The 55,981-nt window shown below is 65.6% G+C and carries 58 protein-coding genes (2 of these 58 running past the window's edge); 27 read left to right on the forward strand and 31 right to left on the reverse strand.

The window, feature by feature from the left end; genetic code table 11:
* Positions 1-68 carry the beginning of a TetR/AcrR family transcriptional regulator gene (locus tag AB0H76_RS35135; protein ID WP_357331388.1) on the reverse strand. Its footprint begins 667 nt before the window's first position, so the window shows 68 of its 735 coding nt (coding positions 1-68); the start codon lies at positions 66-68; its stop codon lies beyond the left edge, outside the window.
* 96 nt (positions 69-164) lie between these two features.
* Between AB0H76_RS35135 and AB0H76_RS35140 the strand changes: the two genes are divergently transcribed.
* Positions 165-1,181, forward strand: coding sequence for an alpha/beta hydrolase (locus AB0H76_RS35140; protein WP_357331389.1), 1,017 nt, complete (start codon positions 165-167; stop codon positions 1,179-1,181).
* A 280-nt stretch (positions 1,182-1,461) separates the two neighbouring features.
* On the opposite strand, the gene AB0H76_RS35145 is transcribed toward AB0H76_RS35140, so the two are convergent.
* The 5 genes from AB0H76_RS35145 to AB0H76_RS35165 all read right to left on the reverse strand — a co-directional run bounded on the left by AB0H76_RS35145 (position 1,462) and on the right by AB0H76_RS35165 (position 7,116).
* Complete coding sequence (locus AB0H76_RS35145; RefSeq protein WP_357331390.1) at positions 1,462-2,955, reverse strand: MFS transporter; 1,494 nt, start codon at positions 2,953-2,955, stop codon at positions 1,462-1,464.
* 400 nt (positions 2,956-3,355) lie between these two features.
* Positions 3,356-4,153: an alpha/beta hydrolase gene (locus tag AB0H76_RS35150; RefSeq protein WP_357331391.1), complete on the reverse strand. Its 798-nt coding sequence runs from the start codon at positions 4,151-4,153 to the stop codon at positions 3,356-3,358.
* Between the two features lie 31 nt (positions 4,154-4,184).
* On the reverse strand, positions 4,185-4,853 hold the full coding sequence (locus AB0H76_RS35155; protein ID WP_357331392.1) for a GntR family transcriptional regulator: 669 nt from the start codon (positions 4,851-4,853) through the stop codon (positions 4,185-4,187).
* A gap of 74 nt (positions 4,854-4,927) precedes the next feature.
* Positions 4,928-5,782: an alpha/beta hydrolase gene (locus AB0H76_RS35160; RefSeq protein ID WP_357331393.1), complete on the reverse strand. Its 855-nt coding sequence runs from the start codon at positions 5,780-5,782 to the stop codon at positions 4,928-4,930.
* On the reverse strand, positions 5,779-7,116 hold the full coding sequence (locus AB0H76_RS35165) for a M20/M25/M40 family metallo-hydrolase (RefSeq protein ID WP_357331394.1): 1,338 nt from the start codon (positions 7,114-7,116) through the stop codon (positions 5,779-5,781). The genes AB0H76_RS35160 and AB0H76_RS35165 overlap by 4 nt, the downstream gene beginning before the upstream one ends.
* Positions 7,117-7,287: 171 nt before the next feature.
* On the opposite strand from AB0H76_RS35165, the gene AB0H76_RS35170 reads away from it, so the two are divergent.
* Positions 7,288-8,523, forward strand: coding sequence for an alpha-hydroxy acid oxidase (locus AB0H76_RS35170; RefSeq protein WP_357331395.1), 1,236 nt, complete (start codon positions 7,288-7,290; stop codon positions 8,521-8,523).
* A gap of 92 nt (positions 8,524-8,615) precedes the next feature.
* On the opposite strand, the gene AB0H76_RS35175 is transcribed toward AB0H76_RS35170, so the two are convergent.
* Both AB0H76_RS35175 and AB0H76_RS35180 read right to left on the reverse strand, forming a co-directional pair.
* Positions 8,616-9,080, reverse strand: coding sequence for a DUF3291 domain-containing protein (locus tag AB0H76_RS35175; RefSeq protein ID WP_357331396.1), 465 nt, complete (start codon positions 9,078-9,080; stop codon positions 8,616-8,618).
* A gap of 31 nt (positions 9,081-9,111) precedes the next feature.
* Positions 9,112-9,759, reverse strand: coding sequence for a helix-turn-helix domain-containing protein (locus AB0H76_RS35180; protein WP_357331397.1), 648 nt, complete (start codon positions 9,757-9,759; stop codon positions 9,112-9,114).
* A gap of 196 nt (positions 9,760-9,955) precedes the next feature.
* On the opposite strand from AB0H76_RS35180, the gene AB0H76_RS35185 reads away from it, so the two are divergent.
* The 3 genes from AB0H76_RS35185 to AB0H76_RS35195 all read left to right on the forward strand — a co-directional run bounded on the left by AB0H76_RS35185 (position 9,956) and on the right by AB0H76_RS35195 (position 11,182).
* A complete protein-coding gene (locus AB0H76_RS35185; RefSeq protein WP_357331398.1) occupies positions 9,956-10,150 on the forward strand; it encodes a hypothetical protein in 195 nt (64 codons plus the stop codon).
* A 179-nt stretch (positions 10,151-10,329) separates the two neighbouring features.
* Entirely contained in the window at positions 10,330-10,815 is a 486-nt protein-coding gene (locus AB0H76_RS35190; protein ID WP_357331399.1) for a MarR family transcriptional regulator, read from the forward strand.
* Entirely contained in the window at positions 10,808-11,182 is a 375-nt protein-coding gene (locus tag AB0H76_RS35195) for a DUF5313 family protein (RefSeq protein ID WP_357331400.1), read from the forward strand. Before AB0H76_RS35190 ends, AB0H76_RS35195 begins: the two co-directional genes overlap by 8 nt.
* Before the next feature lie 244 nt (positions 11,183-11,426).
* Here AB0H76_RS35195 and AB0H76_RS35200 read toward each other — a convergent pair whose 3' ends face one another.
* Entirely contained in the window at positions 11,427-11,993 is a 567-nt protein-coding gene (locus AB0H76_RS35200) for a TetR family transcriptional regulator (protein ID WP_357331401.1), read from the reverse strand.
* Between the two features lie 145 nt (positions 11,994-12,138).
* Between AB0H76_RS35200 and AB0H76_RS35205 the strand changes: the two genes are divergently transcribed.
* A complete protein-coding gene (locus AB0H76_RS35205) occupies positions 12,139-13,239 on the forward strand; it encodes an FAD-dependent monooxygenase (RefSeq protein ID WP_357331402.1) in 1,101 nt (366 codons plus the stop codon).
* Positions 13,240-13,493: 254 nt separating this feature from the next.
* Here AB0H76_RS35205 and AB0H76_RS35210 read toward each other — a convergent pair whose 3' ends face one another.
* From AB0H76_RS35210 to AB0H76_RS35220, 3 genes are all read right to left on the reverse strand, one after another.
* The gene (locus tag AB0H76_RS35210; protein ID WP_357331403.1) at positions 13,494-14,435 is read right to left on the reverse strand and encodes a pentapeptide repeat-containing protein; all 942 of its coding nucleotides are present in this window, start codon (positions 14,433-14,435) and stop codon (positions 13,494-13,496) included.
* The gene (locus AB0H76_RS35215) at positions 14,432-14,821 is read right to left on the reverse strand and encodes a hypothetical protein (RefSeq protein ID WP_357331404.1); all 390 of its coding nucleotides are present in this window, start codon (positions 14,819-14,821) and stop codon (positions 14,432-14,434) included. Before AB0H76_RS35215 ends, AB0H76_RS35210 begins: the two co-directional genes overlap by 4 nt.
* A gap of 131 nt (positions 14,822-14,952) precedes the next feature.
* Positions 14,953-15,378 (reverse strand): hypothetical protein, encoded by a 426-nt coding sequence (locus tag AB0H76_RS35220; protein ID WP_357331405.1) that lies wholly within the window; start codon positions 15,376-15,378, stop codon positions 14,953-14,955.
* A gap of 106 nt (positions 15,379-15,484) precedes the next feature.
* Here AB0H76_RS35220 and AB0H76_RS35225 point away from each other — a divergent pair, with 106 nt between their 5' ends.
* Positions 15,485-15,883, forward strand: coding sequence for a hypothetical protein (locus tag AB0H76_RS35225; protein WP_357331406.1), 399 nt, complete (start codon positions 15,485-15,487; stop codon positions 15,881-15,883).
* Between the two features lie 305 nt (positions 15,884-16,188).
* Here the strand turns inward: AB0H76_RS35225 and AB0H76_RS35230 are convergent, their stop codons facing one another.
* The 4 genes from AB0H76_RS35230 to AB0H76_RS35245 form a co-directional block, all read right to left on the reverse strand.
* Positions 16,189-16,599, reverse strand: coding sequence for a DUF4189 domain-containing protein (locus tag AB0H76_RS35230; protein WP_357331407.1), 411 nt, complete (start codon positions 16,597-16,599; stop codon positions 16,189-16,191).
* A gap of 256 nt (positions 16,600-16,855) precedes the next feature.
* A complete protein-coding gene (locus AB0H76_RS35235; RefSeq protein WP_357331408.1) occupies positions 16,856-17,218 on the reverse strand; it encodes a hypothetical protein in 363 nt (120 codons plus the stop codon).
* A gap of 148 nt (positions 17,219-17,366) precedes the next feature.
* Positions 17,367-17,825 (reverse strand): hypothetical protein, encoded by a 459-nt coding sequence (locus AB0H76_RS35240; RefSeq protein ID WP_357331409.1) that lies wholly within the window; start codon positions 17,823-17,825, stop codon positions 17,367-17,369.
* Positions 17,765-18,448, reverse strand: coding sequence for a hypothetical protein (locus AB0H76_RS35245; RefSeq protein WP_357331410.1), 684 nt, complete (start codon positions 18,446-18,448; stop codon positions 17,765-17,767). Before AB0H76_RS35245 ends, AB0H76_RS35240 begins: the two co-directional genes overlap by 61 nt.
* Positions 18,449-18,960: 512 nt before the next feature.
* On the opposite strand from AB0H76_RS35245, the gene AB0H76_RS35250 reads away from it, so the two are divergent.
* Positions 18,961-19,452 carry a hypothetical protein gene (locus tag AB0H76_RS35250; protein ID WP_357331411.1) on the forward strand — a complete coding sequence of 164 codons (492 nt, stop codon included), beginning with the start codon at positions 18,961-18,963 and terminating at the stop codon, positions 19,450-19,452.
* Between the two features lie 351 nt (positions 19,453-19,803).
* Here the strand turns inward: AB0H76_RS35250 and AB0H76_RS35255 are convergent, their stop codons facing one another.
* The 3 genes from AB0H76_RS35255 to AB0H76_RS35265 form a co-directional block, all read right to left on the reverse strand.
* Complete coding sequence (locus AB0H76_RS35255; protein WP_357331412.1) at positions 19,804-20,307, reverse strand: hypothetical protein; 504 nt, start codon at positions 20,305-20,307, stop codon at positions 19,804-19,806.
* Entirely contained in the window at positions 20,304-23,888 is a 3,585-nt protein-coding gene (locus AB0H76_RS35260) for a CHAT domain-containing protein (protein ID WP_357331413.1), read from the reverse strand. The genes AB0H76_RS35255 and AB0H76_RS35260 overlap by 4 nt, the downstream gene beginning before the upstream one ends.
* Before the next feature lie 804 nt (positions 23,889-24,692).
* Positions 24,693-25,376 (reverse strand): DUF6461 domain-containing protein, encoded by a 684-nt coding sequence (locus AB0H76_RS35265; RefSeq protein ID WP_357331414.1) that lies wholly within the window; start codon positions 25,374-25,376, stop codon positions 24,693-24,695.
* A 7-nt stretch (positions 25,377-25,383) separates the two neighbouring features.
* Here AB0H76_RS35265 and AB0H76_RS35270 point away from each other — a divergent pair, with 7 nt between their 5' ends.
* Entirely contained in the window at positions 25,384-25,755 is a 372-nt protein-coding gene (locus tag AB0H76_RS35270) for a hypothetical protein (RefSeq protein ID WP_357331415.1), read from the forward strand.
* 573 nt (positions 25,756-26,328) lie between these two features.
* Here AB0H76_RS35270 and AB0H76_RS35275 read toward each other — a convergent pair.
* A complete protein-coding gene (locus tag AB0H76_RS35275; protein WP_357331416.1) occupies positions 26,329-26,745 on the reverse strand; it encodes a hypothetical protein in 417 nt (138 codons plus the stop codon).
* Between the two features lie 138 nt (positions 26,746-26,883).
* Between AB0H76_RS35275 and AB0H76_RS35280 the strand changes: the two genes are divergently transcribed.
* The 4 genes from AB0H76_RS35280 to AB0H76_RS35295 all read left to right on the forward strand — a co-directional run bounded on the left by AB0H76_RS35280 (position 26,884) and on the right by AB0H76_RS35295 (position 32,991).
* A complete protein-coding gene (locus AB0H76_RS35280; protein ID WP_357331417.1) occupies positions 26,884-27,264 on the forward strand; it encodes a hypothetical protein in 381 nt (126 codons plus the stop codon).
* Positions 27,265-28,156: 892 nt separating this feature from the next.
* On the forward strand, positions 28,157-31,456 hold the full coding sequence (locus tag AB0H76_RS35285) for a tetratricopeptide repeat protein (protein ID WP_357331418.1): 3,300 nt from the start codon (positions 28,157-28,159) through the stop codon (positions 31,454-31,456).
* Between the two features lie 342 nt (positions 31,457-31,798).
* Entirely contained in the window at positions 31,799-32,407 is a 609-nt protein-coding gene (locus AB0H76_RS35290; RefSeq protein WP_357331419.1) for a TetR/AcrR family transcriptional regulator, read from the forward strand.
* A complete protein-coding gene (locus AB0H76_RS35295; RefSeq protein WP_357331420.1) occupies positions 32,404-32,991 on the forward strand; it encodes an N-acetyltransferase in 588 nt (195 codons plus the stop codon). Before AB0H76_RS35290 ends, AB0H76_RS35295 begins: the two co-directional genes overlap by 4 nt.
* Before the next feature lie 134 nt (positions 32,992-33,125).
* On the opposite strand, the gene AB0H76_RS35300 is transcribed toward AB0H76_RS35295, so the two are convergent.
* The 6 genes from AB0H76_RS35300 to AB0H76_RS35325 all read right to left on the reverse strand — a co-directional run bounded on the left by AB0H76_RS35300 (position 33,126) and on the right by AB0H76_RS35325 (position 37,358).
* The gene (locus AB0H76_RS35300) at positions 33,126-33,566 is read right to left on the reverse strand and encodes a sigma factor-like helix-turn-helix DNA-binding protein (RefSeq protein ID WP_357331421.1); all 441 of its coding nucleotides are present in this window, start codon (positions 33,564-33,566) and stop codon (positions 33,126-33,128) included.
* On the reverse strand, positions 33,502-33,726 hold the full coding sequence (locus AB0H76_RS35305) for a hypothetical protein (protein WP_357331422.1): 225 nt from the start codon (positions 33,724-33,726) through the stop codon (positions 33,502-33,504). Before AB0H76_RS35305 ends, AB0H76_RS35300 begins: the two co-directional genes overlap by 65 nt.
* 399 nt (positions 33,727-34,125) lie before the next feature.
* On the reverse strand, positions 34,126-34,629 hold the full coding sequence (locus AB0H76_RS35310; RefSeq protein ID WP_357331423.1) for an SMI1/KNR4 family protein: 504 nt from the start codon (positions 34,627-34,629) through the stop codon (positions 34,126-34,128).
* Positions 34,630-34,884: 255 nt separating this feature from the next.
* Positions 34,885-35,109 carry a hypothetical protein gene (locus AB0H76_RS35315; RefSeq protein WP_357331424.1) on the reverse strand — a complete coding sequence of 75 codons (225 nt, stop codon included), beginning with the start codon at positions 35,107-35,109 and terminating at the stop codon, positions 34,885-34,887.
* A gap of 446 nt (positions 35,110-35,555) precedes the next feature.
* The gene (locus tag AB0H76_RS35320; RefSeq protein WP_357331425.1) at positions 35,556-36,431 is read right to left on the reverse strand and encodes a hypothetical protein; all 876 of its coding nucleotides are present in this window, start codon (positions 36,429-36,431) and stop codon (positions 35,556-35,558) included.
* Positions 36,432-36,674: 243 nt separating this feature from the next.
* The gene (locus AB0H76_RS35325) at positions 36,675-37,358 is read right to left on the reverse strand and encodes a GAP family protein (protein ID WP_357331426.1); all 684 of its coding nucleotides are present in this window, start codon (positions 37,356-37,358) and stop codon (positions 36,675-36,677) included.
* A gap of 314 nt (positions 37,359-37,672) precedes the next feature.
* Here AB0H76_RS35325 and AB0H76_RS35330 point away from each other — a divergent pair, with 314 nt between their 5' ends.
* The gene (locus tag AB0H76_RS35330) at positions 37,673-37,834 is read left to right on the forward strand and encodes a carbohydrate-binding protein (protein WP_357331427.1); all 162 of its coding nucleotides are present in this window, start codon (positions 37,673-37,675) and stop codon (positions 37,832-37,834) included.
* A 276-nt stretch (positions 37,835-38,110) separates the two neighbouring features.
* Here the strand turns inward: AB0H76_RS35330 and AB0H76_RS35335 are convergent, their stop codons facing one another.
* Positions 38,111-38,899, reverse strand: a complete 789-nt coding sequence (locus AB0H76_RS35335; protein ID WP_357331428.1) for a M12 family metallopeptidase — start codon at positions 38,897-38,899, stop codon at positions 38,111-38,113.
* Positions 38,900-39,346: 447 nt separating this feature from the next.
* Here AB0H76_RS35335 and AB0H76_RS35340 point away from each other — a divergent pair, with 447 nt between their 5' ends.
* Positions 39,347-39,991, forward strand: coding sequence for a class I SAM-dependent methyltransferase (locus AB0H76_RS35340; RefSeq protein ID WP_357331429.1), 645 nt, complete (start codon positions 39,347-39,349; stop codon positions 39,989-39,991).
* A gap of 698 nt (positions 39,992-40,689) precedes the next feature.
* Here the strand turns inward: AB0H76_RS35340 and AB0H76_RS35345 are convergent.
* On the reverse strand, positions 40,690-41,724 hold the full coding sequence (locus tag AB0H76_RS35345; protein WP_357331430.1) for a serine/threonine-protein kinase: 1,035 nt from the start codon (positions 41,722-41,724) through the stop codon (positions 40,690-40,692).
* A 200-nt stretch (positions 41,725-41,924) separates the two neighbouring features.
* Between AB0H76_RS35345 and AB0H76_RS35350 the strand changes: the two genes are divergently transcribed.
* Positions 41,925-42,434 carry an Ltp family lipoprotein gene (locus AB0H76_RS35350; RefSeq protein WP_357331431.1) on the forward strand — a complete coding sequence of 170 codons (510 nt, stop codon included), beginning with the start codon at positions 41,925-41,927 and terminating at the stop codon, positions 42,432-42,434.
* A 61-nt stretch (positions 42,435-42,495) separates the two neighbouring features.
* Here AB0H76_RS35350 and AB0H76_RS35355 read toward each other — a convergent pair whose 3' ends face one another.
* Positions 42,496-43,362, reverse strand: coding sequence for a MerR family transcriptional regulator (locus AB0H76_RS35355; RefSeq protein WP_357331432.1), 867 nt, complete (start codon positions 43,360-43,362; stop codon positions 42,496-42,498).
* A 601-nt stretch (positions 43,363-43,963) separates the two neighbouring features.
* Here AB0H76_RS35355 and AB0H76_RS35360 point away from each other — a divergent pair.
* From AB0H76_RS35360 to AB0H76_RS35400, 9 genes are all read left to right on the forward strand, one after another.
* Positions 43,964-45,031 carry a nucleotide disphospho-sugar-binding domain-containing protein gene (locus AB0H76_RS35360; protein WP_357331433.1) on the forward strand — a complete coding sequence of 356 codons (1,068 nt, stop codon included), beginning with the start codon at positions 43,964-43,966 and terminating at the stop codon, positions 45,029-45,031.
* Complete coding sequence (locus AB0H76_RS35365; protein WP_357331434.1) at positions 45,028-46,140, forward strand: polyprenyl synthetase family protein; 1,113 nt, start codon at positions 45,028-45,030, stop codon at positions 46,138-46,140. Before AB0H76_RS35360 ends, AB0H76_RS35365 begins: the two co-directional genes overlap by 4 nt.
* A 13-nt stretch (positions 46,141-46,153) precedes the next feature.
* A complete protein-coding gene (gene crtI / locus AB0H76_RS35370) occupies positions 46,154-47,677 on the forward strand; it encodes a phytoene desaturase family protein (RefSeq protein ID WP_357331435.1) in 1,524 nt (507 codons plus the stop codon).
* On the forward strand, positions 47,674-48,666 hold the full coding sequence (locus tag AB0H76_RS35375; protein WP_357331436.1) for a phytoene/squalene synthase family protein: 993 nt from the start codon (positions 47,674-47,676) through the stop codon (positions 48,664-48,666). Before crtI ends, AB0H76_RS35375 begins: the two co-directional genes overlap by 4 nt.
* Before the next feature lie 2 nt (positions 48,667-48,668).
* Positions 48,669-49,007 (forward strand): lycopene cyclase domain-containing protein, encoded by a 339-nt coding sequence (locus AB0H76_RS35380; protein ID WP_357331437.1) that lies wholly within the window; start codon positions 48,669-48,671, stop codon positions 49,005-49,007.
* Complete coding sequence (locus tag AB0H76_RS35385) at positions 49,004-49,336, forward strand: lycopene cyclase domain-containing protein (protein ID WP_357331438.1); 333 nt, start codon at positions 49,004-49,006, stop codon at positions 49,334-49,336. Before AB0H76_RS35380 ends, AB0H76_RS35385 begins: the two co-directional genes overlap by 4 nt.
* Positions 49,333-50,928: an FAD-dependent oxidoreductase gene (locus AB0H76_RS35390; protein ID WP_357331439.1), complete on the forward strand. Its 1,596-nt coding sequence runs from the start codon at positions 49,333-49,335 to the stop codon at positions 50,926-50,928. The genes AB0H76_RS35385 and AB0H76_RS35390 overlap by 4 nt, the downstream gene beginning before the upstream one ends.
* The gene (locus AB0H76_RS35395; RefSeq protein ID WP_357331440.1) at positions 50,925-51,899 is read left to right on the forward strand and encodes a DUF5914 domain-containing protein; all 975 of its coding nucleotides are present in this window, start codon (positions 50,925-50,927) and stop codon (positions 51,897-51,899) included. The genes AB0H76_RS35390 and AB0H76_RS35395 overlap by 4 nt, the downstream gene beginning before the upstream one ends.
* Positions 51,900-52,103: 204 nt before the next feature.
* Complete coding sequence (locus tag AB0H76_RS35400; protein ID WP_357331441.1) at positions 52,104-53,174, forward strand: YihY/virulence factor BrkB family protein; 1,071 nt, start codon at positions 52,104-52,106, stop codon at positions 53,172-53,174.
* A gap of 82 nt (positions 53,175-53,256) precedes the next feature.
* On the opposite strand, the gene AB0H76_RS35405 is transcribed toward AB0H76_RS35400, so the two are convergent.
* The gene (locus tag AB0H76_RS35405) at positions 53,257-54,117 is read right to left on the reverse strand and encodes an oxygenase MpaB family protein (RefSeq protein WP_357331442.1); all 861 of its coding nucleotides are present in this window, start codon (positions 54,115-54,117) and stop codon (positions 53,257-53,259) included.
* 177 nt (positions 54,118-54,294) lie between these two features.
* Here AB0H76_RS35405 and AB0H76_RS35410 point away from each other — a divergent pair, with 177 nt between their 5' ends.
* Positions 54,295-54,903 carry a hypothetical protein gene (locus AB0H76_RS35410; protein WP_357331443.1) on the forward strand — a complete coding sequence of 203 codons (609 nt, stop codon included), beginning with the start codon at positions 54,295-54,297 and terminating at the stop codon, positions 54,901-54,903.
* On the forward strand, positions 54,900-55,685 hold the full coding sequence (locus AB0H76_RS35415) for an enoyl-CoA hydratase-related protein (RefSeq protein ID WP_357331444.1): 786 nt from the start codon (positions 54,900-54,902) through the stop codon (positions 55,683-55,685). Before AB0H76_RS35410 ends, AB0H76_RS35415 begins: the two co-directional genes overlap by 4 nt.
* A gap of 12 nt (positions 55,686-55,697) precedes the next feature.
* Here the strand turns inward: AB0H76_RS35415 and AB0H76_RS35420 are convergent, their stop codons facing one another.
* Positions 55,698-55,981: the 3' portion of a group 1 truncated hemoglobin gene (locus AB0H76_RS35420; protein ID WP_357331445.1), read on the reverse strand. It continues 127 nt past the right edge of the window; 284 of the gene's 411 nt are visible here — the last part of the coding sequence; the start codon falls outside the window, past its right edge — the gene reads right to left on this strand; its stop codon occupies positions 55,698-55,700.

The raw sequence follows: 55,981 nt of genomic DNA on the forward strand, positions 1-55,981 counted from the left end.
GGTTCGCCCCACAGCAGGGCGGTGGCTATGCGTAGATCGCGGGGCTTGGCGTCGGAACTGTGGGCCATGACCGGATGCCCTTCCAAGGTCGGGGTTGACGGAACGCTTGACTGTTTATACCTTAAACATCGTTGTTTACGGTACAAACTTTTTGAGGAGTCACCATGCGGATCCCCGGTTCGAAGCACGCTGCGCGCCTGCGCATCACCACGGCCAACGGTATCGACGAAGCCGGATTCGTCCGCATCGGCGGTATCGACCAGTGGATCTCGATCCGCGGCGAGGATCGCGACAACCCGGTGCTGTTCGAGATCCACGGCGGGCCCGGCGCCTCCAGCCTCATCTACGCCTCCCGCACCCGGGGCTGGGAACACCACTTCACGATCGTGCGCTGGGATATGCGTGGTGCGGGAAAGACTTTCGGCCACACCGGCGCGGCCGGTCAGGGTGAGATGAGCCTGGAGCAACTGGAGCGCGACGCCCTGGAGGTCAGCGAGCACCTCCGGGCACGGCTCGGCGTCGACAAGATCGTTCTTCTCGGCTGCTCCTTCGGCTCGTTCGTCGCGCTCCGCATCGCCCGCAGCCACCCGGAATTGTTCTCCGCCTACGTAGGAACCGACCAGAACATCAACGCCGGGGGCCGCGACCGCACCGCCTACGCGGGCCTGCTGGCCCGGCTCGAAAAGGCCGGCAAGAGCAAGGATCTCGCCACCGTGGTCACGATGACCGCAGACCGATCGGCGTGGAGCCGCGAGGATTGGTCGCAGTTCAACAAGCACACCGTCGGCTCCGATCCCCTCACCTTCGACACAGTCAAAAAGGTCGTCATGGGCTCGCTGCTGACCTCGCCGCTGCACTCGCTGCGCGAGGTTCGCACCTACATGCAGGCCATGAGCTTCTCCGAAGTCCTCGCACCCCAATCTGTCACGATCGATGAATGGGACGAAGGCACCACCTTCGCGCTGCCGTTCTTCCTCTTCCAGGGCGAAAGCGACGTCATCACCCCGCCGGAATCGGCCAAACGATTCTTCGACGACGTCACCGCCCCGATCAAGGAATTCGCGCTCATCGAGAATGCGAGCCATTTCGCTGCCTTCCGCCAGCCGGACCGCTTCCTCGCCCTCCTGCTTGCTCATGTCCGTCCTGCCCTTGCCCCCGAGTCGAACAGCACCCGGCACTGATAGGCCGACCGCACCGCACAGTGCGCTGGAGATGGGCCAAAACGAACGTTTTCAACCCGTCGCCGATGCCGCCGGGAGCCCGGCAACCCGCACCCCCGCTCAGGGCAAAGCCCGTGGGCGGAAATCTCGGAACGAAACCGGACGTGCCGGCGAGTCGCTGAAGGCGTCACCGCCACCGCGCAACGCCGACCACCCACTTCACCAACGACTGAACATCCTGTATTGCCGAGAAGCGCGCATTCTGACGGATGCGCGCTCCTGCCGTTACAGCCGATGCCACTTACCCGACGGACTCCTTGGTCTGGTCGTTCGCGTGCTTGGGCAGGTAGAACATCAACGCCCACATCGCAATCAACGTGCCACCGACCCACCACAGCACACCGGTGAACGCGTCACGGTTGAGCGCCCTGTCGGGGGAGCCGCCGGTGACGGCGAAGAACACGAGACCGTTCAGGGCGATACCGAGTGCGTAGCCCAACTGCAAGGCGGTGTTGAACAAGCCGGAGGCCGAGCCGGCGCGTTCGTGTGGAACCTGCGCCAGCGTCAGGTCGGCGATCGGTCCGCTGATCATGCCGAGCCCGAACCCGAGGAACAGGATCGGGACGGTCATCGCGAGCAAGGTCAAATCCGCACGCCCGCTACTGATCTGGAGCCCGTAGGCCGCCATTGCGGCGAGGGTGATCAGTGCTCCGGTCTGGGGCAGTCGACGCGCGAAACGCCCGGCGGTCTTCGTCGCGAGCATCGCACCCACGAACTCGCCGACCGCGAGCAGCACGAAGGCCAGTCCCGCCAGCAGCGCGCTCATGCCCAGACCACGCTGCAGGTACAGCGTCCAAGTCATGAAGAACAAACCGACCAGCAAACCCATCATCAGCTGCGCGGACAGTCCACCGGAGAACTGCCTGACCCTGAACAGCGCCAACTCCACCAGCGGGGCCTTATCAGCGCGGCGCCGCTGCTGGCACAAGAAGACACCGAGGACGACCAGCCCACCGGCGAGCATGACGAAACACCACACGGGCCAGCCGTGGGCGTGGCCCTCGGTGAGCGGGAAAACGATCAGCACCATCGCGATCGCGGACAGCCCCACTCCGGTGAGGTCGAGCCGGTCGGCCTTGGCCGCGGTCGACTCGGTGATGAACTTGCGCCCGAGGATGATCACGGCGAGCCCGACGGGCACGTTGATCAAGAAGATCGGCCGCCACGACAGCCCGAACAAGTCGGCGTCGGTGAGCACGCCGCCCAGCACCGGGCCCACGACGTTGCCCATCGCCAGCACCGCTCCGAAGAGCCCGAAAGCTCTGCTGCGGTTCTCGCCGACGAAGGTGACATGCAGGGTCGCCAGGACCTGCGGCATCATCACCGCGGCGGCACCGCCTTGGAGCACGCGCGCGGTGATCAGCATGCCGGGATCGGCCGCGAGCCCGCACAGCAGCGAGGCCACGGTGAATCCGATGGTGCCCAGCAGGAACACTTTTCGCCGGCCGTAGATGTCGCCGAGCCTGCCGCCAGTGATCAGCGCGAGAGCGAAGGTCAGTGCGTAGCCCGCGGTCACCCACTGCACGGCGGCCGGTCCGGCGCCGAGGGACTGTTGCAGGGTCGGGATGGCGGTCAGGACGACCGAATCGTCGACGATGTTCATGAGCTCGCCGGTCAGAAGGACCGCCAGGGCGATCCTGGCGGTCGTTGTCATCGCTGACGACGTGCCGGACGAATTCTGGGTTGATGGTTCGGGGATGTGCTCGGGCTCGTTGTCGAGCGCGGAAGAACTCACGACGGGACTCCTGTTCAGGAATCGGGGAGCCCACCGTCGACCACATCAGGGCAAGACAACACGCACCTAGGGCAGATGGTAGAGCTGCACCCGGGAAACAGTGGAAAAGAATGGGTGGTGACGCAACTCAGGCCAGCGCGACGTCCGCCCCGCACACGTCCGAATGATCAGGACATGGGGAACACGGACGGCTACTTGGCCTGGGATATAAGTCACCACCTCCAATCCACTGCAGAAAGAAAAGTCCACGCCCGCCTCCGCAGGAAAATATGCGAGGCAAGACTCAGTCCACCATACGACAACCCATTGATCGCCTGACACCGGACCTGCGGTGTCCTCCGCCACCTCATGCAGACAGCGCGCCTTCAGGAAGACGGCTGCCCCCTCCTGTCGCGCTACCTCAGCCCGGAGCGGCGATCCGAGCAATCAAATCCCGCACGGCGGCGAGCGTCTCGTCGGGATGACTCAGGTGCACATGGTGTTGCGCATCCGGCCAGCACACCAACGGTGCCGCGAGCGCCGCGGCGAGACGCGTGTGCGCCCGCGTGACCGCGCTGCCACGCTTGCGGTCCGCGGCGATCACGACGGCGGGGCGATGCGGAATCCTGTTCTCGTCCAGGTTCGCCGAGATCCCCGCGATTCCCCGCACCGCGGTGATCAGTTGGGTGAGGTCGATATCGCCGAGCCGGTCGATCGCCTCCGCGCAGTCGGGCCGCAACTGCGTGCGCCGCGCTTTACGACGAATCGAGGAGCGCAGTAGCGCCTGCATCATGGTGCGGCCCAGCGGAATCGACGCGATAGCGCCGAACGTCCCCATTGTCCGATCGAGCTGGCGGCATAACCGCGCATCGTTGATCGGCGTGGGATCCAGGAGCACGAGCCCTGCCACCACCTCGGGATACTCGATCGCCAGCAGCACGGCGACCGCGCCACCCAGGCTCTGGCCGACCACGACGACCGGTCCGCAGCCTAGTGCGGCGATCAGCGCCGCCAAGTCGGCGGCGGCCGTGGCGAGTGAACCCTTCGCCGTCGAGGCTCCCGTGCCGGGCCGATCGTGCACGATCACCCAGCAGCCGGGATCGGCCACCAACCCTTCGGCGAGCCCTGGGAAGAATCCGTCGCAGGTTTCGGCGCCCCCGGGCAGTAGTAGTACCGGTTGCCCCGAGCGGCCGTGGATCTGAACATCATCGGTCAGCATCGTGTTTCTTTCTGCTCTGCGAGATTCGGGTCTACCGAGCCCGTACCGCCAGGCCCCGCTGCCTGCGTAGCGCCAGGTGCATGGCCGCGCGGCCACCCAGTTCGAGATCGTCCTCGAGCGCCCGCAACGCGACGTCGCCACCGAGGTAGAGCTGGTTCAACAAGTATCGGTGCATGATCGCCAGCCGCCGCGCCGAGAAGTCGGCCTGCACGGTGGCGAGCATGTAGTTGAGCTCGTCCTCGCACGCGTCGTGCGCGGCCACGAGCCGGGCGTTGCCGCCGGCCTCGGCGATCCGCTTGTGAATCGCGCTGTGCGCCTCGATCACGTGCCGCCAGGGTGTGTCATCGCTGAGGGCCTCGAGTTGCTCGACGGCTTCGGCGACGGGCGTGAGGTCCGCGCCCCGGCTCAGTGCCAGCCGCAGTGCACCCAGTTCCAGGATCGACCGGTAGGAGCACATGTCGTCGATGCGTTCCTCGGTGACCTCTGGAACCACGATCCCTTTGTTGCGCTGATGCTCGAGCAGCCCTTGCGCGACGAGGATCTGCAGGCCCGAGCGGACGGAGTGGCGGCCGCAGTCGAACCGCGCGCTCAGCGCCTCTTCGGTCAGCCGCGCGCCGGGCGCGAGGACGCCGTCCAGCAGGTCGTCGCGGAGCGCCTGCGCGATGCTGGCCGGCGTACTGATCCTGCCTGCACTGGCCATGTTGTTACTCAATTCGATGCTCGGAGGGGAATCCTGCGGTCGATGGTAATCAACAATCCTTCGGACGCTGCGCATCAGCACACGCCGGCCAGCAGGGCCGTGTAGAACTCCGCGACCAGCTCTGGTCCCGGTGAATGACCCACGTCGGCCCAGCCGATGAAGCGGCAGCGCGGAATTCGCGCCGCGATCCGGCGCGCGGCCGAGGCCGGCACGTTGCGGTCCTGGTCGCCGTGCGCCCAGACCACCGGGACCGCCACTTGCTCGGGGTCGAAGCCCCAGGCGCCGCCGAAGATGGCCTGGTAGTCGTCGAACATGCCCTCGATACCCGGATCGAGTGCCTCCTGGAGGGACTGCTGCCGCGCGGCGGCATGCCGGGCCCACTGTTCGCGATCACTCTCGGGTGCGTCGGTGAGCAGGCTCGCCAAGCCTTCCTCGCGCAAGGTGGTGCGCATGCGATCGAGCAGGTCGCGCAGTTCGCCGGGCTGGTCGAGGCGGTCCATCACGGCCTGGTTGATCGCGACCTGGCCGTCGCGCTCCGCGCCGAGCAACGGTGCCGCCCCGACGAATACGCCGACCGCGCGAATACGATCGGGCGCGGCCACCGCCACGGCGAGCGCGTGCGGGCCGCCACCGGATCCACCGACGACGAACGCGTCGCGCACTCCGCAGGCATCCAGTACCGCCAGCGCGTCCGGGGCCGCGTCGCGGACGGATCGGCCGGGCAGCGGATCGGTTCCGCCGTAGCCGGGGCGGTCCGGGGAGAGTACGCGCAGCCCTTGGCGGAGATAGGAGTCGTGGGAGTGCGCGGCCACCAGCCGACCGCCGGGTGTGCCGTGGCAGAACAGGACGGGCACGCCCTGTGGATCGCCGTATTCGGCCCAGGTCACCGTGCGCCCGTCCTCGGCTGTGCACGTTCGCGAGTGGTTCATTTCGAGATCGCTCCTTCGGAGTCGGCCGCCGGCGCACCGAGCCGGCGAAGTAGTTCGACCTGGGCGTCGGTCGCCGCCATCAGCGCCGACACCGCCACGGATTCGTTGGGGGCATGCGCCTGCGTGTGCGGGTCCTGGATGGCGGTGACCAGCACGTCGATGCCGGGCAGCGCGTCGATGAGGGCGGCGATGAACGGAATCCCGCCACCGACACCGATCTGCACCGCGGGCGCCCCGAAGGCCGCGGTGAGCACCTCCTGTGCCAGACCGGTGAGGGGCGTCGCCGGGTCGGCGCGCCAGCCGGCACCCATCGCGGTCACCTCGACCTCCACGTGCGCTCCGTGCGGCACGTGCGCGCGGAGGTGTTCCCGCACCGCGCGCAGCGCGTCGGCCGGATCCTGTTCGGGGGCAAGGCGAATGCCGATCGTGGCGCGCGCGGACGGCACCAGGATGTTGGCGGCCCCGGCGGCCGGTGGCGCGTCGATTCCGAGGACCGACAGCGCCGGACCGTCCCACAGCCGGCCGGCCATGGAGCCGCGGCCGATGTAGTCCACACCCGGCAACATGGTGGCTTGATTCCGGACCTCGGCGGCGACGGGGCCACCCTCGGAGCCCAGGCCCGCACTCAGCCCGGCGATCGCCACCGCGCCGAGTTCGTCTGTCATCGTCGCGACGAGCCGGCACAGCGTTGTGAGGGCGTCGGGCACCGCGCCGCCGAAGACGCCCGAGTGCACGGGCTCCGCCGCGGTGCGCACGGTGACAAGGACATTGAGCAGGCCACGCAGCGACATGGTCAGCGCGGGCACCGCGACCTCGGCGTTGACCGCGTCGGGCGCGAGCGCGAAATCCGCGCGCACGGTGTCCCGGTGCTCGGCGAGAAGTGCTGCCAGAGTGGGGGATCCGATCTCCTCTTCCCCCTCGATCAGCACCGCCACCGCGACCGGCAGGTCCGGCCCGAGCCTGCGCAGCGTCTCGAGGTGGACGGCGATCGCGCCCTTGTCGTCGGCCGAGCCGCGCCCGTAGAGCCGGTCGCCCCGGCGGGTCAGGGTGAAGGGATCGGACTGCCAGGCCTGCCGATCCCCGACCGGCTGCACGTCGTGATGGGCATACAGCAGCACGGTGGGCGCACCGGGCGGCCCGTCGCGCCTGCCGATGACGGCGGGCAGTCCGCCCGCCCGGCACACCACGGACGCGGTCACGCCCACCGAGCGAAAGGCGTCGGCCACCGTCTCGGCGGATCGCCGCACCTCGTCGGCGCGCTCGGGGTCGGCGCTGACCGACGGCACCGAGACGAAGCAGCTCAGGTCCTCGATCAACCGGGTTTCATCCCACATTTCGCAACATCTCTTTCTAGCGATCCGCGTCACAGTTCGATGATTGTGACACAATGTGAATCTGTTGACGACCCCCAATTCTGCGTTTGCCGAGTACTTGGCACGCATTCCAGCTGGTGTGTACCGTGACGCCAGCCTCGCTAGTTGTTGCACAATCTTTGGAGTGGACTGATGTCACCAACGACCCACCGCCGGCAGATACCGCGCTGGTCCGAGCTCCGCCCCCTGGTGCGGCGACGTCCTCTGGTGGCCAACCCGACCGATCGGAGACTGGCCCGCGCTCACACCATCGAAGATCTCCGCGCGATCGCCCGGAGCCGCACGCCGCGTTCGGTATTCGACTACGTCGACGGCGCTGCCGAGGGCGAAGTCAGCATCGGCGCCGCGCGCCGGGCCTTTCGCGACTGCGTCTTCCATCCCCGCGTCCTGCGTGACGTCTCGTCGGTGACCCCGCAGGCCACGATCCTCGGCAGCGCCAGCGCGTTACCCCTGGTGCTGGCCCCCACCGGCTTCACCCGCCTCATGCATCACGAAGGGGAGCTCGCCGTCGCCCGGGCCGCCGCCGCGGCAGGCGTCCCGTACACCTTGTCGACCATGGGCACGACCTCGATCGAAGAGCTGGCGGCCGCGTCGGAACCCGGCGCGCGCAACTGGTTTCAGCTCTACCTGTGGAAGGACCGGGACGCGAGCCGGAACCTGATCGACCGCGCCCGCACCGCGGGTTTCGAAGCGCTGGTGCTGACGGTGGACACGCCCGTCGCGGGCGCGCGCCTGCGGGATGTTCGCAACGGATTCACGATCCCGCCGACCCTGACCGCCCGCACCGTCGCCGACATCTCCCTGCACCCGGCCTGGTGGTTCAACCTGCTCACCACCCGGCCCCTGGAGTTCGCCTCGCTGACCTCGTGGGGCGGCACGGTGGCCGAGCTGGTCAACCAGATGTTCGATCCGAGCGTCGGCGTCGAGGACCTGGCCTGGCTGCGGGCGCAGTGGACCGGAAAGCTGGTCGTCAAGGGCATTCAGAGCGTCGCCGACGCGCAACTGGTCACCGATCTCGGCGCGGACGCGGTGGTGCTGTCCAATCACGGTGGGCGCCAACTCGACCGGGCGGTGAACCCGCTGCGATTGCTCCCCGAAGTGGTCGCGGCGGTCGGCGATCGAGCCGAGGTCTTCATCGACACCGGGATCATGAACGGCGCGGACCTCGTCGCGGCGGCGGGACTCGGCGCCACGGCCGGTCTCGTCGGCCGCGGCTATCTCTACGGGCTGATGGCCGGTGGGAGCAGAGGCGTCACCCGGGCATTGCAGATCTTCGAAACGCAGGCCACGAGGACGATGCAACTCCTCGGGGTGACGCGGCTGGCCGACCTGGACGCCGCGCACGTATCGCTCGCCGCGAGTACCTGACGGGGACACGCGAAATCAGATGCTCGGCGGTTCGCTGGGGGAGTGGCTCGACGGTGTTGTTCATTGCCGAAAGGCCCCTTGGTGTAGTGCGGCTACGCCAAGGCTTGCGCATCCTCGGCCGAGTAGCGCTCCCGTAGCGAGAACGCCAGGGGAGAGGGGCCGTTCGCGCGCAGTGCTTGCAAGCGGGCCAGCGCCTCGTCGAGGGTGGGCGTGTGCCCGGCGGGTACCCACCACAGCACGATCATGTCCTCGCGGGGACGTTCGAACCAGTCGCTGCGCTGGCGCAGGAATTCCAGATGGCCACTGCGATAGACGTAGTCCCAGAACGCTTCTCGTGTTTCCCAGACCGACAGGTTGACGATGACATTCGTACCGAGCGGGCGCATGGATGTGGCGTCGGTTCCGGAATCGTCCACCAGGCGCCAGATGTAGCCCGGTGAGCGCTCGGCGAGAGCGTTGATCGGCTCGAGCATGGAGGTGAAGCCGGCCATGCGCGGGTCGTCCAGGGGGTATTTGAGGATTGCCGTGTTCAGTTCGGCGAGGTGGTGACCGGTCATGCGGTCACTTCATCATGCCGAGGACTCTATGTCAATCAACATTGTTTTTAGAGAGATCCACGGCAACGCAGCAGATTCCGGGGCGGGCGTCGATGCGCGCGCGCACCTTCTCGGAGCCTTCGAGTAGTCCCTCCAGTAAGGCCAGGTTCATGCCGCACACCAGGGGTGGGTAGGCCTCGGCGAGGGCATGGAATGGGCAGTTGCGCATGCGCAGGGTGTCACCGTCGGTGAAGGGCTCATATCCCCGAGCGCGAAGCAGATCGGCTACTTCGGAGAGGTCGTGCGCGGGTTCGCTGCGGGCCGCTCGCCCTTGTTCGCGAGCCGCCTTCTGCAATTCGACATCCAACCTCGCCTCTTCGGCGACCTGGGCCAAAAGGCTTGCGGCCGTGCGGTAATCGCGCGGTGGTAGCGAGATCTGATGTTCGGCGGCCGCCCGGCGGTAGAGCTTGGCGGGGCGGCCCGCGCCCGGCCCCGACCGGCCGGACAGTCGCCGACTCTCGGTGTCGAGCAACCCGGCCTCGGCCAGCTTGTCGAGGTGATGCGCCGCCAGGGTGCGCTGAATACCGGCCGCGGTCGCGGCCTCGTTGCGACTCACCGGCTCCGAGCTGGCCGCGACGTATTCGTACAGCCGCCGGCGAACCGGGTCCTGCAGCACGCCTACGGCGTCGATGTCCTTCATCTGGCCATTCTAAGAACAATCGACATCTGAGATAGAAAACGCTCTTTCGGATCGGGGTCCACTGCCACCCCGAGCCACCGGTGATTGAGTCATCCAACCCTTTGCCTCAGCATCTGCGATCGATGCTGTGGCATAGTGTAGCGGGCGCTGCTCCGGGCGTTTCGGGCAGCCTGAGACGCTGAAGAAGGAAGTTTCGATGAAACCATCACTCGTTGCCGCCGTCCTGGCCGGTGGGCTAATGCTGGCCCCCGCGGCCGCCGCCCCCGCGTCCCCCGAGCCGGCTACCCCGGTCGGCTGTTCCACCTCGGATTCACTGCCCTGTGACCCTTTCGGTGATCTGCTGAAGGCCTTGATCAGCGGTTCGTCCAGTCTGAGCGGTCGCATCGCATAGTTCTGAGTTCGCAGTGGGCTGCTGCGTGCCATCTCGACACGCAGCCGCCGGAAGGTTGCCAGGGGGAGTCGACTATCGACGAACTCGTACCCGCACGCCAGCACGCATCAGATCATGCTCGGGGCAAGACCGCGCAGCCTTAGTTTGTGCATTAACTGTTAGCGCGATAATATCCGTCCGTGGCCCCCACCGATTCGACCCGCGCAATCGAGGATCCCCTCCGCCTGGACCGGCAGGTGTGCTTCGCCCTGGCCGTGGCCAACCGCTCGGTACTCGCGGTATATCGCCCACTGCTGGAGCCGCTGGGCCTGACGCATCCCCAGTATCTGGTGATGCTCGCCCTGTGGGGTGAGGCGCCGATGTCGGTGAAGGCGATCGCCGAAGCGATTCAGCTCGACTCGCCTACGCTGTCGCCGCTGCTGAAACGCCTGGAAGGCGCGGGGCTGATCACCCGCAGCCGCAACCCCGGCAACGAGCGGGCGCTCATCGTCGACCTGACCCCCGCGGGCCGGGCGCTACGGAACGAGGCCGAACGAATCCCCGGCGCGGTTGTCGAGCGGCTCGGAGTCGGCCTGAGCGACCTCGAACAATTACGCGACGCCTTGAACCGGGTCAATGACGCAGCCCTGGGCCGCACGCCATCCATAGGAGAGAACAATGGCTGACCATCCCAACCTGCTCCAGCGCGTCCGCTACATCGGCGGCGCCACGCTGCCACTCTCGATGCGCGACTGGGTACTTCGCGATCAGACCGGCCCGGGCGCCACCCGCCGCTTCTTCACGCGTTTCCTGCTCCCGCCCATCCCGCTGTTGTGCCTGTTCCTCCTGGTGCCGGGCCCGGTCTGGATGGGCCTGTCGATGGCCGCGCTGGTCTACATTCCGCTGGTGTTCTTCACGATCGCGTTGACCTACGTCTACCGCCGCCATGTCCTGTTCAAGCACGGCCTGGACCCCGAGCTGGCCAACGAGGGCGAACGGCGTCGCGCCGAGGCGAACCGCGTCCGCTACGAACTGCGCCACAACCGCAACTGATGTCTCAACTCCAGGACTGGCTGTTGCGCCAGGTCAGGTACTCGTCGTAGATGTCAACAAGTCCGTCAGGATATCTCCGTCGCTCGCTGCTCCGATGTACGCACATGCCGCTGATCGCGTTAACCGAACCGGCCGGCGCGGTGCGACGGAAGATCAACTGCCGGTTGCTATCCGAGGCGCACGAACGCATGCACATGCTCCACCTATGTTCGAGGAGGGTGGCGTTGTCGTTGGGGAATCGCCGTCATGACGAGGTATGAGGCTGTGGCAGCAGCGCGCGAGCGAGTCGATCCAGCGCCGGACGGGGATCGAACTCCGTTGCGGGACTGTATAGCTGGTGCATGACAGCGCCGTCCATGTAGTCGACGAGCAGTTGGGCTACATCCGCGCGCGGGTCGATGTTGCGCAGCATGACGGTGCCCCAGTCGGTCAGTCGCTGGTGGCCGCGCTGGATGGATTGCTGGATGGGGGGTGCGGTCTGCGCCTCCAGAATCAGGGCGTACCGGGCCAGCGTCCGGGTGCGATCCGCGCCGGCGAAATGGCCGACGAGCCCGGCCAATGTGTCGATCAACTGGTCGAGGGTAGCGGGAATCGGCATCCGGCTCAGAGTCTCCCAGTCCGAGTAGTCGCGCTCCTCCAAACGTTCGGAGATGCCGATGAGTAGTGCCTCGCGGGTGCGGAAGTAGTTGGAGGTCGAACCGGAGGCCATGGTCGCGGCCTCGTCGACGGCGCGATGGGTGAGCGCGCGGGGCCCCCGCGAACCGAGCACTTCGATCGCGGCATCGAGTACGAGTTCACGTTTCGTGGGCACGATCACACACTACATCAGTAGTCAATTTACTACGTGTGTAGTCTCAAGACTACATACGTAGTATCGTTGTCGGTATTCGGCTGGCAGCCTTCGATCGCGAAAGCATCGCGATCGAACGAGCCGGCCCGGTTCGAAGGAGTACCTGATGCCCAAGGCAGTTGTGGTCGGCGGCGGTATCGGCGGCCTCGCCACCGCGGTGGCGTTTCATCGGCGCGGCTGGGAAGTGGAGGTGCTCGAGCGTGCCGCCACTATCGCCGAGATCGGGGCCGGCCTGTCGGTGTGGCCGAATGCGTTGCGCGCGCTGGACCTGCTCGGGCTCGGCGACGAGGTCCGGGCGCGGGCACTCGAAGACGGGGCTGCCGGCATCCGGGATCCCAAGGGCCGCTGGCTCGCCCGGGCCGATGCCGCGGTTCTGCGGGCACGCTACGGCAGTCCGATCATGATGCATCGTGCCGATCTGCTGGATGTCCTGCGCCGCGGGGTTCCGGAATCGGCCTTGCGCGCGGGCATTTCGGTGACCGAGGCACGCGCGGACGGCACGGTGACGCATTCCGCGGGCACGTCCACCGGCGACGTCGTCGTCGGAGCCGACGGTATCCGCAGCGTGGTGCGGCGCGCGGTCTGCGGTGAGATCGCGCCACGGTACAGCGGATACACCGCGTGGCGGGTCGTGGTGCGGCCGTCCGGACCGGTGTGCGAGATGGGCGAAACCTGGGGCCGCGGTCAGCGTTTCGGATTCAGCGGACTGCACGACGGCCGGGTGTACTGCTTCGCCACCGCCAATATGCCCGAGGGCACCCGGACCGACGGAGCGGCCGAACTCCGGCGCCGTTTCGGCACCTGGCACGAGCCGATCGGCGACCTGATCGCCGCCGCCACCGAGTCGACTGTCCTGCAGAACGACATCTACTCCCTGCCCGCCCTGAAAACCTACGTGTCGGGACGGGTCGCTCTGCTCGGTGACGCCGCGCACGCGATGACGCCGAACCTCGGCCAGGGAGCCTGCCAGGCCCTCGAGGATTCGGTAGTGCTCGCGGCAGTGGCCACCGAGGATCGCGACCTCACCCGCTACGACGCACTGCGGCGTCCCCGCACCCAGATGATCGCGGCCCGATCGGAGCGCATCGGCACTGTCGGGCAACTCGAGTCGGCCGCGGCGGTGGCGGTGCGCAACGCTGTGCTGCGCTGCGTGCCTTCCTCGGTGCAGTTCAACGCCCTTGCGCCGGTGCTCGATTGGGTCGGCTGACCTCACAGAGCTCTCGGTCGAGGAGGTAACACGGTCTGCCCCGGGAACTGCGGGCATCGAAAGCTGGGTCTGTGGGCTGGCGCAGTCCGCCGCCCCGGTCGCAACGTGTGTCACGGCCAGCCGGCACAGCAACTGTGGTGTCTGCTCACCAGCGGTTCCTCCAATCTCAGTGGAGGCGTGCAGTTCTGAGCCGTTAACGCGGGCGGCCGGTGACCCCTGTCGAGAACGACCTGGCCGTCGCAGGCTTCCTGCGGCTATTCGAAGATAGGTTCAGCGATGGGCGCGTCGATCGCAGTAGCAGCGGGATTAAGAACGAACCGGCCGGATCCTGCTGGAACGGAATGAGCAAGGACCTCGTCGTACCGTTCCTGCCACCGGGTACGGGTCGACCAGGTCACGTTCTGCATGTCCGACAACGCTGGAAGTGCCGCGTCGCCGGGGTTGGCGCCAGAGAGATCAACGTCTTGAAGCACTGCCGCGGAGAGATTGGTGCCGGACAGCTCCGCATCGTTCAAGACCGTCCGCACCAAGACCGTGCGGATTCGCGCACCTGACAGGTCCGCGAAATCGAATCGCGCATCGAATACGCGTGTGCCGCGCATATCCGCGCCGGTCAGTTTCGCGAAAGGTGCCAGCACCGAAGACATGTCAGCTCCGATGAGGTCTGCCCCCCGGAGGTCGGCCCTGGCCAGGTCGGCGTTCTTGAGACTCGCTCCGCTCAGCCCCGCGTCGCGCAAGTCGACATCGGACAGGTCCGCGCCGTCCAGTTCGGCACCGTTGAGGTGCGCTCGATGGAGATCGGCGCCTGTCAAGATCGCGTCGATCAAGATGGCATTGCGCAGAATCGCACCGGTCAGCTTCGCGTGGCTCAGGTCGGCGCCTCGGAGGTTCGCGTCGGTCAGGTCGGCGTCGGTCAGATCCGTGCCACGAAAATTCGCGCCGACTAGGTTCGCCGACCTCAGGAGCGCGCCTTCCATTGTCGCGTTCTGGAAGTCAGCGCTCGACATGTCCTTGCCGGACAGGTCGGCACCGGCCAGGCTTTCGCCGGACTTGTCCGCTCCGGCCCAGTCCTGATCGGAGGATCCGGTCGGCAAGGGACGGTTGGCCATCGCGGCCGCGATCCGGTCGAGAATGGTGACCGGGCGGGCGAGCACCCTGCCGCGGGGTCGTCGCCAAGTACGAAAGATCGACGTCAACGCCCCACCTCCTCGGGGCTGGCCCCCGGGAGTTGTTCGGCGTCGGGACTACCTCCCGTGACGCCGGTGTCTTTCCCGGCGGCCAGTGAGCTCAAAGAGAGGGTGCCCGTCAACCCCAGCGCAATTCCGGCTTTGGGGTCTGCGATCCATCCCACGGCGGCGAGCATGCCCGCCAGTGCGGAAACCGCAGCTGAACGAAGCAGAACATTGCAGCACAGCCAAAACCGGAGCGTCGGATAGCTTTCGACGCCCTTGGCGCGTTCTGTCTTGGTCAGCCACGGCCACCGATGTTGCTGACTGCTGAACTGCCACAGCTCATACAGGGCCGCCGCCAATGCTGCCGTAGCAGCCGCGCCGGTACAGCCGGCAACGAACTCCACGTCCACTGGTCAAGTATCGGCCAAATGACTTGTCTACGTGGGTTGTCCGCGAAGAGCTGCTGGTAGCCCCGCAGCGTGAGAGATGTCTCGAGCGAGGCTGCGGGCCCAACCCGACCGGCGCCGAACGTCGTGAACAGTCACTCCTGGGACCCGCCCCGTCGCAGCACATCCCTGATCTCGTTGAGCCTGGCCGTCGCCTCAGGAGGCAACGTCCGGGGCTGGGCGGACGACCGCAGGGCCGTGTCGATCTCGTCGAGCTTGGCCGTCGTCAACACCGTTGCCCGTGCAATAAGCGATTCCGCGGAGACGGTGGTCAACCAGGTGCAGGAGACAGCGTCCGGATTCGGGAATCCGAGTCGTACCACGCCTTGATACCGAACCCCCTCAATCGTACCGATCTGCACCTCGATACCCAATCCGTCGATATCGATGCCTGATGCCGGCACGATCTGCAACGCCTGGAAGCCGGACGATTCGTCGCCGTCGAGCAACACCACAGCGCGCCGCTCGCCGAACTCGGCCCACCAGACTTCTCCGCACGCCGCCTCCTCCGAGAATCCCACCGCCAACCCTAATGTCATGCCGGACCACGTCCCCGAAGGCATTGAACCGCTCCCCGGCACATGGACGACGAGTTGAGGTGGTCGAGCCTTTGCCGAACGCACTGTCATGGCCGATTATCGAGGTGGGCGTCGAACAAGTGTTGATACCGTGCATGGGTTTGGCGACGACGAAGGGCCGTACATGCCGGTGATGCGGCGATTCTGGATCGAGTTCGAGCGGGGCTACCAGCGGACCCTCTGGTGGCTCGCGCCGTATGCTGGCGTCACCGGATACGACGAGCAGCACTGTCTGGAAATGGTGGCGGACCTAATCACCGACGGCGCCGAGTTGCCCCCGGTGCGCCGCATCATCCCGGACATCGTGGTTGACGAAAACCTGCCGGTGAATGTTCGGGCACTCGGAGTTCCGGTATGGCCGGGTGTTTGGTACCCGCCGATGAACCTGAAGTACGGACCGAACTTCACCCGACTACCACCGTGGAACTCTACTCGAAGTACCGAATAGCCATGCGATCACGCAGGCAACCGTCGAGAACACGCCTCTGCCGGTGCATTCTCGTGTCAAACGACTGGCCTGGGCTTTCCCGAATGCCCGCTTTGCCGCGACCCGCGCGGTCGGGAAAATCCGCACATGCCGCGTGCCGCGCTGTTCGAACCGGCCAGGAGTGGACTCGGTCGGGGCACGCACTTTCGGCTGATTCGAGGGGTTTCCCTTGTTAGAGCGAAGACTGCACGCGCAGGCCGGATCGCACCGCGACAGCACCCCAGCGCACGAGTATCCGCTTTGCCGAAGACCGTGCTGGAATTAGATCAAGGCCGGGTGCAGGCATGTTGGCGATCGAACGAGCCGGCGCTTCCGGTGCCGGTGGGGAGGTTGCGGGTGGCGTCCGCGTATGCCTCGCCCGGGGTTGTCCCCTTGCCGAAGCCCACGATCGGGAACCCCGCGACGATCGCGAGCGGACTCGTCACGACTGCACCGCAGCCGTTCGCGAATGTCACGATCATCCGGCAGTCGATGATGCCTTGACCCTTGCACGCTCGGTCGGCGGCTCGAATGGCGTCCGCTTCCGTCGGGTGGTTGACCGAAAACGCGTAGACGTTGCCCCACACACTGAGGGATGCGGCGCCCCAGTTGACTGGGTCGGCGGCGGCGGGCGGTGTCGCAAGAACGGCAGCGGCGCTCATCGAGAGCGCGGCGGCCGCAAAGGATTTTTCGAACATGTGGCGTGCTTCCTCTGCGCGCCGACCAGGGTGCGGCGACCGCATGGAAGATACCGCAGCACATGGGACTCGAGATCGCCCCAAGTCTTGGGGGCACGGCAAGGACCGTCCCGAACTGCACCGTGCGTGACGGATCTGCCGAAACCGATCTAGTCGCTCTTGGCTGCGGCGGATTCGGTCCTTGCCGATCTCCGTGTACGCACGAGCGCGACAGTTCGTCCGCCGACGATGAGAATCCTAGGCGGCTCGACGGGGTCTACCAGGTACCAGGGCTTTTCACGTCCCATGACAACCGGATCTGAGGTTTGGTCTGCAATATCACAGGCTCGTCCGTGAGATCCCGAAACCACAGCCGCAGACCTTCGTATTCAGCCGGGCCTCTGTCGATGCCGAGTCGGTCCACTCGGCGAAGCCGGCCCAAGTATGTGTGCTCATGCTCGCCCGCGTAGATGCTGACGTAGGCCTCGCCGGCCACGGGGTCCAGGGAGAACAGAACGGTCTGCGCTCCTCTGGTCAGCCGGAACGAGTGCAATCCGATAGGCCAGACGAGATCATCGAACTGCCGTGTCGGCTCGTCTTCGAAGAGCCAGATGAGATCGGCGAGCTCGGGAATCTCCATGCGTCGACGGTAGCGGCAGGTCCGGGTTGGGAGTGCAGTGGCAACCGACGTGCATGGTTACCGGAGGCGCTCGAGGTTCCGCGGCGAAAGCTCTCCAGCTCCCGGAGGTGTCGATCCGGGGATGAGCCAGGGCCAGATAGCGAGGGTGTCAGAGGGTGTCAAAGAAGTGTCGTCGCACGGCAGCGGCGAGTTCTCGATAGCCTATGCCGAAGGTGTAGGCGGCAGCTTGGTAGGCGCCGATGGCGGCGTGCAGGTGATCGGGTCGGTCGCGCGCCTCGAAATAGGTTGTGAAAGCTTGGTACTGCTGGATGAGTTCGGTTGATCCAGGGACTCCGGAGACGGTAGTCAGAGGTACTCGCCGATCGTTCGCGATCGCGCTGAGCGCGACCGAGTAGTTTTCGAGTTCAAGCGGTGGCCTTTGCTCGGTTCCCAGACTGGCCGATCCCTGCTGAGCCCAGTCGATAGCGAGCAGCCCAGCGTGTTCGAAGGCGACGCGGGCGCACCAGTAGGCGAACTCGCGTTGCCGCTGGGGATCCAGTGCCTCGATCAGGTCCAGGACGTCGCGGTCGAATCCGGAAATGTAATAGGCGGGAACGAGTTGCGCCAAGACTGGACTCGGGGCCTGCCACCCCAGTTGCGGGTGCTTGCACGAGCAGCCTCGGCTTCAGGACTATAAGTCGCCACTTTGACGGCAGTGACGTCTGATTCGTGCACGTAAACGTAGGAATCATCGAGTGGCGGCGCTGGGTTCACCGGTCCGGAGGCGGCTCGGTCGAGCTTGACAGCGGTAATGGACTGTGGGCTGGGTGCGGTTGTCGCCCATATGCGCAGGCGATGGTCCTCGGTCGGTTCACTCACCTCCATTCCTCGCTGTCGGTCCCGGCCACGGGCGCTCGCGCGGACCCGATAGGTTCCCGGCGGTAGCGGCGAGAACTGTTGGGCGAGTTCGCCGTCCATACGCATCACGTGTAGTTCGGATCGGGATTCGATCGAGGCTTCCTCGATCACTTCCCAGGTGTGGTCATCGTCAGCGCCGGGCGCGGTGTCGAGGAGTTCGATCAGGAGGTTGACCGGTCCGTAGGCGACGCCGGTGATCACGGTGATGAAACCGGGCCCGGTTTCGAGGAGTTTGCCCTCGGCGGTGACCGCGAGAGTGTCGGCATCGATTGCGCCGACAGTGAATTGGGCATGGTCGGCGAAGACTGTTCCGGTCTGCTGTGTCATCGTCATGCCTTCACATAGAAAGGATCGCTATCAAGGACACGGTTCTTGACATAGAACCACGAGCTGATCCCGCCCGCGCGACGGTTCTGGCCGCTGTCGATGAAGCACACGCTGGCCCGCGATCAGCCGGCGGTCGGAGCATCTCACCTGCCGCCGCCTACCTATGCTGATTCTCTTGCTGCTGCGGAAGCGCGCTGCGCGAGCGAAAGATTGAGATAGCGGGGTTGAACGAGCATGGGTAGGTCCAAGACATCAGAAATGCCGGCCGCCTGACCCCGCACCGAAATACCGGCTGTCGGAGACGATCCCGTAGTTCTCGTTGTCAGCTCCGGGTGCCTTTGCTCTGGTGTCCCGGGCATTCGCGGTCTGCAGCACTCCATCTTCGTCATCCCGGCATGCCTTCAGGCGGGATACGTTGTCGGCCTGTAGGTTTCCGGTCGAGGCGCGTCCGGATTTCGTTGCGGATGGGCTGCGCGGGTAGCGTCGCCCGCGCAGAGCTCGGTCGGAGGGGATAAGGCATGGTGGTGTCGCTGGGGCGGTGGTGGCGCTGTATCACCTGCTGGCGCGTGGTGAGCTTGGTCTTAGTCGCATTACCGCGGGTGTTTGATGCGCACTTCCCGGAGCTGCCCGACAGTGACGCCGGGGCGGACCACAGCGAGGCCGCGGTGGTCCTCTCGGAGACCGTCGTCGGGGTGGGCTACCTGTCGGCGCGGCCGCTGCTCGAGCAATTGCTCGTATTCGTCATAGAGTCCGGCCTCGTGGTGCTGCTGCCCGCCGTCGTCTTCGCGTTGCCGCGCAGACATGTCCGGCGCGGAACACGCTGGGCCGCAGGAATTCTGGTTGTTCTCGGCACGGTAGACGGATATCTCGGGATGAAGGCGCTCGAGCACAACGACACGGCGGGATGGGATTTGCTGCTCCCGTCGCCGTTCTATCTGCTGGCAGCGGGCGCGCTGGTGCTGAGCCAACGGCAGCACCGGCCCGAGGCGAGCGAGCCCGCGGCGAGCTAGCGTGGCGACGACACAACCGGCAGCTGGGTGTTGCCACGTTTTGTGACAGCAGCTCGGCGCCTCCCGAACATCCGGTATTGCAGCGCGTTCCGCGGACGTCCGCAGCTGCCGATTTACGTGCGGCCTGGGGCAGGCACCAAAGGCCGGTCTTGGCGTCTGCCCCAGGCAATGCTCGAGGTAGGGGTGGTCTATCCGATGACAGTGAACGTTCTGGGTGTCGTCCGGGCGGAGCCGTTCTCCTGCGATCTGCTGTGTGGCCGTGATCGAGTGGGGTCCAGGCACGAGCGGTCGCGTAGTCACCGGCTCAGGACTCCGTCGTTGTGTCGCATGCGCCGTGTCGGGCGCCGTTGATTATGGTGCTGGGTCGTTGGATCGCTGCAACAATTCGAGGATGGCACCGATGATGTTGCCTGGCTCGGTGTACTCCACTGTGGATCGTTCCTCGAAGGCGCCGTTGGGCTTGCGCACGACGATTGTCTCGCTCTTCCGGATACCTCCGGTGGCGATCAAATACATTCCGTACACGCAGGCCAGCGCGATCATGCCGACTTCGATTACCGGGAGCTTGGCTTTGGCTTGGTCGAGCGCGGCGACCACTCGATCTTGCTCGCCGGGTTCAGCATAGGAGGATGCGAGCACCATCAGCGATGCCCGGTCCAGCAATGCCTCACTGCCGGTCAATTGACGCAGGATATTGGTGACCGATTCTTCGCCACCGTGCTGCGCCAGTTCAGCGCGCATTTCATCGGGTGTGCGGTCATCAAGTCGTTCGCCGAGGTAGTAGCGCACCGCTTGGTGGACGCTGTCTCGGTCGACATCGCGGGCGTTGAGCACGTCCGCCAGCGTCTGGCTCATCGCCAATCTCCGTTCAACGTCAGTGATCGGGCCGACCACTCGGGGATGCCTGCGGCGATCGCCTCGTCGCTGGCCTTGGACAGGCACGCGGCCAGGCCTGAACCGCCGCCCGCGAACAGCTTCATCGCGCGTGCAACGACCGACAGGGTGTCTTCGGCGACGACGTCCCACTGCGGGGCAATGTACGTCCGTAATCCAAGGGGGCGCAAGGCATTGTAAAAGCCGACGTGATCGCCCGCGCCGACAACATAGGTGGCCGCTGTGCTGCATGCGGTACTGAACAGGACTTTGGGGGCGCGCGCGAGCCGTGCGCTGTCGCGCCAGCCGAAACGGTGTCGGCGACCGACGGTGCTGTTCGCGGCCACCGAATGGGCCAGTGGCAAGACGCCGCCGGCGGCGATCATGAATGCGATCGTGGAGTCGTCCGCGCTGGTGAAGCCGTGGCACAGCACGGCCGCCATATCAACAGATTCGAGTAGCTCGTCGAGTGCGGCCCGGTCGCAGTCGACGCCCGCGCAGACGATCGGGTTTGTGGCTCGCTGCCGGACAGCGTTCACGAACCGGTGCATCGACTCGGTCACCGCGGGAGGGTCGGCAATCCGAGGCACGACCGCGACTCCTTCCCGCCATTGACGGTACCGCGGGGGTGCCTCCGAGACGCTGCTCAGCGCGGCGGTCCAGCTGGGTTCGTAGGACGAAGTCAATCCGGACCGGCCAGCGATGACGTGCCACGGCAGCTGGCCCCAATCCCGGTGCGGGATGATCAGAAGGTGGTCGCCTGGCGTCAGATGCTCCGAAATGAGATTTGTCATCCAGGCGGAAAGGTCGTGCCAGCCAGGCATTTCGAACGGGTCACCTCGCCGACCTGCGTGCCAGTTGGAGATGCGATACCCCCACCGCTTCGCGAGCTGGGGGAGGTGGATGTCCGGCATCGGCCGCAGTTCGCAATTGACGTTGCCACGGTGATCGATTGTTGTGAGGATTGCCGAGTTGTGACCGTCTGCCGTGAACCATTCGATGACTGCGACGCGTCCAGTAGGTGGGGCAAGCCGCGCCACGACGGTGTCATCGAGTCCCGATTTCTTCATCTGTCGCTCGAGGTCCGGCAATCCGTGCAGGCTCAGTTGGCGAGCGGTGATGCCGCGGCCGAGTTCGGCGATCATTCGGATATCGGCCGTGCCCAACCAGCGGCGGCTCTGCTGCCACCAGCGGCGAGGTGGCTGGTCCAGCATTGCCGTGGAGGCCAGCGCAGCCACCGCTGGAGCAAGATCTTCGCCAGAGTTCATCCCGGCCTCGAACGTAGCGATATCCCCGACCGTCGATGCCACAGCGACGAGCGCCTCACGAAGTAATGGACGGGCCTGTGTCACCTCGCGGGCCGCAATGGCGTGTGCGGCGAGCCGCAACAACAGCTCCGCGTTGTTCCCCAGGCCGTGCCGGAGCATGTAGTCGCCGAGCCGTACCCAGGCGGTCCGAGCGCGGCTGGTGAAGTAGGTCTCGCTGAAACGCGCGTGAAAGAGCAGCGCCAGAAACCCTGACGGTGGGTCGTGGTCGTCCTCGGAGCGGGTGAGGAGAAGGTCGACATCCTCATAGATGTCGAACAGGAATTCGTGGGCCGCCCAGTCCGTGTCGGCCAGTCCACCCTGGAACGCGGCGAGCGCTCCGATGAGTACCGTCAGAGGATCGGTCCAGCGGTCGATCCTCTGGACCCGCCGCAGGTGCTCCACCGAAGGTGTCTGGCGGGCCTGCGCCTGCACGAGCATCAGTTGCGCGGCGTATCGCGCGGTATTCCATTGCCGTGCCGGATCGATCGTGGCGATTTCGAGGGCTTCCAATCCGTATCGAATTGCCTCGGTATGCATCCCGAATCGGCTATTTGTCATCGAGAGCGATTCCAGTAGCGGTGGCGAGGGGGTGTGGTCGCGTTCGTAGGCCTCCTCCAATTGCCGCAGTGCTCGCAGCGGCGCGCCGGCTTCCCTGGTCAGGCGTGCTCGAAGGACCGCCAGATTGAGCTCATCGTCCGGTTCTGCGACGGGCTGGCCGTCGGCAGCGTCGAGCATTCGAGTAGCGGCAGTGCGTAGGTTTAGCTGGCGTAGAGCTGTGACGGCCAGCACGAGCGGTCGTGCGTCGCCGTTGAGGTCAGCGGGCGTGATTGCCTCGCCGAAGGCGTCTTTCAGGATCGTAAGGACCGCGGCGGGCCGGTGCATCTGAGCCAACCGCGTCGCGTGCCAGATTCTGATCTCATGGACATCCGGATCTGTTGCGGTCGCAGCCATCGCCGCAACCACCCGAGCGAGATCACCAGCCCGATGAGCGTCGACCAGAGGTTGCGTCAGCGGCTCGAGCGCCGCAGGACTGGATCCTCGGTCCAACATCCCGAGCAGCACATCAGCAAGCTGGTCCACTGGAACATCGAGCTCGAGGCCAGGGATCGGCCCGGCCAGCTCGGTGTAGCCGAACTCGTCGAGGACACTGTCCATCGCCGCGACGGCGGCCGCAGTCCGCGGCGTGATCTTCCCGCCGTCCAGGTGCCAGTGCAGGACAACTGCCTTGGCTTCGTACAGCGTCAGAGGGTGCGTCAGCCGCCGGACCCGATCGATGTCGAGCATGACCCTGGGTAGAACATTATCGGTGTCGCTCACTTCACCTGTTCGTCGCATTACCTCAAGCAGGAGAAAGGAGCAGGCCCAATCTGCGGTCACGGATTCGACCGGACCTGATCGGATGTGAAGGCTCGCCCGGACCGCCGAGTCCTGGTACCGACCGATGAGATCGGTGAAGTCCTCGGGTGGTCCAGATCGTCTCAGATGGTCCTCCAGCAACCCCACCGAGCGTCCGAGCACGGGCGGGCTGTCGACGTAGTCGCGCAAATCGTCTTCGAAGTTTCGACCGGAGACATCGTGACGACCCCATGCCTCCAGCATCGAGATCCAGACGATTGCTTGCAGCAGCGCGAAAGGCTGGATCCGTTCCTCCACCGACTGGCGTTGCGGGGGATCGTCCGCTGGGTCGGTCGCTTCTCCGATCAGGAGTGACGGGACGATGTTCAGGGTCGCGACCGCGATCGCCGCCCACACCGAAGGAGTGAACCCGCGCCAGTATTTGTAGAGATACTGGAGGTCATCGCGGCTGTAGCCGCCGACAAGACGCTCGGGCTCCGTATCGACGGGGCCGACGCCCAACTCGAGCGCCGGCGCGACCTCGGCGATCCTGCTACGAAGGATTTCGGCGACGATCGTACGGAGCCGATCGAGCTCGCCCACGATCTCGACACCTGCGACCGGCCCGTCGATTGCCTCTCGAACGATATGGTCGAGCGCGTATGAGTCGACGTGGTCGCCGGCGAAAACCCATGCCCGCTCGCTCTCGAGCGCATGGAACACCACAGTCGGACGCAGTGCGACTTCGCACCCCGCATCGCAGCGAACAAAGTCCAGCTGACCATTGAACAGCGCGGTAATAGCGACGACGTCGGACTCACGTACCACGTTGGCAGCGCCCGAACTCGGAAGCGACGACACGGACGTCCCGCACGCGCAGCTCGTCACATCGATCGAATCCTGTTGACCGTCAACCGACACAACGGCCTCAGCCAGCCTGGGAACCTGTCGGGGAGGACGCTGTCGATCCTCCCGAAACCAATCCGACGATCAAGGCCGATCCGACCTCCGTCGTGACTGTATCCATGACTTCCCTTCCCGCACAGATACATAGCCGATTCTACGGCAGCGAAGTTGACCGGTGGCATCTTCCGGCGACGAAATCACCGGACCGGGAGTTATTTCGGCGCGTCCAGGCCGACGCTGTTTTCATGGAACACCGGGCTGTTCATAGTCAGGGTGAAGGTAGAAGTTCCTGCGGCGAGAGCGCGACTGAACCGCAGAAGGTGTTGTTCGTCGACCTCGTTTCGCCACAATGGAATTCGTGTGACGGTGGCATGGCGCCACGGTGCGGCCACCGTCGCGCAGATGTCGAACCGGGCGAGCACGTCGGTGACTGATTGCGCGGTGCTTGCGAAGTCTTGGCCGGGAATGACGTAGACGTGCAGTGAATCGCGCAGTTGTGGCCATCCGAGGACGCTGGGGTCGAAGAGGTTCGCACTGTCGAAGCCTAGGTGTGTGGTGACGCAGCGTGGTCCGGGAATATCCGCACACGCCGCTGAGCGCTCGCCCGGTGGCCCGGCGCTGGCGCCGCGTTGGAACGCACGCTCATGCCGAATACAGGATGGTTTTGAAACCCGCCAGTATCGAGAATCGGACGATTTCGCGGCACCACCACGTGGATGTAGAGCGGACAGAGATGCGCTCTACGACTTCACCGGCCGTACCAGCAAGCGCACCGGGCCCAGCGATGGTGTGGTCGGGAGGTGACTATCCCGACCTGTATTACCGGCGGTGGGCGATGGGTCCGATGAACAGGGGCTGGTCCAGCATGTCTGCGGTGAACGACACTCCAGTGACCTTCGCCGCCAGGGCGAAGGCTCTCGGCACGCCGGTGCTGACGCTGATGTCCCAGGCGTCCGCATGACTCTCGGGTTCATCTTCATCGGCGTCATAAATATAGTCATCATCGGTCATGTCCAGCTCCATGCCCAGCTCACGCATGTAGTCGTTGAGCCGGTCGGGGTCGCAACCCCAACGGATATGCGGGTACCACAGTCGGTGGCCGGTCACGATCGTCCCGTCGACCGCGTACTCGAGGCTGTGCACGGCGTAGTCGTGTCGGGTGATCGCCAGGACCTCACAGTCTCGCGATAGTTCCGCCAGCGTCTTGTGGTCAGTCATCCACCACCCGTACGGTTCGATGGCCACGCTCCACTCACCGGCCCGAAACACGCCCACGTGACCGCCGCCGTCCCCGCCGCCAGACGTGAACTCGACAATCCTGTCTTTGAGCTCTTCGAAGTCGGACTCCTGGCCGGAGTCGTTGCCGTTGCTGAAGCGGCGCACCACCTCTGACGGGTCCAGGTTCCGAACAAAGGCGATACTGAAGATCACGCCCAGCGGGCCCGCTTGGCTCTCGGATGCGTTGAGCCACTGAAATGGGGCCAGGGGATCGGTTGTCGCCATATGGGTCATGGTGGCAGACCCCACCGACAACCATTCGATCGTCGGAACGCCTGATCACTGTCCTCGGCGCGGGCTTCCCGTGGCTCCGTTGACGTCCGACAGGCTCGCCGGCCTGATCCGCCGGGGTCAGCAGATCGCCGGACTTGCTACCACTGGCGACCAATCTTGCCGCGCGGGCGAGGTGGCCCTCGGCACCGAGCGCATCGGATTGACATCCGAGACCGCCCGAATGCCCGGAAATGCCGCGGAGCGCGCGATCCTGAGAGCTGCGGCGCTGGCCGACGAACGCCCTGATCTGCCGACGAGCGTGCGACCGGTGGCGGCACCGACTATCGACCGAGATCTAGCCGAGACTCAAGAACAGCATGAGGGCGACTAGCCCGGTGAATCCGACCGCGTGGCTTGCTGGGTGGCCCTCCGTCCAGATGATCGCCACTCCGGCGCAACCGTTCATCAGGGCGATCGCGACCGACACAACCCTTTTGCGTGTAGTCAGCCGTTTCCGCGGACTATCAAATAGGGAAAACATGACCAGCCCAACGGCCACGAGGATGGTCACTCCGGCCAGTCGGCTCACAACCAGATCGCTCCAATTCTGACTGAAAACCAACCTGATCATGACAGCCAGGTACAGGCCGACAACGACGAGCGCGGCCCCCCTTCGATATGTTGCCCATCGCTGGCGCGGTTGGGGCACAACATATTCCGACCGTTCGGTACTCACGGGGAGAGCCTATAGCCCTTCAGGCCGCACTACCTAGTAATCCAATGCACACACATGCCGCTGTGCGCGCTGAGCGAAGCGGCCATGTCGCGGTGACCGGCGGACCCGAGGCGCTGCGGCTCGGAACGCCCGACTCTGCCGATCTGCGTACACAACGATGGAGGCCGGCACCCTACTGCCACCCATGCCGGTCGGCGGGGTGACGTGCTCTCGTTGGGCTCGAGCGACTCAGGGGTCGAACCGAAACTGGTCGAGGACTCGCGGGTCGCCCAAAGGGGCGTTGGTAAGACACCAAGTGTCGAAGTCGTCTCGGCGGTAGCAGGATTCGGCGGCGACGAGGCGTATTTGCGCTTTCCTCGGGTCCATCCACCAGACGAGGAAGTCTGTGACGGTTCCCTCGGTGGGCCATCTGCCGGCGCCGTCGGGAAGCAGCAGTACATCGACGAATCCTTGAGCGGGCAGGCCCAGGTCGATGACGATGACGATGCCGATCGTGCCCGGCCGTGGGACTAGAGCAACAGTTCCGGTCAATCGTTGCCCGAGAACAAGGTTGGCACGCACTCGCGCCCAGACGCCTGGGTCGTCGCTGAGGTGATCCCAGTTGTAGGGAGCGGACAGACCCTCCTTGTTGTTCTGTTCGGGCACGCCGGTGAGCTTATCCGTGGTGACTCAGCGGGCACGAGTTCGGTGCACTGGTTGTTGTGCACCTTGCGCCATATCTGTTACTCCCGAATCGGGCGGGTGCCTTTGACCGTTCCGGTCCGGGTACTTCACCCTTACCCGGTGGAACCAGATGACCTTGTAGAGATCGACCTATCGACCGACGAGCGTCGACTGCTGTGGTGGGGTTTAGGCGAATGGTCCGGCCCGGCCAACTGCAGTGAGGCGCTGGCGATCGCGATGGACTTCGACGGCCGGGCCGACCTCCTCGAACAGGAACGGCGGTTGCGTTCGGCGTTGGAGGCCGGAAAAGTGCTGAGTGCGCGGGATTGGCGGCGCGCATTGTTGGCCACCGAGTTCGTCTTCGCCAGCGACGTCTTCGGTTCTGGCGTGGAGTGGTCGATCACTACAGGGCTCACGGACGAGGAGACTGTTCGTACGCTTCGCCGGTTACAACGCAAGTTCGCTCGCGCGCTGCCCGGTGTGTTGTATGGCCGTCGTTGACCTTGGATGTCCGCACATGCCGCATATGGGTCACTTCAGACCGGGCGTGCCGCTGCCGGGCGAACGCACCATCATGCCGACGAGCGTGCCTCCCGAGGTGCTGGTCCCATCAGGGGCAAAGTGGCCGACCGGCCATCGACCTCGTACGCCAGTGAGATCGACCATGCACAACTTGAGCGGGCCGGGTCATCCGGCTCGGTTACCATCGACGCCAGTAGCATCCTCTGGTGGCATCACCCTCGATGCTGTGGAGGTTATACGTTTGTTCCGGAGGCGTCGTCGGGTTGTTGTGGAGGGGGCGGCATTTGGCTGCTGTCGCGCCCGGTTTGGTAGCTGATGTTGCCTGAGCCAGTGACACGCATTGTCTGTGCTACCGGCGTTACCGTATTGCGCTCGCCCACGACACGGGCGTCGGTCTTGCTGTCCGGAGCTGGCGCGTCGGTCGAGGAATCCGGTGGCGTGCTACCAGGTGAGTTCTGTCGGTAGTACAGCCACAACGTCGCGCCGAGACTCACCGCGGTCAAGGCGAGGACGAGGAGCCACATCCATTGCGAATGCTTGTTGTTGGTCGCAAGGTTCACGACTACGGTTAGCGCGGTTGTGGCCACCGTCGTCGCTGCGGTTGGAGCGAAGACCCGAACTATCATGCTCGCTGCCATCGCAGCCCCCACTCACCTGGGATCAATGTGTTGCGGGCGATATCGACCGCATATGTGTTCAGCTTAGAGACTGCCTCGGTATGCAGGCACGAAATCGCGATAGCGTTTGGTCCGATCGATGCAGGGCTCTCGTGGAGACGGGCTATCGTGCGAGTAGCTACATTGCGTGACCGGGTTCCTGTTCTGCGGCTTCGTATTCGGCCCGGGAACAACTGATTCCAAGGGTGGACGCCATGGACGGAATCGACGAAGCACCTGAACCGTCAGCGCCACGCATCGATCAGCAAGCGACGGTGACCGGCGAGCACAACCTCACCGTTCAGAGCGCTCGGGATGTCTACGTCCTCCAATCACACCTGCAGGTACCTGCGACCCGCACTGGTACGTCCTCGCATTGGGCGGACCTTGCCGAACAAGTCAGCGACGATGGCCGACTACCCTACATCGCGGAGTTGGATCCCTATCGCCTCGGCGCCACACCCAACCGGTTCGGTGAAGTCGGGCGTACTGGGTCGGATCCCTATGTGCCACGGACCGCCAACGAGGTCGACGAGAAGTTGCGCGCAGGGCTGTCCGAGGGCCGAATGGTGCTGGTGATCGGCCCTTCCAAAGCCGGAAAGACCCGAAGCTTGTTCGAGGCCGTACGCAGCGAGCTACCGGACGCCAGAGTCTTGATACCAACACCGCAGACGCTCCATCGGGTGCCGGGGCACCCCGAGTTCGCTAACCGTCGCCGGATGCGTTGGGGGATCAGGCGACGCGGCGAGACCACGATCGTGGTATGGCTCGAGAATCTGGAACGGTTTCTGTCCAACTCCAATCCACTTACTCTGCAACTGCTGACCCTGCTGCAGGGCCGGCGGGGGCGGACCGTCGTGGTAGCGACGCTGCGTAGCGAAGCGCGCGACCGGTTGCGCCGAGAGCCCGGCGCGATGACCCACGACGCTCGCACGGTGATCGAACAGGCGAATCGAATAGAACTGGATCCCACCAGTTCTGACCCACAAGAACACCAGTCGGCGTCCGCCGCGTACCCCTCGTTGCAGCTTGATCGCTACCGGAACCGGGGATACGGGCTCGCCGAGGTGTTGGCAGGCGCACCGGAGCTGCTGGGTTTATACGATGACTCGTTCATCACCGATCCCGCTTTGCGTGCGGTGCTTCAGGTCTCTGTCGACTGGGCCCGTATCGGTCGGTCGGGACTCATTCCCGAACCGATTCTGACAGAGCTCGCTACGAGTCTCTGCGAAGACCTGCGACCAGACCTGGATGCCCGGCCTGCCGACATTCATGACGCAATCATCGCGGCTCGAACACCCCCCGAAGGCGCCGGTCGAGTTGCAGCACTCCTCACCGGATGGTCACCCGACCACATCCGGGGATACTGGCCGTTCGACTACTTGGTTGCGGCGGACAACGGTGAACACGGGCGGGAGTACCGGCCGATCGCTGAGGAATTCTGGCATTGCGCTACCCGTGATGCCGACGCGGCCAGCCTGGTCCACGTCGGTATAGCTGCTCTCCTGCACAGAAACGTCAGCCGCGGTATGGAATTCACCCGGCGCGCCGCCGATGCCGGAATCCCCGCTGCCATGATCAACCTCGCAAACCTGTGCCACCTGCAGGGCGACTGCACCGAAGAGGAGACTTGGTTGCGCCGCGCCGCCGCCGCCGGCGTGCTGGAGGCCCCGCAGAATCTTGCGGTTCTGCTCAACGAGCGAGGCCAGATCGATGAGGCCGAATCATGGTGGCGGCAAGCGGTTGCGGTCGGCGATCTGTCCGCCATGGTCGATTACGGCGTCTTTCTGGACAACCGTGGAGACACAGACGAGGCCAAATCGCTATGGCAGCGCGCCGCCGACGCTGGAAGTTCGTCGGCGAAGGTTTGTCTCGGAACCTTGGCTCACAGGAACGGTGACACGGATGCCGCAATATCCCTGACAGCCGAAGCCGCCGCTGCCGGAAACACCGTTGCCGCGCACAACCTCGCGAAACTTATCGAAGATATTGCCCCGAGAGCAGCCGCAATTTGGTACGGCGTGGCCGCAGACAACGGGGACCGCGATGCCGCGTTCAATCTCGGGGTTCTGCTGAACAAGCAGGGGATTGTCGAAGGAGCCGAGTCGGTCTTCCGTTCGGCAGCCGAAGACGGACATCTCGAAGCTATGTTCAACCTGGGAATTCTGCTGGCGGATCGAGGCGAACTCGCTGAGGCCGAACAGCTTTGGAGTCGCGCCGCCGACGCAGGGCAGCCCAATGCCGCGTTCAACGTAGGAGGAAGCCTCTACAGGCGCGGCGAAACCGCCGCAGCCGAGGCAATGTGGCGCCGCGCTGCTGCTGCGGGGCACCGGAACTCCATGTATAACCTCGGCATACAGCTCAACGCACGCGGCGAAGCCGTCGAGGCCGAGTCTTGGTGGCTGCGAGCCGCAGATGACGATCAAGCCGACGCGTGTTACAGCCTCTGGATACTGTATCGCGACCGCGGAGAAGACACCGCGGCCGAGGACTTCTTGCGCCGTGCCGCCACAGCTGGACATGTGACAGGCATGTATGAATTCGGACTACTGCTTCGAGATCGGCACGAGTTTCGCGAGGCGGAGACGCACTGGCGTCGCGCCGCCACCGCCGGCCAAATGCAGGCGATGTATCAGCTCGGGCAGCTGCTCCGTCTGGAGGGGCGCGATGAGGAGGCGGAAGTCGTCTTGCGTGACGCGGTTGCCGGAGGTCAATCAGCAGCATTATTCGATCTCGGGGTCTTACTGGCCGGGAGGAATGAGTCGGCGGAGGCCGAAATCTGCTTTCGTCAGGCTGTGGATGCCGGGCATGATGTTGCCGCCCGCAATCTCGCGCATCTTCTGGTCAGTCGTGGGCAGATCGGCGAGGCGGCCGAGTGGTTGAGATTTGCGGCTGATACCGGCGATCCGCAGGCGATGGTCAATCTTGCGGTCCTGCTCGGCAGTCTCGGGGAACACGATAAGGCCGAAGCGTGGCTGCGCCGCGCCGCAGGGAGCGGCGACATGCTTGCGGCGGCCAAACTCGCGATCTTGCACGGTCAGCGCGGAGAACTGGAACAGTCTCAGCAATGGTGGCGGCGAGCTGCCGAACTCGGTGACCTCGGAGACCTGATCGACCTGGCATCTGTACAGGACCTCAGTGAGGACTCCGACCAGCCCGAATTTCTCTTCAGTCGAGTCACTTTTGAACATCCCCAGGCCATGTCGAGCATGGCGAACATACTTGCCGCCGGAGGGCATACCGAAGATGGCGAACTCTGGCTCCACCGCGCCGCGGACACCGGTGACCTGGCCGCCATGACCAGCCTCGGCCTTCTACTCCGGAAGCGGGGCCTGCTCGAGCGAGCAGAGCACTGGTGGCGCCGGTCCGCGGAACAAGGCGATCCTGCGGCCATGTTCGAGCTCGCGAATCTCTTCCACGGGCAGGGAGACGTTGAGGCAGCACTGATCTGGCGATATCGGTCTGCGGAGGCTAGAGAGCCAAGAGCGCTGGCATTCTTCAGATTCTCGTCCTGAACAGACATACCGCTGGGTTGTACAGTCGGCGATGCCGAGAGCCGGGTCGACTCGGCTGGTCGAACGCACTGACATCACCGTAAGACGTTCTGCATCGCATCATTCTGTCCAAGCTGACTTCAGTTAGGGCGAGTGAGCGCTAATGCCGCGACCCGCGCGATTCGAAGCGGCCTGAGCGGGTGTGTGGAAGATCAACGAGCCGTGCGACTTACGGTTGCCGGCAGTGCGCGCTGATGCCGACGAACGTGCATCACCCAGGGGGCTGACTCGACACCGCCTGGGGGCTAGGCCCGAGCACGCTACTATGTAATGAACATTCGTTCATTACATAGAGGGGGAGGTGTGGCACGCACCGCTGAGCAGAGCGCGGCCATGACCGCGGCGACACGGAGCACAGTCCAGACCGCGGCCGTGCGCGTTTTCGCCCGGCACGGGTACGCCGCATCGGCCATCCGCGATATCGCGATCGAAGCCGGCGTCAGCATCGGCACGATCTACCGCCACTATCCGACCAAAGATGCGCTGTATGCCGACCTGTTCGACCAAGCGCTCAACGGCCTCGTCGCCCTGACCGAGGAACTGTCCGGCCCGGGCAGCCCGGTCGAGACAATCCAAAAATTCACCGCCCGATACCTGTCCGGCCTCACTGCCGATGACGGCGCCGCGGAGTTCATGATCGTCGTCAACCAAAGCGTCACAGCCGGTGTACCGGCCGCATCGACCGCTCGACTCCACGACGCCCACCGCGTGATGTGGCGCGCTTTCGAAGACCTGATCCGTCGCGGCCGAGCGGCCGGCGAGTTCGGTCACGGTGATCCGGCTCAACTCACGATCTGCTACTTCGCGATGCTCGGCGGCCTCACCTCGATTCGGGTCGCCCTGGGTGCCGAGTTCGCGGCCCCCGACGTCGACGTCGTACTCAAATTGCTGACAGAAGGACGCACCGGATGATCGAGATCGAACACGGCGACAAGCTGGGCGAGAGCTACCGGCAACGGATCACCGAGGTACTGGTGCGGGGCTTCGCTGAGGACTTCGCCTACTTCTCTTCCGACCCAGAGCAATTGACCGCGGCGTTCGGGCACATGCTGCTGCTGGAGCGTTTTGTCGTGGCCTTGGCCGACGGCGAACCTGCCGCCATCGCATCGGTCACCGCTGGCGATCAGGAGTGCTTCGCACCCCGACCACGGGAGTTCCGTCGCCACCTCGGGGTTCGCCACGGGACCATCAGCTACCTGATCGTGCGCTCGCAATTCCTCGGCGCACCCGAAGAGGCACGGGAGGGACTGGCCGAGATCGGCTTCGTCACTACCGTCCCCGCCCACCAAGGGCGTGGGGTGGGTACCGCGCTGATGCAGCACGTTATCGCTCTTCCCGGCTACGACGAGTTCATCCTGCGCGAGATCAAAGACACCAATACGCCCGCGCTCAGCCTCTACCGCAAGTTCGGCTTCACCGAATACCAGCGACGACCCGTCCGCTTCGCGCGCCGCGCAGGCTTCAGCCACTACCTCTCACTCCACCTGACGGCCTAGTCAGGCGCGCGGCGAAAAGGCTGGCTGACGGCGAGCCGAACAGGCCGCTGCGGCGTGTCGAAGATCCACGGGCAGGGCATCGTACGACGGCTGGTAGTGCACGCAAATGCCGATGAGCGTGCTTGTGCGCGGCTTCAGGGCCGTAGTGCGCGTTCGCCGAGCGCAGGCTGCCGGCCAGGGTCGACCCGACCCAGGTTCTTGCGGGTGCGGAGTTGCTGCAGCGCGCGCGACAGGATCCGGGAAACCTGTATCTGGGAAACGCCAAGGGCCGCAACGAGTTCCGGCTGTGTTTTGTCTTGCCCGTAGCGCATTGCGAGCACTGCTATTTCGCGTTCGGCGAGAGCGCTCAGTAGCGGTGCGGCAGATAGTGCGTCATCGATCAGGGTGTATCCCTTTTCTTCCGCGGGCAGTGTCTCGCCAATGTGACCGGCGACGCCAACAACAAACGGCCGCAGCACCAGATCGGTGCGGCGGCCGTTGCGCGCGGATGGCGCTACTTCGCCCAGAGCCTCAGGACACCTTCGATCCACCGCTGAGGCTGGACGATCCGGTCTGAAGCAGTTCCAGAAGAACATGGAAGGGGTTGAAGTCGGGCGGCAGGGCAATCGGTTCGGCTGTGGCGGGGGTGGCCACAGCCTTCGCGGCGGCCAGGGCAGGGGGCTGTGCGTTCGCGGTGGCCATCGGGGCCAGCATGAGCGCGCCGGCCAGAGCGACCGCAGCGAGTGATCGGTTCATCGAAAGAATCCTTCTGCTTCAGTTTTTCGAGCTGCTCAACTACCTCGAAAGCAGCCAAGATCACGCTATGCGCGCATCGCCCCAGTTCATAGACCCAGGTTCCGTCGCCCCTGATGCCAGGGGCGCTCGCGCGGTTCTGTGCTCTGCACAAGGCCAGATTGTGGCGTCTGTTTTCCACAGGTCGCCGAGGTCCTGGTCGTCCCGCGTTCGAGTACAGGCACTGGGCCGGGCGCGGAGTCGCGGTAGTCGAACTCACTGTATTGGCACTCTGCGCGTTGCGAGAACCGGCCAAGCTGCGGCCGGCCGAGTGCACTGTTCTGCCGATGTGCGTTTGCGTCCAATTCTCGGCCCTGCGAACTTTGAGGCCTGAGCCCGGCGGACCCTGTCATCGGTCAGCAGTCACCTGAATTGCGAGTTGCCGAGGTGCGCTCCGTGTTGGAGTCCGTTGATGAACGTCGCGAAATCGGGTGCGAGAGTGGTGATTCGATATCCGACTTCCTGATCCACATGGACCACGCTCGGCTCTTCGCCACCGCGGTAGTCCAGTGCAATCATGTCGTGGCCGCCTGACGGGCAATATGCGAAGTAGACCCCGATATCGGGGTACTCCCACTCCCTGAGCCAGAATCGGCTGCCCAGGTCTCCGCCCAAGCTGTAGGCGGCGGTACGTCCGATGGCAGCCATCGATCTGACTGCAATGTGGTCGGCTGCCCACGTTGTTGGTGTGGCGGCGGGATGAACCGATCGTGCCAAGTAGCCACCGTTGTGTGTTCGGGCCAGTTCGATATAGCTCCGGGGAAGTCGGACACCCAGTTCGTCCTCGACCGACCTGACAAGGTCGTCGTCGGGAGGTGCCTCGAAGGGTGGGGTATCAGGGCCGAACAGGCCCGACAGGTCGATCACGGAGCGAGCCTATCCGAGTCATCGCTTCGGTCGAACGCTCTGTCATGCCGCATACCGCGCTGACCCAACCGGCCAGCGTGGCGCGGCGGAAGATCAACTAGCAGTGAGCATCCGGGGCGACCGAACACACGCGCATTCCGACGAGGGCGTGTTTGCGCGGCAGAGCCTTCGTGTCGCAGTCCCGTCGGTTCAGGGCCAGGCAGGGTGATGCCCGGATCGTGCCCCGCCAGAAAACATCTGGCGGCACTGAACCACTTAGGCGAAGTTGACGTCCGATGGCGGGCATGGCGCCTCGAAGTCGCCGACTGCGACCAGCACCGCCCAGCCGACACCTACATTCATGTGTAACAGCCAGCAGCCCGGGATCGCGGGTGCTTCGACACTGAAACGCCCGTCGCCGAGCGACTGAAAGCGCGCATCCGCCTGGCCACTGGAACTCGGCCCGGATTTATCGAAGTACCAGCCGTCCAAACGGTCCACGGCGGGAGACACGGTCACCCCGAGCGGCCCATCACCACGAAGCGGTGGGCTGCTCGGTGGCCAGTAACTCGGAGCCAGGCGTAGGCCCTCGACGATTACGCCGTCGCAGGTATGGTGAGCGCCGATCATTACCGGATCGGCGTTCCCGCCAGTTGCGTTGCGGACTACCTCAACGGCGGGTGGCTCAGTGCATTCCTCCTGGCTCTGGGGTGCACCGCAGGCAGCGTTGAATGTGGAGACAGCCAGTACACCCACCGCCATCAAGTATCGAGTCCGCATGCGTGAGTATTGCACCGTGCCAAGGCATCTTTGCGACCAGCTTCGACGCTCCCGCCAGCAATACTGCGAACGCACCCAAATGCCGCGACCCGCGCGTTGGGCATCCGTCCAGATCCCTTGGTCGGCAGGGCTTCCCGATGCACGCACATGCCGAATTGAGTACGTCATTAGGCAGCGTTGGGATTCTGTTCTCTGACCAAGACGGGGTTGCCGTGTTCAGCAGGCCAGCACTGAATCTGAACGTGTTGCACACCGGTGGTTGCGTTGGCATCTGGAGACTGGAACAACAACACTCGCAGTCGCAGCCACCCAGCCGGCACTGCTACCAAGCCACCGCCGTGCGCGTCGCTGGCCAGGGAAGTGAGTCTCAACCTGCCGGAGTCGACTCGCAGACTGCACTCGGTCACGCTGTCGAAAGCGGTGTTGTCATCGACAGGTGCAGCGTCGAGGACCTCGATTCCGACCGAGACATTGCCGTCGACTCCGGTGCGGATACCGACCGCGTCCTCGGTCAACGCCAGGTAGTCGAACAGTGCGGAATCGGATGGTTGGTCTGCCGGTTCGGTGGACGACGCACTGTCGAGAAGATGGATCCGTCCGTCCGCGGAGTGCACAGTGCTAAGGCCGATCCGCCGACGCGCTTCCCACACCAGCGGGCTCACCCCGAACATTTCGTCGGGAGCGGTGGCGTCCACGCATGCCCAGTTCTCGAGCCTCAATGCGATTCTCGGCGCTTTGGTCGCTTCCCACACCGCCACCAGGACGTCGACCAAAGGTTCGGTCCGTTCCGGCAGATTGTCCTGCGGCGGCGTGATGCACATGTCGTCCCAGGCTGATTCGAGGACCAGGTCCAATAACCAGTAGCTCAGCTCCCAATTGGCCTTGTTGGCGAGCAACAGCTCGATGAACTCGTCGAGCCGTGTCGGATCGGATACCTCGATAGGCCAATCCTGCATCCCATCTTCGAGCGCGATGTTCGCCAGTTGCGCGACCCGCTGCGCTGAACCCCTACCTGGATAGATCATGTCGCTGAAGTTAGCCACCGCAGCGGTCTTTGGCGACCGAGTTAGCGCGCCGTATTCCCACAGCGCAACCGCTTGGACGTAATGTGCCAACAGCCTCAGGCAGGCTATCGGTCGATGGAGTGCTCGACCGGAAAACATCCGCTTCTGCTGCGGAGCGCGCGAAAACCGAAGGCTGCGGTGCCTGCCGACGAAGGCACGCAGATGCCGAGTTGCATGCGTTCGCTGAGGATTCGCAATAGGTGCGCACCCTCCCGGTTCCTCCTACAGCGACGAGCAGTTCCTGAGCGCGTCCCACACGAGCACGGCGCCGAAGATCAGGAAGAGGATGCGAACCGACATCGAGCCGAAGCGGTTCAGTGCTCGGACTACCTTGCGGTAGAACCGCTGCGCACCGGCTGAGCGTCGTGTCGCGGTGAACAGCACCACAAGCGGCGGCAGGAGTGCGATCAGGCAATACGCGCCCACGATCAGCGGCCACAGTGCCGGCCGTGGTTCTCGCACTGAAAGCATTGCCAGCGCAGCCAAGTACGGGACGGCGGTCGGTGCCTGAACGGTGCCGACGCCGGCACCTGCCAACCCGAGTAGCGCAGGTCTTCGGCGTGCCGCTATCGCCCAAGAGGGCATCGCATCTACCGAGCCGCTCGGCAGCCGGATGACACCGAGAATGAGGAGAATTGCGCCGACGACGAGTTCTGCCCGGTATCGAACGGTCGGTGTGATGTCGAAGTCGACCAGATCAGTCAGAAAGCTCAGTCCCAGGACGGTGCAGATTCCGAAAGCGGTTGTGGCGAGGAAGATTCCCGCGATGAAGCTCAAAGCTCCCGGGATGGGCGAGCGACGGCTCAGGCGGCTGTCTACGACCACCCCGGCGGTGATCCCTACGTTCAGGACGTGTAGGGAATCTAGGAAGGCGAACCCCGCGAGGGCCAGTAAGAAGATCAGCATGACGCAACCGACCATACGGGAGGTGCTGGTCGATTCCGCCGTCGTGAAGGTCTGCCGGTAGACGCCATTGGCCCACCGTTGGAGCGCTTTCGGGCACTTTGGGGTTGGTCAGCCAGACTGCACTGAAATGCCGTGGAGCGTGATCCTGAGAGCCGCGGTGCCTGCAGACGAACGCACTGATCTGCCGACGACCGTGTGTTGCGGATACCCACCAGAAGAGCCCCCCGGTTTCGTATCCTCATGGAAATGAAGCGTTCTCGTGTACGACGAAGCTCTGTCATGATCATGGAAACACGCTTATGGACGGTTGCCCCATGACCGAACCAGTCGTTTCCGAGTGGACCCTGAACACCCGCTACGAACCCGGTGACCTAGTCACCTACATCGGCCGGTCGTTCGAGTGCCTCCAAGCTCACACCTCGAATCCTGGCTGGGCACCCGTCGAGGTGTTCACGTTGTGGCGAGAATCCGAATAGAGGTCGCGGTTTTCCGGGCCCGCGCGGTAAATGCACGCGCATGCTGCGACCCGCGCGTTGGTCGGCCGTCCAAACTGGCCGGCCGACAGCGGTTCCGGGTGCGCGCTCATGCCGAGACCCGCGCGATCCTACGAGCTGTCCGAGCGCACGAATCGGGCGAGGCCTGGACTCCGCAACCGGCCCCGCGGAGAAGCACAAGCCGCGCACAGCCGAGACCGACCGCCGGGCGAGCGCTCCGCTCCTCGGCTGTGCGCCGCAAGCTGCCCCGGGGACAGATCAGCAATACAACGCATTCAGCGCATCCACATCTGAGGACGTGAAATCTTTTCCCCTGCCGATCCTGTTCGTGTCAATTCCATCTCTTTTTATCCTGTAGACCGGCTTGTTGGTGCCCAGGACATTGAGCGGGAGCATCCGAATCGAGTAGAAGTCGAACTCACCGAGAAATGTGAAATCGCTCAGGTTCTGCTGCTCGAACAGATATCGCTGCCCCTCGGGAATGTTGTCCCAGAGAATATCGATGTAATTGTCCCGGTCAGGCGAGCTGTGCTCCCAGCCCATCCCGGCGGCGAACATGAACTGGCGAAGAACCTCCGCTTGATTGACGCAGCCCGTCACGTTCAGGAAGAGGTACTGCCCGCCGGCCTGTCTGCCCATGTCGGACCGGCAGGTGTCTCCGGGCCTGACATACACGTAGTCCTTCTCGCCTGCGTAAGGCCTCAGCTTGAGACAGCCGACCCGACTGTTCCAGCCGTTGTTGATGGCCTGCGTGATGATGTTCCGCTGGTCAGCGTTGAAAGCGCTGTCGATGTAGTAGGGGATGACGCCATTCGGCCACTTCTTTTCCGGGTGGACGTCGAATCGCACGCCACCGCTGGTGAGCCTGTCGTGTGGATTCGCCCTCGCCACGGGTGCGGCGCACGAACCGGCCGGTACCGCCTCGGCCACGCCAGCGACCGCCGCCCCTGATGTGCAGGCGACCAGAGCGAGACCGACACTCAAACCCCATCGCGCCAGGCGGTGCTTCGGGTGTGGAGTAGATCGAGGATGGGGCGTGCGGCTCACTGTCTCCTCCTATGTTGTTGTGTGTGTCATAAATACCCCTCGACCACCGGTTCCGTAGGCTCTTCGACGTCACTCGCCGGTGGTGTCGAGGTCACGATTCCCAGACGCAGCCACGGCCCGCCCACATACCGCGACAGCACCCCCCGGGGATGTATGACAGTGCGGTCGGCGAACGCACTCAGATCAACAACCCACATCCGCTCATGCCGCTGTGCGCGCTGAGGAAAGCGGCCAGTCCGAGGCGGCCGGCGCGGCGCGTACCGCCGTTCGCCGCAGTCACCGATGCCCACGCCCCCGGATGACAGAGATCGGCCAAGGTCTCTCGGGGCCCGCGCAATGAGCAAATGCCGTCCTGCCTACCGGTGCCTCCACCCGGCCGGGTGGAGGCACCTTCGTCGTTCTCGGGTAGCGCCGAGTCCGCCGCGATCATGGAATATCGTGCCGGTCATGACCACGGATGACTGGTTGGCCGACACCCGAACCTCTTATGACACGGTCGCGGTCAGCTACGCCGACCAAGTGCGCGGCGCCCTCGCCGGACACCAGTACCTTCGCGCGGCTCTGGCGTTGTTCGCCGACAGCGTGCGGACCGCTGGCGGCGGGCCGGTCGCGGACGTCGGCTGCGGCCCCGGTGAAGTCACCGCCCATCTGCATGAGCTCGGTGTCGACGCCTTCGGTATCGACCTCTCCCCGGCGATGATCGACGTAGCCCGGCGCGACCACCCCGGCCTGCGGTTCGAGGTGGGCTCGATGACGGAACTGAACCTGCCCGTCGCGTCGGTGGCCGGCCTGCTCGCCTGGCAGTCGTTGATCCACATCCCAGACGACGAGGTGCCGACTGTATTCGGACGCTTCCACCGAGCATTGCGTCCCGGCGGACCGCTGCAACTCCTGTTTCACGTCGGCGACGAGTCGCGGTTGAAGACGGAGGGCTACGGCGGTCACCCGATGAAGGTCCATGTCCACCGCCGTCAGCCTGACCAGGTGGCATCCTGGCTGCACGATGCCGGATTCGTGGTCGAGGCCCAGATGCTGCTCGACCTGGATGCGAAAGCTCAGCAAGCGATTCTTTTCGCACGCAGTAAGTCCTAACTTCTGCATATGTCGGGCTCGCCATTCGGAACCGCGGGTCCCCGACGTACGCCGCCCGCCACGAACCCGACCTCCGGCACCAACCAATAGCGTGGGGAGCCAAGCCAACCAGCAACAGGCCATCACCGCAGGATGAACCAGGACTCACCCGCGACCAGCCACGGCATATCCGTTGGTTTTTCGGCGGTTACTACCGGAATCCCGACTTGGGCCATGCTGTCCAGTCAGTCTCTGCCGCTGTCGATTTGGGCGTTGCGGGCCATTCGCCGTGAGATCATCTCGTGTGGGTCGGCACTGGGCCGAGCGGGAGGAGGCAACGCCATGTCTGGCGAGCAAGAGCCCGAGCAATTCTTTACCGCGATTCCAGTGAACTGGAAGCCCTTCAGCCGGACGAAGCCCTCGGGGCAGACGAAGCCCTCGAGCCGGACGAAGCCCTGCCCGAAGACTCCTGAGCGCGCCTCGCCGCGGTGAGTGTGCTGGGTGAAAAGTTAGCGCCGACCAGACCTGCCTTCAGTCAAGGCGAGTGAGATGTAACGCCGCTGATCGTGTTGCCCGGCAAGCCAATCGCCTGCCGGGATCTGGTCCTGACACCAGTCTCTAACTAGCCGCTCACAAGGCCGTTCGGATCAGCCAGGCCGAGCGGTTTGACCGCACCATCATGCTTGCGGGTTCAGTTTGGAGCCGATTCGCCGACCGGGTCAGAGGTCTTCTGGGTATGGCGCCCGCCTGGTCTCGTATCGGAGCAGAGTGAAGAAGTCCGTCATTGCGACGGCGACGGGCGCGTCGCGGGTGAGGATCGCCGCGGCGGTCTCCGGGATTCCGGTTGGTGGCTGGCCTGAGGCGTACGCGCGCAGGCGGGCCTCGCGCTGTTCGCGTCCGGGGCCGAAGAGCTCGGTCACCAGCCATTGGCCTGTGTACATGGCGGCGTAGCAGCGGTCGTAGTTCTGGTGCCGTTCGAAGAAGGCGAGTTCGTTTTCCGCCAGTTCGAAACGGGAGGAGATCGCCAGTCCGTAGTCGGCGAAGTAGAGGCGCTCGCCGTCGGTGAGGAGATTCTGGAAGTGAGCGTCGAAATGCAGCAGGCCGTTGGCGTTCATGAACGCGATACCTGCCGCTATTTCCTTATCCGCCATGGCCAACGCGCGGTCGGCGGCCGCACTGCCTGCCCGGAGTTGCTCAGCGAGCCAGTCGAACAGGTTTCGCGGGATGTATTCCAGGAACAGTGCGATGCTCGCCGAGGACGCGCGCTGCTCCTCGAGGCGCCGCCGGACCTGCGGCTCGCCTTCCCAGTAGTCGACGACCCGATCGATGTCGGCCAGCTCCTCGGGCAGTGGTGTCTTATCCGGCAGAACCCGCCAGTGGTACATCAATGGGAAGCCCGCGTATTCGCCCGCGAGCACCCAGTCGGTGGTCATGGCGTGCGTGGCCAGTTCGCGCCACGCACCGAACCCTGGGCCGCCGATGCCGTAGTGGCAAGACATCGGCAGCTCGAAGAGATTGGCCGTGGAATGGACGTTCTCGGGCCGCAGTTCCAAGTCCGTCAGCGGTACCCGCTTGACGAACACCTGCCTCCCGGCGACCTCCAGCAACACCGACTTCCCGCCGATGCCCGATCCGAGCGGGACTGCGGCGTCCAGGGCCTGTCGCAGCGCGTCATCACTGAGTAGAGCCAGGGACGTCGAGACGGAACCGTATGCGGCAAGGCGCGTTTCGGAAGGAGAGGAGGGCACGGACATCAGACTGTACTAGCGTTCGATCCTTCCCGGAACCGGCGAACATTACGCGCGGGGATCGAAAGATTCAACACCCTTGAAACAGGCCAATCGGCTTGCCCAGAGCCATATTTCATCGATGTTGGTGGGTTGTGGCATCCTGACCTGTTCTCGCATATGCGGGACGCGTCGGCGACGACGCACCTTCTTTCCTGGAGCACCAGATGACCGAGCCGTTCCTCGCCCCACAGCCCAGCTACCTGTCGGCAGTGGCCGCGCCGAAGAAGCAGAAGAAGTGGGTGTGGTTGGTCGGCGCCCCAGTACTGGCTCTCGCCGTGGCGGCACCCGCGTGGAACAGCGCTCCGGCAGCGGCCGATGCCGCTCAGCCGTACCTCGAGGCGCCCGTGTCGTCACTCGCGGTCGAATTCTCCCCGGCCCAGCAGGAGCTCACCTCCAGCCAGCGCAACGCCATCCGGACTGCCCAGCAGTACCTCGATTACTCTGCCTTCTCCCGCACCGGTCTGATCCACCAGCTCGAGTACGAAGAATTCTCTACCGCGGACGCTACGTTCGCGGTGGACAGCTTGAATGTGGACTGGAACGAGCAGGCGGCAAAGAGCGCCAAGCAGTACCTCGACTACACCTCGTTCTCCCGGTCCGGGCTGATCGATCAGCTGGTGTACGACGGCTTCACGCGCGCCCAGGCCGAGTACGGAGTCAATGCCGCCTACTGACAATCTCTTTCGGCGGTAGCCGCCGTCCTGGTCAGTGTCAAGGCAGTGCGCTCGGCCTCGTTCACTTCACGAGGACCTCGAGAGCCTCTTCGAGCGAGCCGAGATGGCGCTGTTCGACGGCCTCGGGATGCTCGTTCCACCCGGGCCCGGCCAGCAGGACGACGGCGGCGAGCGGTGCCGCGGCGCGGATCGGCTCGGTCGATGCGGTGTGCGCGGCCTGTGACCACAGCACCACGGGTGCGGGGTGGCGTTGGCGCGCCAGTGCGTGTGCCAGCGCTTCGCCGGGCACCGAGGCGCCGAGTAGCAGTGCGGGACAACCGCGTTCGGCCAGCGCGGCCCGCAGTATTTCCAGCGGGAGGACATGCTGCTCGTCCTCGGTGCAGGCCAGGATGACGGAGGGGCGCCCCGCGGCGGGGGATGAGGCGGGGACGGCGCGGTGCAAACTCGTCACCACGGCCCAGGACAGCAGGTGCTCGACTTCGATATAGCCCGCGCCCGCGCGTTGCTGCCGCACGATGCGGTCGAAAGCGGGGCGGCACAGGCGATTCCAGGTGGTGACCACGCCGTCGCGCGCCAGGTGCGTAGAGATGAGGTGCTCCAGCCGGGCCCCGCTCATCGCCTCGGCGGCGGCGATCACGGCGTCGACGTCGTCCGGCGCGGGGGCGGGCACGTGCATCGCCTGGGCGGCGCGGGCCGCGCTGGCCGGGCTGGCGCCCGATCGGACCAGCTCCAGCATTCGGGTAGCGACGGTGATGTCGCGCACCGTGTAATGGCGGTGCCGGCCTGGATGGTGCTGCCGGGGGCCGATGCCGTAGCGGCGGTTCCAGCTGCGCAGGGTGTCCACCGGTATGCCCAGTCGCCGCGCCACCGCCCCCACGGTGTACTCGGTCACCTGCTGGGGATCGGCGCCGCCCGGCACCGCGGTCATCGCCGCGGCGGATGATCCGCGAAGAAATCGAGCGCTGCGGTTGGGCGTGTCGCTGGGTGCTGGTCGTGCGGAGTCGAGATCATCAAGTGTCTCCCGCTGATCGGAGGGACCCGGTCGCCGACCTGCCGGATTCGCGGATCCGACGCTATCATGCAAACGATGCATAAATGATGCATGCTCACGATTTGCGGATATCCTCCGGCGAAAACGCGGAATCGCCACGCGCTGCGTGCATCGTTTCTGCACCGTTTGACGTAGGATCGGTTCGGGCGGCATCGGCGCCACCCGCTGTCTGGATCGCATGACTCTGCACGATCGGCAATGGCGAGTGGTCAGCGAGGAAACAAGCGCAATGGCTCGATACTTGATCGCGGCGACACCGATCCCGGGGCACGTGACGCCCATGATCGCGGTAGCCGCTGATCTACGGCGGCGTGGTCACCGAGTGACATTCTTGACCGGCGCGGCGTTCGAGGGTGCGGTCCGGGCGCATGGCTTGCACCCTGCGATCCTGCCGCAAGCGGCGGAAGTTTCGCGCACCGCGGTCTCCGCTGGGCTGCTCCCAGAGTTGTTGCGGCGGTGGCGAACCGGCCGAATCGAGATGCGAACAGGTTTTCTGGATCCACTCGCTGCCCAGTATCAGGCCCTGCGCGCAGAGCTGGACCGGGCACAGTTCGATGCCGTGCTGGTCGACGTGATGTTCACCGGCGCCATTCCCTTGATCCTCGGTCGAGCGGCGCGTCCGCCGGTGCTGGCCTGCGGGGTGGTTCCGCTGATGCTCTCCAGCGCGGACTGCGCGCCGTTCGGCATCGGCTGGCCGCCGCATCCCGACCGCGACTACGCGATGATGAACCGGTTTGTCGAGCGGGTACTGTTCCGCGGCAACCAGTCACGCCTGGACGCCACCCTGCGTGCGCTGGGTGTCGGTCCCGCGCCGGTGTTCCTGCTGGATTGGCCCGTGCTGGCCGATCGGTTCCTGCAATTCACGGTGCCGGAGTTCGAATACCCGCGCGCCGATCTGCCGGAATCGGTTGTGTTCACCGGCCCGCTACCCCTCGAGGACTCAGCCGAGCCGGTGCTTCCCACCTGGTGGAGCGTGCTGCGCAGCGGTCGCACGGTAGTCCACGTCACCCAAGGTACTTGGGACAACAGCGATTTCGACCAATTGATCCGGCCCACATTGCGCGCGCTGGCCGATCGGGACGACGTGGTGGTCATCGCGTGCACGGGAGGTGCGCCCAGGCCGCTGGGGCCGGTTCCGGCCAACGCCTACGTCACCGATTTCGTCTCTTACAACCAGTTGTTACCGCTGGTGGATGTGATGATCACCAACGGCGGGTACGGCGGTGTGCAGCAGGCACTGCGGCACGGGGTGCCGCTGATCGTGGCCGGTGGCACCGCCGACAAACCCGAAATAGCCGCACGCGTGGCGTACTCGGGCACCGGCATCGATCTCGGCACCGCACGTCCGGGTGCCGCCCGGCTCGCCGCGGCCGTCGATGAAATCTCGGGCTCGCCGCACTATCGCATCGCGGCGCGTCGGATGGCGGCCCGGATGGCCGCGTCCTCGCCTCTCGAATCGATCGCCGAAGTGCTGGCGGCGCAAACGCCCCGGCACGCGCACAGCCGACCTGGTGGCACACCGACCCGAAACGGAGAATCCTTGTGAGCACCGCGCTTTTCGATCCAGCCCGGCCAGAGCGCGCGTCGGCCGGATGGCATGAGGCGGGGGGCTTCGCGCTCTGGCACGACCAATTGCGCACTCGGATGCTCGACGAGGTCGCTGATTTTCTGGAGCAGGTGCGCATCGAGGAGCTGGCGTTCGCCGGCGTCGAGGACGTGCTGCGCCAGTACGCACTGGGCGGCAAATGCCTGCGCTCCACCTTCATGTATCTGGGCTGGCTGTGTGGCGAGCAGCCCGACCCGGCCGTTCTACGGGCCTGCGCGAGCTTGGAGTTGCTGCACGCCTTCGCCCTGCTCCAAGACGATGTGATGGACGAGGGCATGCTGCGGCGCGGGCAAGCCGCGGCTCATCTGCGGTTGTCGGAGCGGCATCGCGAGAACGGCCGCGCCGGGTCCGCGCGCCGGTTCGGTGACTCCGCGGCGACGCTGCTCGGTGACATGTGCCTGGTCTGGGCCGAGCAGATGGTGCGCGAGAGCGGCATCGCCGCCGAGGCGCTGGCGCGGCTGTGGCCGTCCTACGACGTGATGCGCATCGAATTGGCGGTGGGGCAATTCGCGGACCTATCCAACGACACCCGAGAGCTACCCTCGCTCGAAACGGTCCTCGCCATCGCCCGCGCGAAATCGGGGAACTACACGGTGCGACGCCCGCTGGAACTCGGTGCGGCGCTGGCGGATTGCCCACCGGCGACCACGACGGCGCTGGGTCGCTACGGCAGTCTCGTCGGTGAGGCCTTTCAGCTCCGTGACGACCTGCTCGGGATCTTCGGCTCGGCGACGGTCACCGGCAAACCCGAGGACAGCGATCTGGGCCAGCACAAAGCGACGAGCGTCGTGGTCGCCGCGTTCGAGCTGGCCGACACCGCGGTGCGCACCCAGTTGACGGAATTGACGGCACTGCCGGTGCTCGACGCCACGGCCATCGCCCGCTGCCGGGAGCTCATCGCGGCCACCGGTGCGCCGGAGTACATCGAATCGATGATTACCGACCGGGTGGCCGAGGCCACCGCGGTGCTCGCACGGCACCGCCTGGAACCGGATCGGCGTGCGGCGCTGGAACATATGGCGCTGTTGTGCACCGCGCGACAGCTGTGACGAGGGAGAATTGATGCGCACCGTTTCGGGTCGAACCGATCATGTCGTCGTGGTCGGCGCGGGATTGGCGGGTTTGTCGGCGGCTCTGCACCTGGCGGGCCGGGGCCGCACGGTCACCGTTGTCGAACGCGAAGCCACGCCGGGCGGCCGCATGGGCCGGCTCGACATCGCGGGCTACCGCATCGACACCGGGCCGACGGTGCTGACCATGCCCGATTTGCTCGACGAAGCCTTCGCGGCGGTGGGGGAGCGGACCTCGGATCGGCTGGATCTGCTCCCGGTCGCGCCGGCCTATCAGGCGCGTTTCGCCGACGGCCGCATCCTCGAGGTGCACAGCGACGCCGCCGAAATGGCCCGGCGGGTCACCGAATTCGCCGGCGCCGGGCAAGCGGAGGGTTACGGCAGGCTGCGCGCCTGGCTCACCCGGCTCTACGCGGCGGAATTCGATCATTTCATCGGGGCCAATTTCGATTCACCGCTGTCGATGCTCACTCCCGCGCTGGCCCGGCTCGTCGCCCTGGGCGGGTTTCGGGGATGGGACCGCAAGGTCGCCCAGTTCATCGACGACCCGGACCTGCGACGCGTCTTCACCTTCCAGTCGTTGTACGCGGGCGTCGCGCCCGAGCACGCGCGGGCGGCCTACGCCGTGATCGCCTACATGGACACCATGGCGGGGGTCTACTTCCCGCGCGGCGGCATGCGCGCGGTGCCCGATGCGCTCGCGGCGGCGGCCGAAGCCGCCGGCGTGCGGTTCCGATACGGCGACTCGGTGACGGAACTGACCAGATCCGGCAACCGCGTGCAGGCGGTGCGCACCGAGCAGGGTGTCGAAATTGCTTGCGATGCAGTGGTGTTGACTACCGAGCTGCATCGCAGTCATGCGCTGCTCGGGCACCGCTCACGCCGGCCGGTCGCCGTGCGTGCCGCACCGTCAGCGGTGGTTCTGCATCTGGGCTGTGACAGCGACACCGCGCTGCCGCACCACTCCCTGCTGTTCGGCGACGCCTGGCGATCGGTGTTCCGCGAGATCATCACCGACGGCCGGGTCATGTCCGATCCGTCGCTGTTGCTCACCCGGCCCACCGCCGCTGACCCGTCCCTCGCACCACCGGGGCGCGATCTGCTCTATCTGCTCGCGCCCGCACCGAATCTGTCCAGCGGCGAGATCGATTGGGACACCATGGGTCCGGCCTACGCGCAGCAGATCATCGACATCGCCCGCCGGCGGCTGGGCGCGGACGCGATGCGCGGCGTCGAGGTGCTGCGTGTGGTGACACCCGCGGACTGGGCGCGCCAAGACATGCTTGCCGGCAGTCCGTTCGCGCTGGCGCACACCTTCACCCAGACCGGGCCGTTCCGGCCCAGCAATATGGTGCGCGGGGTCGGCAATGCGGTGCTGGCCGGCGGATCGACGGTCCCCGGCGTCGGCATACCGCCGGTGCTTATCTCCGGCCGGCTGGCGGCGGACCGGATTACCGGCCCCTGGAACGCTGCCCCGCGAACCGCGGGAGCAGTAGCGGATCGGAACGTTCGATGACGCGCGCCGAACTCGCCGCCGCGGGGATCGACGATCCCGCCCTGCAGCAGTCCTATCGCGAGTGCCGCACGCTCAATGCCCGCCATGGCAAGACCTTCTTCCTGGCGACGCGGTTGCTCGCACCTGATCAGCGCCCTGCCGTGCATGCGCTCTATGGTTTCGCCCGCCGGGCCGACGACATCCTGGACGGCTTCGACCCCGCGCTCACCGTCGCCGAGCGCGCGGACCGACTAGCCGGGCTGGCGCGGCAATTCGAGTCCGGCGAGACCGGTGGCGACGCGGTCCTGGCCGCGGTGCAGCACACCGTCGAGCGCTACCGGATCCCCCGGGACCTCTTCGACGCGTTCCTGACCTCGATGCGCATGGACCTCTCGGTCACCGACTACCCGGACCGGGCAGCGCTGGATCACTATGTCTACGGTTCGGCGGAAGTGATCGGACTACAGCTGTTGCCGGTGCTCGGCACCGCCTCGGCGGCCACCGAAGCCGCGCCCTACGCGGCGGCGCTCGGTAAAGCCTTCCAGCTCACCAACTTTCTGCGCGACATCGACGAGGACCTGGCCCGCGATCGCGTCTACCTGCCCGCCGACGAACTCGCCGCGCACGGCGTCGACCGTGAACTGCTGGCGTGGTGCAGCAGCCGGGGCAAGGCCGAGCCCCGGGTCCGCACCGCATTGGCCGCGCAGCACGCCGCCACGCGGGCGATCTACGACCACGCGCGCCAGGGCATCGACACGCTGGCACCACGGTCACGGCCCTGCGTCGCCACCGCGTCGGTCCTGTACGCGCGGATCCTCGACCGGATCGAGGACCGCGATTTCGAAGTGTTCGGACATCGCGCCAAGGTCGGTACCGGTGAACGCCTGCGAGTAGGGGGCGCGGGTGTGTTCAAGGCGTGGTGGGCCCGCCGCGGTGCGGAACCGGAACGAACACCTCGCCCGGCGTCCGCGCCGACCATCGACCCCGCGACGACTGCCACCGAGGAGTGACCGTGGACCGATGGCACTATCTGCTCGTTCTGATCGTGTGCGTGGTGCTGACGGTGCCGCTGGAATTCCTCGGCCGGGGTGTGTATCGCCGGCCGCGGTTGCTGCTGGGCGCCGTGCTGCCGATCGCCGTGTTCGTCATCTGGGATCTGGTGGCGATCGCCGCGGGCGTGTGGAGTTTCAACCCGCGCTATGTGCTCGGCGTGCGCCTGCCGGGCGGGCTGCCGCTCGAGGAGTTCCTTTTCTTCGTGGTCGTGCCGCTGTGCGGGTTACTGACGTTCGTCGCTGTCGAAGGCCTGCTGGACAAAGCGAAACTCGGCGCCCGGAAACGGGCTGACCGATGAACCTCGGGGGAGTGGGCTACACCCTGCCTGCCGTGGTGGCGGTTGTCGTCGTGTGCCTGGTGGAGTTGATGTGGTTGCGCACGGGATTGTTTCACCGCCCGGCCTATTGGCTGTCGATGCTGATCGTGCTCGGATTCCAGATCCCGGTCGACGGCTGGCTGACCGATCTCGACGCCCCCATCATCATCTACAACCCGGATCACATTCTCGGCCTTCGGTTTCCGTTCGACATTCCGGTCGAGGACTTTCTCTTCGGGTTCGCGCTGGTGACCGCGGTCCTGCTCGGCTGGGAGCGAACACGACAGCGACAGGAGGAAGCCCGACAATGACCAGTGACGTGCGTACGGCAGGGCTCGGCCGGGACCGTCGGCGGGTGCGCCACCCGGGGGCGGCGGGACTGCCCGATCTGGGCCAGGACGGCCGGCGCCCCCGGGCGGTTGTCGTCGGTGCGGGCATCGCCGGCCTGGCTGCCGCGACCGGGCTGGCCGAACGCGGATTCGAGGTCGAGGTCATCGAGGGTGAGCAATACCTGGGTGGCCGGGTCGGAGGCTGGGCACACCGCCTCGACGACGGCAGCCCGGTCGCCATGAATCGCGGCTTCCACGCCTTCTTCGCCCAGTACTACAATCTGCGAAAGCTGCTGTCGCGCAGTGATCCTCGGCTCGACCGGCTGCACCGGCTGGAGGACTATCCGCTGATCGACGGCCGCGGCCGCCTGGACACCTTCCGCGGCATCCCCCGGACCCCACCGTGGAACGCGATCGCCTTCGCGCTGCGCAGCCCGACCTTCCGCCTGCGCGACCTGATCCATCTCGACGCCCGCGCCGCCGCGCCATTGGCCGCGGTGTCGGTGCCCCGAATCTACGAGCAACTCGACCACCTCGACGCGGAAACGTTCTTGCGCGACATCAACTTTCCGGAGGCCGCCCGGCACCTGGCCTTCGAGGTGTTCTCCCGCAGTTTCTTCGTCGCCCCCAAGGACATGTCGGCCGCCGAGCTCGCGGCGATGTTCCACATCTACTTCCTCGGCTCCAGCGAGGGCCTGGTTTTCGACGTCGCCGAGGACAACTTCGACGTGAGCCTGTGGAACCCGCTGGCGGAGTACCTCACCGCGCCACACGTGCCGGGACGACCCGGGCGGGTCCGGTTCCACACCGGCGTCCGCGTGCAGCGAATCGACATCGCGAGCGGGGGTTTCGTCGTCGCGGACGACACCGGGGCGACGACATCGGCAGACGCGGTCGTGCTGGCCACCGACATCGCCGGCCTGCGCCGGATCGTCGCCGCCTCGCCGACCCTCGGCACAGCCGAATGGCGTTCGCGGATAGCCGAATTGGCCACCGCACCGAGTTTCGCGGTGCACCGGCTGTGGCTGGATACGCCGGTGCGGGCGGACCGGCCGAGCTTCCTGGGTACCGGAAATATGGACCCGCTCGACAACATCAGCATCGTGAGCTCCTACGAGCGGCAGGCGGCAGACTGGGCACGCACGCACGGCGGCAGCGTCGTCGAATTGCACGCCTACGCGGCGGCCGACGAGCAGCCGGCGCCCGGACCGGCCGCGGAGTTGCGCCGTCGGCTGCTGGCACGGCTGTACGAGCTCTATCCCGAGACCGCCGCCGCGCGGATCGTGGGGGAGACGACGCTGTGGCGTCAGGACTGCCCGCGCTTCGCACCCGGCGACTTCGCGCGCCGGCCGGGTGTGCGGACCCCGGTGCCCGGGCTGATGCTGGCCGGCGACGGCATTCGCGTCGACTTGCCGGTGGCGTTGATGGAACGAGCCGCGACGACGGGATGGCTGGCGGCCAACGCGTTGCTCGAGCGGCACGGCGGCGCCGGCCACGACTTGCAGACAGTTCCGGGCCGCGGACGCTCGGCAGTGCTGCGCACATTGGCAACCCTCGGAGGGCAAGATCGATGAAAAACTCGCCGTTGCAACGATTCTCGCCGCAAACCTGGTCGCGTCAGGACCCCACCTATGAAGCGGCCGACCCGGCGCTGATCGCCGCGGCGCTGCGCTGGTCGCAGCGCCGACCCTCGGGCAACTGGTACGCCGTGGCCGCCAGTCGCGAGATCAGTTCCGAGCGACCGTTCGCGACCACGGTCAGCGGCGTGGAGGTCGTGGCCTGGCGTGACCGGGGCGGCCACCTGCACGTCGGTCCCGGCGCGTGCCCGCACCTGGGCGCGGATCTGGGGACCGCCGAGGTCGAGGACGCCGCGCTGATCTGCCGATGGCACGGCATGCGGGTCGGGGTCGGGGGCTCGCCGCGGTGGAGCCCGTACCCCGCGCACGACGACGGAATACTGGCCTGGGTGCGCTTGGACGCGGTCGGCGGCGAAGAACCCACCGCCGCACCGATTCTCGGTGCGCGCCCGGCCGACACCACCGTGCACGCGGTGACCCGCCTGGTCGGCGTGTGCGAGCCGCGCGACATCATCGCCAACCGGCTCGATCCATGGCACGGCTCGTGGTTCCACCCCTATTCGTTCGCGCGGTTGTCCGTGACACAGGCCCCGCCGCGACACGACATCACCGAAGACAACCACCGGTTCGTCCTGGCCGTGACCTTCCGGGTGACGCGCAAGCTCGGCGTGCCGGTCGAAGCGGAATTCACCTGCCCGGACCCGCGCACCATCGTCATGCGCATCACCGCCGGTGAAGGGGTCGGCAGCATCGTCGAAACCCACGCCACCCCCATGGGACCCGGCCCCGACGGGCGTGCGCGAACCGCCGTGATCGAGGCCGTCGTCGCGCATTCGGAGCGGCCGGGATTCCGGCATGCCGGGCGGGCGCTGCCGCTGTTGCGTCCGGCGATGCGCTATGTGGCGGAACGTCTTTGGCGCGATGATCTCGTTTACGCCGAGCGGCGCTACGCCCTGCGCGACCGATAGGACATCGACGCGGACCAGTACAACGTCTGCCGCCCGGTGCCGATGACGTATTGACGCAAGTGCCCGCTCTCGAATGGCCGTACTCGATGCGATAGGCGTTCTTCTGTGCTCGAGTGATGTTTGCGTGCCATAACTTCGGGCACCACGGATCAACGCGGCGCTCCATCCCACGCGTGACGGACACACTTGGGCGAGGTGAATCGAATGGCAACAGAACACGGTCCGGACCGGCACGGGGACAAGGCCGGCGACTCCGACGGTGCGGAAGTCACCGCTACCGGGGCCCGCCCCGATCTCGATCCGAATGAGCCGAGCAGCCCGGCCGCGCTGTCCAAACCCTCACTGCTGGCGGTGATCAAGCGCGCGGCCAAACAGTTCCAGCGCGACAACCTGACCGATCTGGCCGCCGCGCTCACCTACTACGCGGTGCTGTCGATCGTGCCCGGCCTGATCGTGCTGGTTTCGCTGCTCGGTCTGCTGGGGCCGAACACCGCGGAGGACCTGATGAATCAGGCTCAGCAGATCGCGCCGGGTTCGAGTGCCGAATTCGTGCGCACACTCATCACCCAGGCACAGGCCAACAAGAGCAACGCCGGGCTCGGCGCGATCGTGGGTTTGGCCGTCGCGCTGTGGTCGGCGTCGGGTTATGTGGCGGCGTTCATGCGCGCCTCGAATGTCGTCTACGGCATCGGCGAGGGACGCCCATTCTGGAAGACCACTCCGATTCGGCTGGGTGTCACCGTGCTCGCGGTGATCATTCTGCTGATCAGTGCGGTCATCGTGGTCGCGAGCGGTCCGGTCGCCCAGCAGATCGGGGAGTTCCTCGGCGTCGGGGAAACCACGGTGGTGGTCTGGAATATCGCGAAGTGGCCGGTCTTGTTCGTCCTCGTGTCGGTGCTGCTCGCGGTCCTGTTCTGGGCCAGCCCGAACGCCAAACAGGGTGGGGTGAAATGGATCAGCCCCGGCGGTGTCATCGCGGTCCTGCTGTGGCTGATCGTCTCGGCCCTGTTCGCCGTCTACGTCGCGAACTTCTCCTCCTATGACAAGACCTACGGCGCACTCGCGGGTGTGGTGATCTTCCTGGTCTGGATGTGGCTGACCAACATCGCTCTCCTGCTGGGCGCCGAGATCAATGCCGAGCTCGACCACGGCAAAGCCATCGCCGGGGGACTGCCTGAACACGTGGAGCCGTTCGCCGAACCGCGTGACACGCGCAAGCTGGATGACCTGGACAAGGACGCGATCGAGAACGCGCAGTCCGCGCGACGCGGGTAACTCCGCCTGAGATAGGACACCACAGTGACCGATCGCCGACGAATAAGTTAATCAAATATTTGGAGCCTTCGCGCCGATCCGGTCAGACCAGTGGTTTGCCGAGGGCGCGCCGGCGTCGCATATCGCGCAGGTGTTTGTCGAGCGGGTACAACCGCCATCGAGTCGGCAGGAGGTGCATGGCGGCGCCGATGGTCCGCATGATCAGTTCGAAGGCGCGCTGGCGGCGCGGCCCCCAGTCCAGTCCGAGTTCATCTCGAAAGTGCTGGGGGAGAAAGCCGCTGGTGAAGAAGCGGTTCAGCCGGCGGAATGCCAGGCGTTCGGAGCGTCGATAGGGGCCGAGGTCGACGACCTGGTCGAGCAGGTAGGCCTTGACCTCGTCGTCGAAGGACGTGTGGGGCAGCTGCGTTTCCCAGTACTCGGCGAACGCCGCCCGGTCGCGCGGCCACAGGTGTGCCGGCATCTGCAGCGTTGTGCCGAAGCGGCTGGATTCAGCGTAGAGCTCGTCGGCGAAGGCGTCGTCCATGGGGCCGAAGAGCAAGCTGAGTGAATCCGCTGTGCCGCGGTAGATACACGCGGCGACCCAGAGTTGCAGGCGCGGATCGAAAGCGTTGTATTGCACGGGGCTATCGGGCCCCGAGCGGACGTGCCGGTGTGAGGTGTCGGTGGCTTCGCGGAAGGCCGCTCGCTCCGCATCGGTGCCGAGCATGGCGACGGCCAGATAGGTGAGGGTCGTGCGCCCACGTTTGCGCGGATGCAAGGTGTATCGGCCACTGTCGACGGTGCTCTCCACGACGCCGCGGCCGACGGGCGGCAGGCTCAGCTGCATGATCACGTTCGCCGGGCCGCCGAGGAGCGCCGCGGGTCCGGCCAGGTAGCGGTCGGCCGGTTCGGGATCGGGTGTGTCGGCGGGAGTTTCGGATCGATGTTCGGTCGTGCCGGGCACGAGACCTCCCGAGAGAGTGATTCGATATTCGACTAATACTCTCACTCCTTCACCGTCGGGGCAACTGGTCCGCAGCATCGTTCGTGGACATAAGTTATTGTCTATTCTTCGGTATTGGTGCACCGGAGTGGCTCGCCGTGCGGCCGCGGCAACAGCTGATGTTCGAAGGAGGGCTCCGTGTCCCACGCTCCCACGAAGACGGTAACCTCGACCTACTTCCGAGCCGCGGCGCTGGCGCTGGCAGAGGCGGCAGCCGTCCTGGGGGAGTTCACGCGTCCGCCCGCCGATCCGCGCGGCATTCTCCATCGCATCGAGCAGATCGACTGCGCGGTCGAGATCGTCCTCGGCAACCTCGCGCAGGCCCTGGAGGGCGAAACCGGCAGTCGCTCGCAACGATTCGAGATCGACCGTCTGGCACGGGCATTCGCACAGGTCGCTCGTCAGTACGCCAGCGCCGCGACCCTGGCCCAACGCCTCGGCCTTACCTGGGCGAGTGATCCGGAGGCCGAGTTGATCGATGCCGTTGCCCGGTGCGCTCGCGCCACTGTCGGCGCACTGTCCAGTTTGAGCCCCCCGCCGCTGAGCGGGTTCCGCATGGAATTGCTGCGACTCGTCATCGATGCGGAGCGGCACACGACGCGGAAGTCTTCGGACGGGGACGCCTTCCAGCGCGAACTCCGGGCCATCCTGCGCGCCCTCCTGCTGGCTGGATACGCGATTCCCGAAAGCTTCGCGCGGAGAGCCGCGGATTCCATGTACTCGCCACGATTGGAGCGACGGAAATGACCAGCAATGATAGGTATTCGAGTGACGAGGTGGTCTACACGACGATCACCTACGGTGCCGTGGACGCGATCGCGACGATCACGCTGAACCGTCCACACGCCCGGAACGGGTTCACCCTCGCGATGGCCGACGAGCTCGGGGCCGCGTTGACAGCAGCCGATCGCGATGCCGCGGTCCGGGTGATCGTTGTCGCGGCCGCGGGTGACTACTTCTGTGTGGGAATGGATCTCGAAGAGTCCGCCCTCGACGATTTCACCGATCCGGAGTGGGTCGAACCGGCCACCCGCGTCGCCCGGCCGATGACGAACTCCAACAAGCCGATCGTCGTGGCCATCCAGGGGCCGGCCGTCGGGGTCGGCATTTCCATGACCCTGGCGGCGGATTTCCGCTTGGCCAGCGACCGGGCGAAGTTCGGATTCGTGTTCGGTCGCCGCGGCCTGTTTCCCGAAGGCGGCTCGACGTGGTTTCTCCCGCAGTTGGTCGGCTTGGCGAAAGCGAAGGAGTGGATGCTGACCGGTCGTGTCTTCACCGCCGCGGAAGCGCTCGCGGCCGGACTGGTCACCAGTCTGCACGCGCCCGCCGATCTGCTCCCGGCGGCTTACGCGCTGGCGCGCGATCTCGCCGACAACGTCGCGCCCGGCTCCGCGGCGGTCATCCGCCGGGCGCTGGTTGCCATGGCGGCGCAGGGGAGCCCGGAAGCGGCGTTCGCACGTCCGCCGCGGTTCCGTGGTGTCGCGGCCAGGGATCTGCCGGATCTGGATGAGTGGCTGTCGGGGCGCTGAGGGCCGACGGACTCAGGCGCCGGCGTCCGAGGCGATGTCGTCGACCAGTGGCGCCACTACGGCAATGACCTGGGCGATCAGCTCCGTCGGGATTCCGGCGGCGGTCAGAGCGTGGACGAGATGGCCCGCGACGAGGTCGAAGTGGTGCACGGTGATGCCGCGGCCGCGGTGCACCCGTGTCAGCGGGGCGCCGAGGTAGGGCTCGGGGCCGCCGAGGGCGGCGGCGAAGAACTCGACCTGCCGCCCTTTCATGTGGGACATGTTGGTGCCGCTGAAGAACGGGCGCAGTGCCTCGT

It is taken from the genome of Nocardia sp. NPDC050712 (assembly GCF_040654295.1).
GTDB lineage: Bacteria > Actinomycetota > Actinomycetes > Mycobacteriales > Mycobacteriaceae > Nocardia.

What these genes read in the sequence shown, in the direction of transcription:
- AB0H76_RS35150 (WP_357331391.1), bottom strand. Translation starts at nt 4,153, where the DNA reads ATGCTGACCGATGATGTTCAGATCCACGGCCGCTCGGGGCAACCGGTA.
- AB0H76_RS35395 (WP_357331440.1), top strand. Translation starts at nt 50,925, where the DNA reads ATGAAAAACTCGCCGTTGCAACGATTCTCGCCGCAAACCTGGTCGCGT.
- AB0H76_RS35160 (WP_357331393.1), bottom strand. Translation starts at nt 5,782, where the DNA reads ATGAACCACTCGCGAACGTGCACAGCCGAGGACGGGCGCACGGTGACC.
- AB0H76_RS35180 (WP_357331397.1), bottom strand. Translation starts at nt 9,759, where the DNA reads ATGAAGGACATCGACGCCGTAGGCGTGCTGCAGGACCCGGTTCGCCGG.
- AB0H76_RS35225 (WP_357331406.1), top strand. Translation starts at nt 15,485, where the DNA reads ATGGCCGATTATCGAGGTGGGCGTCGAACAAGTGTTGATACCGTGCAT.
- AB0H76_RS35375 (WP_357331436.1), top strand. Translation starts at nt 47,674, where the DNA reads ATGACGCGCGCCGAACTCGCCGCCGCGGGGATCGACGATCCCGCCCTG.
- AB0H76_RS35400 (WP_357331441.1), top strand. Translation starts at nt 52,104, where the DNA reads ATGGCAACAGAACACGGTCCGGACCGGCACGGGGACAAGGCCGGCGAC.
- AB0H76_RS35350 (WP_357331431.1), top strand. Translation starts at nt 41,925, where the DNA reads ATGACCGAGCCGTTCCTCGCCCCACAGCCCAGCTACCTGTCGGCAGTG.
- AB0H76_RS35185 (WP_357331398.1), top strand. Translation starts at nt 9,956, where the DNA reads ATGAAACCATCACTCGTTGCCGCCGTCCTGGCCGGTGGGCTAATGCTG.
- AB0H76_RS35360 (WP_357331433.1), top strand. Translation starts at nt 43,964, where the DNA reads ATGCGAACAGGTTTTCTGGATCCACTCGCTGCCCAGTATCAGGCCCTG.
- AB0H76_RS35175 (WP_357331396.1), bottom strand. Translation starts at nt 9,080, where the DNA reads ATGACCGGTCACCACCTCGCCGAACTGAACACGGCAATCCTCAAATAC.
- AB0H76_RS35165 (WP_357331394.1), bottom strand. Translation starts at nt 7,116, where the DNA reads ATGTGGGATGAAACCCGGTTGATCGAGGACCTGAGCTGCTTCGTCTCG.
- AB0H76_RS35230 (WP_357331407.1), bottom strand. Translation starts at nt 16,599, where the DNA reads ATGTTCGAAAAATCCTTTGCGGCCGCCGCGCTCTCGATGAGCGCCGCT.
- AB0H76_RS35325 (WP_357331426.1), bottom strand. Translation starts at nt 37,358, where the DNA reads ATGCTGATCTTCTTACTGGCCCTCGCGGGGTTCGCCTTCCTAGATTCC.
- AB0H76_RS35170 (WP_357331395.1), top strand. Translation starts at nt 7,288, where the DNA reads ATGTCACCAACGACCCACCGCCGGCAGATACCGCGCTGGTCCGAGCTC.
- AB0H76_RS35385 (WP_357331438.1), top strand. Translation starts at nt 49,004, where the DNA reads ATGAACCTCGGGGGAGTGGGCTACACCCTGCCTGCCGTGGTGGCGGTT.
- AB0H76_RS35195 (WP_357331400.1), top strand. Translation starts at nt 10,808, where the DNA reads ATGGCTGACCATCCCAACCTGCTCCAGCGCGTCCGCTACATCGGCGGC.
- AB0H76_RS35255 (WP_357331412.1), bottom strand. Translation starts at nt 20,307, where the DNA reads ATGAGCCAGACGCTGGCGGACGTGCTCAACGCCCGCGATGTCGACCGA.
- AB0H76_RS35285 (WP_357331418.1), top strand. Translation starts at nt 28,157, where the DNA reads ATGGACGGAATCGACGAAGCACCTGAACCGTCAGCGCCACGCATCGAT.
- AB0H76_RS35295 (WP_357331420.1), top strand. Translation starts at nt 32,404, where the DNA reads ATGATCGAGATCGAACACGGCGACAAGCTGGGCGAGAGCTACCGGCAA.
- AB0H76_RS35155 (WP_357331392.1), bottom strand. Translation starts at nt 4,853, where the DNA reads ATGGCCAGTGCAGGCAGGATCAGTACGCCGGCCAGCATCGCGCAGGCG.
- AB0H76_RS35140 (WP_357331389.1), top strand. Translation starts at nt 165, where the DNA reads ATGCGGATCCCCGGTTCGAAGCACGCTGCGCGCCTGCGCATCACCACG.
- AB0H76_RS35340 (WP_357331429.1), top strand. Translation starts at nt 39,347, where the DNA reads ATGACCACGGATGACTGGTTGGCCGACACCCGAACCTCTTATGACACG.
- AB0H76_RS35345 (WP_357331430.1), bottom strand. Translation starts at nt 41,724, where the DNA reads ATGTCCGTGCCCTCCTCTCCTTCCGAAACGCGCCTTGCCGCATACGGT.
- AB0H76_RS35305 (WP_357331422.1), bottom strand. Translation starts at nt 33,726, where the DNA reads ATGAACCGATCACTCGCTGCGGTCGCTCTGGCCGGCGCGCTCATGCTG.
- AB0H76_RS35265 (WP_357331414.1), bottom strand. Translation starts at nt 25,376, where the DNA reads ATGGCGACAACCGATCCCCTGGCCCCATTTCAGTGGCTCAACGCATCC.
- AB0H76_RS35250 (WP_357331411.1), top strand. Translation starts at nt 18,961, where the DNA reads ATGGTGGTGTCGCTGGGGCGGTGGTGGCGCTGTATCACCTGCTGGCGC.
- crtI (WP_357331435.1), top strand. Translation starts at nt 46,154, where the DNA reads ATGCGCACCGTTTCGGGTCGAACCGATCATGTCGTCGTGGTCGGCGCG.
- AB0H76_RS35355 (WP_357331432.1), bottom strand. Translation starts at nt 43,362, where the DNA reads ATGACCGCGGTGCCGGGCGGCGCCGATCCCCAGCAGGTGACCGAGTAC.
- AB0H76_RS35415 (WP_357331444.1), top strand. Translation starts at nt 54,900, where the DNA reads ATGACCAGCAATGATAGGTATTCGAGTGACGAGGTGGTCTACACGACG.
- AB0H76_RS35245 (WP_357331410.1), bottom strand. Translation starts at nt 18,448, where the DNA reads ATGACGATGACACAGCAGACCGGAACAGTCTTCGCCGACCATGCCCAA.
- AB0H76_RS35300 (WP_357331421.1), bottom strand. Translation starts at nt 33,566, where the DNA reads ATGTTCTTCTGGAACTGCTTCAGACCGGATCGTCCAGCCTCAGCGGTG.
- AB0H76_RS35390 (WP_357331439.1), top strand. Translation starts at nt 49,333, where the DNA reads ATGACCAGTGACGTGCGTACGGCAGGGCTCGGCCGGGACCGTCGGCGG.
- AB0H76_RS35330 (WP_357331427.1), top strand. Translation starts at nt 37,673, where the DNA reads ATGACCGAACCAGTCGTTTCCGAGTGGACCCTGAACACCCGCTACGAA.
- AB0H76_RS35270 (WP_357331415.1), top strand. Translation starts at nt 25,384, where the DNA reads ATGGTGGCAGACCCCACCGACAACCATTCGATCGTCGGAACGCCTGAT.
- AB0H76_RS35205 (WP_357331402.1), top strand. Translation starts at nt 12,139, where the DNA reads ATGCCCAAGGCAGTTGTGGTCGGCGGCGGTATCGGCGGCCTCGCCACC.
- AB0H76_RS35235 (WP_357331408.1), bottom strand. Translation starts at nt 17,218, where the DNA reads ATGGAGATTCCCGAGCTCGCCGATCTCATCTGGCTCTTCGAAGACGAG.